At 41.7% G+C, this 57671-nt stretch carries 43 protein-coding genes and 1 pseudogene (1 of these 44 running past the window's edge); 31 read left to right on the forward strand and 13 right to left on the reverse strand.

All coding sequences use genetic code 11. The features are described 5' to 3' along the window. Positions 1 to 287: 287 nt before the first annotated feature. Entirely contained in the window at positions 288 to 1184 is an 897-nt protein-coding gene (locus tag DKM50_00285; protein ID PZM84856.1) for a hypothetical protein, read from the reverse strand. Positions 1185 to 1225: 41 nt separating this feature from the next. Further along, positions 1226 to 3271, reverse strand: a complete 2046-nt coding sequence (locus tag DKM50_00290) for a hypothetical protein (GenBank protein ID PZM84857.1) — start codon at positions 3269 to 3271, stop codon at positions 1226 to 1228. A gap of 627 nt (positions 3272 to 3898) precedes the next feature. Here DKM50_00290 and DKM50_00295 point away from each other — a divergent pair. The 3 genes and pseudogenes from DKM50_00295 to DKM50_00305 all read left to right on the forward strand — a co-directional run bounded on the left by DKM50_00295 (position 3899) and on the right by DKM50_00305 (position 7987). Then, positions 3899 to 4735 (forward strand): hypothetical protein, encoded by an 837-nt coding sequence (locus DKM50_00295; GenBank protein PZM84858.1) that lies wholly within the window; start codon positions 3899 to 3901, stop codon positions 4733 to 4735. A gap of 591 nt (positions 4736 to 5326) precedes the next feature. Then, positions 5327 to 6626, forward strand: a pseudogene (gene ltrA, locus DKM50_00300) (group II intron reverse transcriptase/maturase). 677 nt (positions 6627 to 7303) lie between these two features. Next, positions 7304 to 7987, forward strand: a complete 684-nt coding sequence (locus DKM50_00305; GenBank protein ID PZM84859.1) for a hypothetical protein — start codon at positions 7304 to 7306, stop codon at positions 7985 to 7987. Positions 7988 to 8144: 157 nt separating this feature from the next. Here the strand turns inward: DKM50_00305 and DKM50_00310 are convergent, their stop codons facing one another. Together DKM50_00310 and DKM50_00315 are read right to left on the reverse strand one after the other, a co-directional pair. Next, on the reverse strand, positions 8145 to 9035 hold the full coding sequence (locus DKM50_00310; GenBank protein ID PZM84860.1) for a VOC family protein: 891 nt from the start codon (positions 9033 to 9035) through the stop codon (positions 8145 to 8147). After that, a complete protein-coding gene (locus DKM50_00315; protein ID PZM84861.1) occupies positions 9032 to 9223 on the reverse strand; it encodes a hypothetical protein in 192 nt (63 codons plus the stop codon). Before DKM50_00315 ends, DKM50_00310 begins: the two co-directional genes overlap by 4 nt. Positions 9224 to 9598: 375 nt before the next feature. Between DKM50_00315 and DKM50_00320 the strand changes: the two genes are divergently transcribed. The 5 genes from DKM50_00320 to DKM50_00340 all read left to right on the forward strand — a co-directional run bounded on the left by DKM50_00320 (position 9599) and on the right by DKM50_00340 (position 22093). After that, a complete protein-coding gene (locus DKM50_00320; protein PZM84862.1) occupies positions 9599 to 11368 on the forward strand; it encodes a hypothetical protein in 1770 nt (589 codons plus the stop codon). Next, positions 11365 to 13320 carry a hypothetical protein gene (locus tag DKM50_00325; protein PZM84863.1) on the forward strand — a complete coding sequence of 652 codons (1956 nt, stop codon included), beginning with the start codon at positions 11365 to 11367 and terminating at the stop codon, positions 13318 to 13320. Before DKM50_00320 ends, DKM50_00325 begins: the two co-directional genes overlap by 4 nt. 18 nt (positions 13321 to 13338) lie before the next feature. Next, complete coding sequence (locus DKM50_00330; GenBank protein PZM84864.1) at positions 13339 to 19863, forward strand: hypothetical protein; 6525 nt, start codon at positions 13339 to 13341, stop codon at positions 19861 to 19863. A 254-nt stretch (positions 19864 to 20117) separates the two neighbouring features. Beyond that, positions 20118 to 21377, forward strand: a complete 1260-nt coding sequence (locus tag DKM50_00335; GenBank protein ID PZM84865.1) for a hypothetical protein — start codon at positions 20118 to 20120, stop codon at positions 21375 to 21377. 302 nt (positions 21378 to 21679) lie between these two features. After that, positions 21680 to 22093, forward strand: coding sequence for a YjbQ family protein (locus DKM50_00340; protein ID PZM84866.1), 414 nt, complete (start codon positions 21680 to 21682; stop codon positions 22091 to 22093). Positions 22094 to 22136: 43 nt separating this feature from the next. Here the strand turns inward: DKM50_00340 and DKM50_00345 are convergent, their stop codons facing one another. Further along, positions 22137 to 23441 (reverse strand): GTP-binding protein, encoded by a 1305-nt coding sequence (locus DKM50_00345; protein ID PZM84867.1) that lies wholly within the window; start codon positions 23439 to 23441, stop codon positions 22137 to 22139. A 292-nt stretch (positions 23442 to 23733) separates the two neighbouring features. On the opposite strand from DKM50_00345, the gene DKM50_00350 reads away from it, so the two are divergent. The 4 genes from DKM50_00350 (at position 23734) to DKM50_00365 (ending at position 28121) form a co-directional block, all read left to right on the forward strand. Beyond that, on the forward strand, positions 23734 to 24939 hold the full coding sequence (locus tag DKM50_00350; protein ID PZM84868.1) for a hypothetical protein: 1206 nt from the start codon (positions 23734 to 23736) through the stop codon (positions 24937 to 24939). A gap of 535 nt (positions 24940 to 25474) precedes the next feature. Next, positions 25475 to 26233 carry a tRNA 2-thiocytidine(32) synthetase TtcA gene (locus DKM50_00355; protein PZM84869.1) on the forward strand — a complete coding sequence of 253 codons (759 nt, stop codon included), beginning with the start codon at positions 25475 to 25477 and terminating at the stop codon, positions 26231 to 26233. 98 nt (positions 26234 to 26331) lie between these two features. Next, entirely contained in the window at positions 26332 to 27162 is an 831-nt protein-coding gene (locus DKM50_00360; GenBank protein PZM84870.1) for a hypothetical protein, read from the forward strand. Next, positions 27159 to 28121: a glycosyltransferase family 1 protein gene (locus DKM50_00365; GenBank protein ID PZM84871.1), complete on the forward strand. Its 963-nt coding sequence runs from the start codon at positions 27159 to 27161 to the stop codon at positions 28119 to 28121. The genes DKM50_00360 and DKM50_00365 overlap by 4 nt, the downstream gene beginning before the upstream one ends. Positions 28122 to 28127: 6 nt before the next feature. Here DKM50_00365 and DKM50_00370 read toward each other — a convergent pair whose 3' ends face one another. The 3 genes from DKM50_00370 to DKM50_00380 form a co-directional block, all read right to left on the reverse strand. Further along, complete coding sequence (locus tag DKM50_00370) at positions 28128 to 28946, reverse strand: hypothetical protein (protein ID PZM84872.1); 819 nt, start codon at positions 28944 to 28946, stop codon at positions 28128 to 28130. Between the two features lie 94 nt (positions 28947 to 29040). Then, positions 29041 to 29808, reverse strand: coding sequence for a YdcF family protein (locus DKM50_00375; protein ID PZM84873.1), 768 nt, complete (start codon positions 29806 to 29808; stop codon positions 29041 to 29043). 133 nt (positions 29809 to 29941) lie between these two features. Beyond that, a complete protein-coding gene (locus tag DKM50_00380) occupies positions 29942 to 30742 on the reverse strand; it encodes a hypothetical protein (GenBank protein ID PZM84874.1) in 801 nt (266 codons plus the stop codon). Between the two features lie 103 nt (positions 30743 to 30845). Between DKM50_00380 and DKM50_00385 the strand changes: the two genes are divergently transcribed. The 5 genes from DKM50_00385 to DKM50_00405 all read left to right on the forward strand — a co-directional run bounded on the left by DKM50_00385 (position 30846) and on the right by DKM50_00405 (position 36343). Then, a complete protein-coding gene (locus DKM50_00385; protein ID PZM84875.1) occupies positions 30846 to 31577 on the forward strand; it encodes a hypothetical protein in 732 nt (243 codons plus the stop codon). 62 nt (positions 31578 to 31639) lie between these two features. After that, the gene (locus DKM50_00390) at positions 31640 to 33442 is read left to right on the forward strand and encodes a hypothetical protein (protein PZM84876.1); all 1803 of its coding nucleotides are present in this window, start codon (positions 31640 to 31642) and stop codon (positions 33440 to 33442) included. 96 nt (positions 33443 to 33538) lie between these two features. Then, positions 33539 to 34510: a tungstate ABC transporter substrate-binding protein WtpA gene (locus DKM50_00395; GenBank protein PZM84877.1), complete on the forward strand. Its 972-nt coding sequence runs from the start codon at positions 33539 to 33541 to the stop codon at positions 34508 to 34510. Positions 34511 to 34536: 26 nt separating this feature from the next. Further along, on the forward strand, positions 34537 to 35328 hold the full coding sequence (locus tag DKM50_00400; GenBank protein ID PZM84878.1) for a molybdenum ABC transporter permease: 792 nt from the start codon (positions 34537 to 34539) through the stop codon (positions 35326 to 35328). Next, positions 35291 to 36343, forward strand: a complete 1053-nt coding sequence (locus DKM50_00405) for an ABC transporter (protein ID PZM84879.1) — start codon at positions 35291 to 35293, stop codon at positions 36341 to 36343. The genes DKM50_00400 and DKM50_00405 overlap by 38 nt, the downstream gene beginning before the upstream one ends. On the opposite strand, the gene DKM50_00410 is transcribed toward DKM50_00405, so the two are convergent. The 3 genes from DKM50_00410 to DKM50_00420 form a co-directional block, all read right to left on the reverse strand. Further along, the gene (locus DKM50_00410; GenBank protein PZM84880.1) at positions 36330 to 37106 is read right to left on the reverse strand and encodes a hypothetical protein; all 777 of its coding nucleotides are present in this window, start codon (positions 37104 to 37106) and stop codon (positions 36330 to 36332) included. The two genes, DKM50_00405 and DKM50_00410, sit on opposite strands and share 14 nt — an antisense overlap. Further along, positions 37107 to 37910, reverse strand: a complete 804-nt coding sequence (locus tag DKM50_00415; protein ID PZM84881.1) for a formate dehydrogenase accessory sulfurtransferase FdhD — start codon at positions 37908 to 37910, stop codon at positions 37107 to 37109. It lies immediately after the preceding gene. A 173-nt stretch (positions 37911 to 38083) separates the two neighbouring features. After that, on the reverse strand, positions 38084 to 40768 hold the full coding sequence (locus DKM50_00420) for a formate dehydrogenase subunit alpha (protein ID PZM84882.1): 2685 nt from the start codon (positions 40766 to 40768) through the stop codon (positions 38084 to 38086). Between the two features lie 491 nt (positions 40769 to 41259). On the opposite strand from DKM50_00420, the gene DKM50_00425 reads away from it, so the two are divergent. The 4 genes from DKM50_00425 (at position 41260) to DKM50_00440 (ending at position 46010) form a co-directional block, all read left to right on the forward strand. Further along, positions 41260 to 41616: a (2Fe-2S) ferredoxin domain-containing protein gene (locus DKM50_00425; protein ID PZM84883.1), complete on the forward strand. Its 357-nt coding sequence runs from the start codon at positions 41260 to 41262 to the stop codon at positions 41614 to 41616. Between the two features lie 18 nt (positions 41617 to 41634). After that, on the forward strand, positions 41635 to 43437 hold the full coding sequence (locus DKM50_00430) for an NADH-quinone oxidoreductase subunit F (protein PZM84884.1): 1803 nt from the start codon (positions 41635 to 41637) through the stop codon (positions 43435 to 43437). Between the two features lie 68 nt (positions 43438 to 43505). Further along, complete coding sequence (locus tag DKM50_00435; GenBank protein ID PZM84885.1) at positions 43506 to 43997, forward strand: NAD(P)H-dependent oxidoreductase subunit E; 492 nt, start codon at positions 43506 to 43508, stop codon at positions 43995 to 43997. 192 nt (positions 43998 to 44189) lie between these two features. Next, positions 44190 to 46010, forward strand: a complete 1821-nt coding sequence (locus tag DKM50_00440) for a hypothetical protein (GenBank protein PZM84886.1) — start codon at positions 44190 to 44192, stop codon at positions 46008 to 46010. Positions 46011 to 46045: 35 nt separating this feature from the next. On the opposite strand, the gene gltA is transcribed toward DKM50_00440, so the two are convergent. Next, positions 46046 to 47458 carry a glutamate synthase (NADPH), homotetrameric gene (gene gltA / locus DKM50_00445; protein ID PZM84887.1) on the reverse strand — a complete coding sequence of 471 codons (1413 nt, stop codon included), beginning with the start codon at positions 47456 to 47458 and terminating at the stop codon, positions 46046 to 46048. Then, complete coding sequence (locus tag DKM50_00450) at positions 47455 to 48258, reverse strand: sulfide/dihydroorotate dehydrogenase-like FAD/NAD-binding protein (protein ID PZM84888.1); 804 nt, start codon at positions 48256 to 48258, stop codon at positions 47455 to 47457. The genes gltA and DKM50_00450 overlap by 4 nt, the downstream gene beginning before the upstream one ends. A gap of 270 nt (positions 48259 to 48528) precedes the next feature. Between DKM50_00450 and DKM50_00455 the strand changes: the two genes are divergently transcribed. From DKM50_00455 to DKM50_00500, 10 genes are all read left to right on the forward strand, one after another. Next, positions 48529 to 49284, forward strand: a complete 756-nt coding sequence (locus tag DKM50_00455) for a hypothetical protein (GenBank protein ID PZM84889.1) — start codon at positions 48529 to 48531, stop codon at positions 49282 to 49284. Positions 49285 to 49431: 147 nt separating this feature from the next. Beyond that, complete coding sequence (locus tag DKM50_00460) at positions 49432 to 50625, forward strand: aspartate aminotransferase (protein ID PZM84890.1); 1194 nt, start codon at positions 49432 to 49434, stop codon at positions 50623 to 50625. Positions 50626 to 50648: 23 nt separating this feature from the next. Further along, positions 50649 to 52307: a diphosphate--fructose-6-phosphate 1-phosphotransferase gene (locus DKM50_00465; protein PZM84891.1), complete on the forward strand. Its 1659-nt coding sequence runs from the start codon at positions 50649 to 50651 to the stop codon at positions 52305 to 52307. Positions 52308 to 52514: 207 nt separating this feature from the next. Further along, complete coding sequence (locus DKM50_00470; protein PZM84892.1) at positions 52515 to 53123, forward strand: ubiquinone biosynthesis protein UbiE; 609 nt, start codon at positions 52515 to 52517, stop codon at positions 53121 to 53123. A gap of 128 nt (positions 53124 to 53251) precedes the next feature. Continuing rightward, positions 53252 to 54616 (forward strand): hypothetical protein, encoded by a 1365-nt coding sequence (locus tag DKM50_00475; protein ID PZM84893.1) that lies wholly within the window; start codon positions 53252 to 53254, stop codon positions 54614 to 54616. Positions 54617 to 54650: 34 nt separating this feature from the next. Then, positions 54651 to 55964, forward strand: coding sequence for a thioredoxin-disulfide reductase (locus tag DKM50_00480; protein ID PZM84894.1), 1314 nt, complete (start codon positions 54651 to 54653; stop codon positions 55962 to 55964). Positions 55965 to 55971: 7 nt separating this feature from the next. Then, positions 55972 to 56244 (forward strand): transcriptional regulator, encoded by a 273-nt coding sequence (locus tag DKM50_00485; GenBank protein PZM84895.1) that lies wholly within the window; start codon positions 55972 to 55974, stop codon positions 56242 to 56244. Positions 56245 to 56307: 63 nt separating this feature from the next. Then, the gene (gene trxA / locus DKM50_00490; protein PZM84896.1) at positions 56308 to 56631 is read left to right on the forward strand and encodes a thioredoxin; all 324 of its coding nucleotides are present in this window, start codon (positions 56308 to 56310) and stop codon (positions 56629 to 56631) included. Between the two features lie 105 nt (positions 56632 to 56736). Beyond that, positions 56737 to 56958, forward strand: a complete 222-nt coding sequence (locus DKM50_00495) for a hypothetical protein (protein ID PZM84897.1) — start codon at positions 56737 to 56739, stop codon at positions 56956 to 56958. Continuing rightward, a protein-coding gene (locus tag DKM50_00500; protein ID PZM84898.1) for a hypothetical protein crosses the window boundary here: on the forward strand, positions 56928 to 57671 show its 5' portion. It continues 225 nt past the right edge of the window; 744 of the gene's 969 nt are visible here — the first part of the coding sequence; the start codon lies at positions 56928 to 56930; its stop codon lies beyond the right edge, outside the window. Before DKM50_00495 ends, DKM50_00500 begins: the two co-directional genes overlap by 31 nt.

Genomic DNA, 57671 nt, shown 5'->3' on the forward strand with positions numbered 1-57671 from the left:
TTGCAAAACAAGGTTGCAGCCTGGGAAAAATCTCAATCCAAACCGCCAACCAACTTCAAACTGCCAAAAGGTTATTTACCCACCGAAAGTATCTGCACCCTTTCGTAATGGGTCAATGGACGCTTAAGTATTTGTTTGGTACCATATAAGGAAAACCTGTTTCAGGTTCTGAATGACGTCCAGACTGGGGATGCTAATCCGGTGTGACTTGAAAAAGCTATAGGGAGTAAGCGTAGAGAGCTGAAGCAAGCCCCAGCTCTCGTCTTCATAAGAGCATCTCAGCCGCATTACTCTGAGGTCAAACTGTAGAATGCTTGTCCATGTACTTTGTCGATCATTTTTTTTACCGGATCATATGACTTCCAGGTTATCGGAACCCATTTTTCATACTTATCATCAATTGCCTGAATGGCTGTCAGATCTGTGTCATGCATTTTCAATAACGCTCTTCGTACCTTGTCAATTGCAGCCGGATGGATTGCATCGACATTGATACAGATCGGGAATTCAGGCACGGGAGGATGATTGTATATGGATACCAGTCCTGCTCCCTGGTTTCTAAACTTATTGAAATTCTTCTCATTGATCCAGCAGGCATCGTAGTCACCGGCTAGTACGGCAAGTGCGGCTTTATCATGGGAACCGGCAAACTCCAAAGCAGCAAACTCTGACGTTTTGATCCCTTTTTCGAGCAAATATCCTGCAGGCATAAGGTTTCCTGATGTGGAAGATTTGCTTGCTCCGATTACCCGCTTGCCCCTAAGGTCTTCCACTCGTTTTATACCCGAATCTTTCCGGACAGCGATTTGACCGATATAGGTTGGCGATCCTTCCCTCTGGGCACAAACAAGTACCTGGACCTTCGGATTATGATGACGCGCCTGGGCACTGGTGACCGATGCCAGATATGCAAAAGGTGTTACTCCTGATACGATATCCTTAACAGCAGAGGTATAGCCCCCTCGTGCACCTTTTGTCGGATACAGCTTCAGTTCAAAATCTAAGCCCGTCTCTCTTTCAAGATAGTCTATGAGTGGATAGAAGCGCTCGAACATAGTCTCCGGCCGCTCAAGCGGCAAGACACCGAAAAAAATCGGTTGTTTTCCAGTAGCACAGAATACAGCATTCTGCAGGAGCAGCATGATTAACAAAAGAAAACTCGGTATGGATAGGTTTATTTTCATATAGGACCTCCTTTTTTATTTTCACAGTAATAAAGAACCGGTTAAGCACCCCCTTGCATAAGTGAGTCCTCTTTATTGGTAACTTTGAATCGACCCACCAGCTGTATTAAGCCTTCCGCCATAGAGTACAGCTCTTCGGCGGAAGCACTAACGTCCTCGGTTGCCGCTGCCTGCTCTTCAGCTGCATTTGCCGCCTCATTGGCATGCTGTGTATTTTCGCTGGCTACATGAGCAATATCATTTATAGCAGTAACTGCTTCCCTGGTATCGGCAAGCTGCTTGTCTGTCAGATTCATCATGCTCTCGATCGAGGACAATGTTTCAGACGAGCTGTTGACGATCAGGCTCATCGATCCGCCCATTTGACTGACGATCTTTCTGCCTTCCTCGACAGCCTGTAAAGAGGACCCCATGGAGTCGGTGACGTTGCTTACTTCTCTAACTATCTTCGATATTAAACTGCTGATATCTTTTGCGCGCTTATTAGCGTCTTCTGTTAATACCCTGATGCACTCAGCCATTTTTACAAATCTCTTCCCAGCCTCTTCCACCTGTTGTGACTGCTCATCAATTGCTGCGTTTGAGTTGCCGACATTCTCTACTTCATCATTGATCTCAAGGATCAGCTTGCTGATATCAACAGCTTTCTTATTGCTGTTTTCTGCCAGCTTTCTTATTTCGCTTGCAACTACAGCGAATCCTCTTCCTGCATCCCCGGCACGGGCTGCTTCGATCGCAGCGTTAAGTGCCAGCATATTGGTCTGTTCGGCAATAGACTTGACCATTTCTACCATATCGTTTATTTGGGTACTTCTTGAAACAAACGACTTTACGGCACCTGAGGACTTTTCAACCTCTTTTCTTATATCAGTCATCTTTGAGATCACTTCCTGCGAAGACTGGCTCAGCGTGTTCAGCTCTGTCTGATCCGTGATTGAAGTAAGCACATCGATAATATCGTTAATGTCCTTGCTGCTCTCGATGAACGAAGTGACAGTTCCATTTGCCCTGACAATTTCCTCATTGATCCGTTCCATTATCCGGACTACGTTTTCTGCGGAGTCATTTCCTGTCTGAGCGATCTGTGAATTCTGGAATGAGACCTCCATTGTCTGCTTTGCATTCTTTGCGAACATTTCTGCAGAGATAGCGATATCCTGCATGATCCTGGAGGCTAACATCATTTTTTCCTGCTGTATGACATTGCCTTGGACAATTTCTTCATTTATGGATCCGATCTCGACAGCTTTATGACTTATTTTCTGTGTCGACTCTGCGAGTGTACCGGTTGAATGCATGATTGTATTTGAGACATTGAAGAGCTCCCTCACAATATCTGACAAACTGTTTATCAGTATATTAAAAGCCTGAGCCAGTTGCTCGACTTCATCGCGTGAATGAATATGAACGTTCTGCGTCAGATCACCGTTTTTGGCTGTATTGGTTGCAATATTACAAAGGGTCTTGATCGGATTTACCAGATGCCTGACAAAAACGATCGATATGCCTATGCTGATCGCGATAGCCATGATAGAAACTATCAATACCCATTTGATGGAGGACTTTATGAGGTTACTGGTTCTATGCAGGGATACTCCCAGATTTACCCCGCCGAGAAGCTTGTCACTCTTAGTCAGAGGGATAGCAAGATCATAAAGCAGGTTTCCGTCATGCTCTTTCTCCACAACGGTTATCCTGCCATACCCGGATACCTGCTTTTGCGAAATTTCCTGTGCTTTCTGTCTGATTCTCCCGAGCAGCTCCTCATCAACGGCAGTCCCTTCCTTGGCTGCGTTATTGTGTCCCTGGATCTTTCCATTTGCATCAAAGATCACTGCATATATAACGTCATGTTGTTTTGCCATATCACTTGTCATATCCCTGAGGCCAATGTAGTCGTATGACAGCAGAAACCCAAGGCTGTTATCGGCGAGGCTGGCAGCAAGAGTTTGGCTCCGCAGCAAGAACTCGTATTTCAGTGCCTTGTTGAGTTTGAAGAGCAGAATGATGCTCAGCGTGATGACAGTAAACATCAGGAGGGCGCAGATAATTATAACGAACTTACGGTTAATTCCTCTGAATATCATAATTCAATTCACTGATCCTTTAGAGATGATACTACCTCTTGTGCTGAGAGGGGTAAAAAAAGTATATATATAATATACATAATATACATAATGATTTGTTAGTTACTTATATATTTACCAATGGTGTGTTAGTTATCGGTTGTTATTTATATATTAGCTTATAATTACTATTTATATGTTAATATGGAAAAAAACAAAAAGCAAACACAAAAATTGTAAATACCGAAACCCGGAGTATCAGCCCTGCATACTCCGTCGCCGGTTCATTCGCAATTAAGTTGAAAGAAAATTGCCAATAAGCATAAGGGATTGAGTGTAAACAAACTTAAGAAAAGGCCTTTCTGCTAATGTCAAAACAATAAAAATGTGACTATGCTTTTGTTAGTAAGCTTTTAATGGACAGTCTGTTTTTTCAGTAATATAATCATTATATTGTTTTATCTTGTTAAAGTTTTAGGAAGCACTATGGAGTGTTTGTTTTGCATGTATTATCCTTGCGAACAAAGGAGTCATAAATGTCGCTCTACACGGGCTCAGTATCAACAGAGTACCGAATCAAATGATCTTGTTTGACATGTATATTTAGAAGTTGTATAACCCATAAAAAGAATTAAGGAGGGGGTTAAAATGACTCAGTTACAGGAGTTTAAAAGTGGTGCAATGGGGCAAATATTTGTCCGTAGCGAAGGATTGAAACCCGTATATCTTGTTAATCCAGATAGTATCGATCCCTATGTCACTGCCTTGTCTGAATTAATATTTTGGAGTGATCAGTTGATGGAACATGCAAAATTTATTGCTCTTCTTACTCCTATGGATGATCTAAAGGATTATAGAGAGAGAGCCGTTGCATTGATGACTGGCCTTGCCGATGTTAACGAAGAAGCAAAGAATACGGATCTGGATGAACGTCAAATAAGAGAACTCTATGCTCGTACAAAATCAAGATTAGAACAATTACTTGATCTGGAAATGGAAATAAGGGACAAACAGACAAGAGGCGAATTGCATACCCTGGTCTGGAATAGCTTTTTAGATCATGTTGCTCGCGAGCAAAGAAGATTCATGTCCAGGCAGGAAATGTTTATGAATAATGAAGTTAGATTTGATCGAGATGAAATTATTGATTTTTGGGCACAGATTATGGCAGAACATTCATCTTTTATTGCTCATTTGTTAGATCCGTCTGAGGGAAAACTTTTTATGCAGGCATTAGAAACAAGTAAAAAATTTTGGGAAACGAAAAACAATCATCCTATTAGTTCAGGCAGAGAGGATGCTCTGGTTAAAGAAGTAGATATGATAATTGATTTCAAAACGGCTGCACTAAAAGGAATCCAAACAGGAGATATCGCATCGATTATTAAACCTGAACTTGCCGATCACGTGCGAAGAGAAGCAATACTCTTTGGACATGAGCTTAAGATTGCCGATGCAAGAAGTATTAATCTAAGAGCAGCATGATTGGAATGTATATTACATGTATGCAGGGAAGCAGATAAATGTATTATTGCTTCCCTTTTTTCGTGCGCCCAGCATGGGCGCTTTCTTGTCGGTGAAAGTCCGATATGGGGGTTGATAGTGCCAACCATTAGCTTAAGACAAGGGTGTCCATCGCGAGGTGGAATCTGAAGGAAGTCGGCGGCAAAACTCCGGTCTGAGGAACACGAACTGCATAAAAGGCATATGCTTGTCGGGTGAGTTTGCGAAACAAAACGAAGCCCAAAACTATTCGAGATAAGCGGTGTAAATGCAGCAGATAGATGGAGTGAAAGAAAGCGTTCTTACCTGGGGAGATCTGGCATATAAGTTGCGGATATGAATTTAGAAACAACAACCTGTGCAGTGATGTACAGCTGAATAGCCAGAAGTCAGCAGAGGTCGTAGTACTAAATTGAACATGAACAATTTAGGAAGGGCTGAACAATAGGAGGTTTTCGAAATTTGAAGGACACGAAGAGATACGTTGATAGCAGACAATTCCGTAAAGGAAGTTACCTGTATGAGAATAGAGAGGAACTCGAAGGTGATACAGGAGCGCGGAGTATTTCTTCTATGTCAGAGAAGGCTGGAAACGGTGGACGTGGATACGCCAAAAAGATTACTTGAAGAAATTCTTGACCGAAACAACATGAATAAGGCATATAAACGGATCAAGTTAAACAAAGGTAGCCATGGAATTGACGGAATGAGTGTGGATGAACTTCTGGGCTTTCTAAAAGAAAATGGCAGCCAAATCAGGCAATCTGTATTGGAAGGGACATATTGTCCCGCCGCAGTCAGAAGGGTGGAAATCCCCAAACCTGACGGCGGAGTAAGGCTACTTGGGATACCCACAGTACTAGACAGAGTAATACAGCAAGCCATTTCCCAAATTTTAACACCGATTTATGAGAGAGAATTTTCAGATAACAGTTATGGGTTCAGACCAGGAAGAAGTGCGCATCAAGCAGTAAAGAAATGCAAGGAATATATTGAAGCTGGGTATACTTGGGCAGTAGATATAGACCTTGCGAAATATTTTGATACTGTGAATCATGACAAGCTTATGAGATTACTGTCGGAAAAGATAGAAGACAGAAGGGTGTTATCCTTGATAAGGAAATACCTGCAATCCGGAGTTATGATAAATGGTGTAGTTATTATGACGGAAGAAGGAACTCCGCAAGGAGGGAATCTCTCGCCACTTCTCAGCAATGTTATGCTGAACGACCTGGATAAGGAACTTGTAACAAGAGGATTGAAATTCTGTCGTTATGCGGATGACTGCAACATTTATGTCAAAAGTAGGAAAGCGGCAAATCGGGTAATGGCGAGCATTACGGGATTTATTGAAGATGAGTTAAAACTTAAAGTCAATAAAGAGAAAAGTGCGGTGGATAGACCATGGAAACTGAAATTTTTAGGGTTCTCGTTCTATCATAAAAAGGGTGGAATGGGATTGCGAGTACACTCAAAATCTGTAAGAAAATTCAAAGAAAAGCTGAAAGAAATTACAGGTAGAAGCAATGCGAAAAGTATGACGCAAAAAATGTTGGAACTTAAACAAGTGATAACAGGTTGGGTTAATTATTTTGGAATTGCAGATATGGTGAAACTCGTTAAGGAATTGGATGAATGGCTCAGAAGAAGGATAAGAATGTGTTACTGGAAGCAATGGAAGAAAATAAAAACTCGACATGACAATCTAGTCAGACTGGGAATTGAAGTTTCCAAGGCATGGGAATTTGCAAACACAAGAAAAGGTTACTGGAGAGTTTCCAACAGCCCTATATTATCAAGAACTTTTACCAATGAATGTCTTAAGAAGCTTGGTTTCCTATTTATAGCTGAAAGATACTCGGCAGTTCATTAATGTCTATTGAACCGCCGTATGCCGAACGGCACGTACGGTGGTGTGAGAGGTCGGTAGGTGAATTAATCACCTACCTCCTACTTGATTTTGCTGTTATTTCTTTTTTTGATGTTACACTACAGGTTGTATCTTCCGGTCAATTATAGATAAATATTAGGAATATAGGATTAATAGCGATTAATACAAACTAAAATATTATTTTCTTTCCATTCTCTAGATTTTTGGAAATTAAAAAAGAAGTTTAGGGTATTACGATAAGAAAGCAAAATTAAGATATTTTATTTTGATATAAGATCAAGCATACCGCAATTCGCACAGCTTTTTCCTGATAAAAAAGGTGTGTGTTATGACGGGAGCGGTGAGCCAATTATAAATCCGCAAGCCACTGAGAGATCGGTAGTTTTTTTGGATGTACTCCAAAGATGGGGGAATCCTGAATAACGCGACATAATATTCTAACCCACAATATATAGTTATTAAAGTTTCGGCTCTTCTTGAGAGCATCTCCATTTAAGTTCGACAAATCCGATTTTCCAATTAGTTAAAATGTGTTATTGTTAGGACCATATTTTAAAAAGTATTAGCTACTTCAATCCCGACGCTACGGAGCTTTTTATCCAACCCGTAACAAAAAAAGCAGGATTGTTTTTTAATATCGCATTTTATAAAGGAATTTTATGAAAAAAATATTGAAAACCCTCTCATTGGCGATACTTTTTATGCCTCTTCTTGTCATTTCCTCGAGTGCGTCAGATCAGGGATGGTTCTTTTTTAATGGAGCCGACATCGCGACTGTCTATAGTAAGCCCTATTCAAAATCCGATGACCAGCCCTATGGCATAAATTCCCACTGCACCTTCGCGGAATTCGCATTGGGCAGCGGCACTGTTCACGGAAGTCTTAAATGTGTAGAGCTATTAGGGGGACCCGTTGCCCTTTTTGTTCCTTATCTATACATTGATATCTATCAGGAGACAGGAACAGAAAGACGATTTGATGGAGGCGGAAGTTCTTATTCATCAAATACTGGTTATATTAATTATTATGGCGGTTCCGGGTGGCATAACACGACTGTCTTAGAACAGCATGCATTTTTATTTGCCGGATCTTCTGTCCTGAGTGTTTTTAATTTAATTACAGATAGTTTAAATCCGGCCCCTCAGTATATAAACTATGGAGTAGAATACTTTTGGAACCGCATCCCCTTTACCATTCTGACCGGAAGTCTACGTCTGGGTGGGGTCACATATCTACCCCGGACTATTAAAGCCGATGTTTTAAACACATACCAATCTGCCGGTCAAACCTCTTTCTATATTGGTCTTTCTGTGGGAATCCTCGCCGATTGGTCTGGGCTTTAGGCGCCTACATTCGAGTGGGCTTTTTTATTGGTGATAAAATTTGCATAATCGAAGGATGAAGACTCACTAATGTGTGGGAATCAAAAACAGGATCAGGCATAAACCCTGGCAACCTCATGCACTCCTTCCTTGTTTATAAATATTTAATAGCAAATAATCATCCCTCGTATGCTTTTTTCAAGCTTTCAATGTCAAATTTTTTCATTTTAAGGAATGCTTCTGTTACTCGGGCCAGTTTACCCCTGTCAGTGTCCTTGAACATCTCCCTCATTAGGGTAGGAACAATCTGCCAGGAGAGACCATATTTGTCCTTTAGCCACCCGCACTGCTCCGCCTCTGGGACAGCGGAGAGCTTTTCCCAATAATAATCAATTTCTTCCTGGGTATCACAGTTCACAATGAATGAAATGGCTTCATTAAAAGTAAAATTGTGCTCATAAGCACTGTCCATAGCTGCAAACTCCTGCCCCTCAAGGATGAATGAGGCGTGCTTAACAGTCCCTTCTTTGTCAGGTTCTTCACCTTTACCGTACCGGTCAATATCGCCAACTTCTGCATTGTGGAACACCGAGGTATAGAAATTGATTGCCTCTTCTGCTTTCCCGTATTGCTCACCGACAAACATAATTGTTGGGGTAATCTTTTGTTTTATCTTACGCTCCCCCGCAAACATTATCTGCCAGGAAAGGCCATACTTATCTTGAATCCATCCATATTTTTCGCTGAAGGGATACTCGGCAAGCTCCATGAGTGCTGTGCCTCCTTCTATGAGTTTTTCCCAGAGGTTATTAACTTCATCTTTCGTCTTGCATGCAATAAGCAAGGATACAGACGGATTAAATGTAAAGTACGGTCCTGCATTGATAAGCATAAATTCCTGCCCCGCAAGATCAATGGTGATAATATCCACCGTGCCCGAAGGAGTATCATTCATCACTATAGAGCTTTTAATCCGTGAGTTCTCGAATAGGGATGTGTAGAATACGGCTGCCTCTTTAGCTTCTTTGTCGAACCATAAATGGGGAGTGATCGGTAGCTTTTTTGTCATTTTCCTTCTCCTCGTATAATCGGGCCTTGATGCCCGTAAATATCTTTTTTGTTATTATTGGTAACTAAATAGTTAACGTTCTCCTGATTTCTAATCAGAGACATCTTAGCAGCTATTGCTGATTCATCAAGGATTAGAGTGCCGGCAGGATATCGGTGCTTATTCTTTTGCATTATGTCATTAGGCATAACTCAATTCGCTAAGGTTTTCCCTTATTAAAAAGGTGTGTGTTATGCTGGGAGTGGGGAGCCCTTTAAACACTCTGACAATTTTGTGATTTTTTCAAGGGTTCCAGGCCAAGAATGAGTAAGGTCTACGCCATCCCAAAAAAAGTTCTTTGATGTAGTGCCCATTTCCCTTCCCGTTTATTACGGTTAGGTTCGCTTTATGATATTCTGAAACGTGGAGGTCTTCTTCACCTTAAACCAGTACTTATAAGAGGTTCGGAATTTTTATTTCTCCAAAGCTTTGGGCATGTTATTTTTTTCATTAAATACTGTAAAGTTTACATTGTCTGAATGGAAGTTGCTATAATGTAGAATGTGATAGGTTAGGATTACGTTGTGACAAATAGCCATAAATTATCTTTTTTTCTATCGATTTTTGTTTTGATTGTCCTTACCTCTGCTTGCTTTGGCGAAGAGCAAAGTGGCGGCTATGCGTCTGATTTCCTGGATTATGGGATTGGAGCCAGGGCCTTGGGTATGGCAAGCGCTGGCCGTTCTTTTAGTGATGACTGTACTGCAGGGTATTGGAATAGTGCTTTGTTGCCATCAATCGCTACCCCTTCAATATCCTTCATGCGGGCCGACCTCCTGGCGAACTCCAAATACACCCACATCGGAATACTTATCCCTATTTTGGGTGAAAATGTAGCCTTTAATTACGTCGCAATTAACACAGATGGATTGGAACTGCATACAGGCGACGTGGCCAATTCTACACCTGCCGGATATTTTTCCGATGCTAAAAGTGCAATATTTTTAAGTTATGGGAAAGAGATCCTACCCGATATATCAATAGGAACAACGCTTAAGTATGCTTCAAGGAAATTATATATCAGCGAAGATAACTTGTATGGCGCGGATATAGGATTTCTATGGAAAAAGGATATTTTTGCAATTGCAGCTAATCTGAATAATATCGTTGCATTTACGACTGGGGATACTTCTGACAAATACAATATGGATCTGGCCTTCGCAGGTAGTATCTTTCTTGATAACAAATGGTTGCTCGAAATGGATGTTGCCAGAATATTTCGATCAGCTGGCAATCCCGATGTATATGGCGGACTTGAATATCAATTGCTCCCACATAACGGAGGGTTTGGCCTGAGTCTTAGATGCGGGCTCAATAACATAGAAAGAACAGTGGGCTTTGGATTATCTGTGTATGGGATGAGCATCGATTATGCCTATGGGTTTGGTACTGTAGAAAACTTGTCCCGGTTATCAGTTAAAATGAGTTATGATCCTTCCTGGGTTCACGGTGCTACAGGAACTGCGCATACGAAAGTAGCCCCCATCGCACAGGTCAACGTTGAGACGGAGACAGAATGTGCTGCTGTCCCATCGGTTAACCTTGCTTCTGCAACGCAGGTACCAGCGTTGTTACCCGCCACAGATAGTATAACCATTCCGTCTATGCCAGAAAGTGCTCCGGCCCTTCCTGAAAACAGGAATTCATTGCCCCGTACGGCCCTTGATGATGCAATCGATATTAAACTATTAACAGGATATCCTGATAATACACTTAGACCAAACAAGCTAATCACCAAAGAAGAATGCTTAATCGTAGTCCATAGACTGGTAAGGATGGTTACAGGTACAAATCCGGAACAAATCATGGCACTTCCGGTCAGCAGCAAAGATGAATATGTAAAAATCTCCGAACTTAAGGATATATTGAGTTTCTACGGGCTCGACATTTCGGTTGAACAGCCACTGATGAGCTGCCAGATACCGCAGAAAGAGCTCGGTTACAATACCGGCCGGTTTAGGAGACAGGTGGGGGAATTTCAGCAGCATTATATGTCGGATAAACCGCAGACGTTCTGGTTAGATACCGATACAAAAAAGGCTATCAGTCAAGCATTTAAACAGACAGAATATTTTAATGCTCTTCCGGATAATGAGAAAGCCGACAAAACCTATAATCAGTATGCCGAAGCAGTTTATACCGGTCTCAATGAATTTAATTACGAGATATACCTGGCAGAAAACATGCTAAACAGGATTATGATGACGAACAATAGCGATATGGTGATTTCCAGAATCGAATTAAGTAATCTTCTCATTGGCTATTTAAAGAAAAAAGGTCAATTTAATAGATGAAAAATAATATTATAATCGCCTTATTTTTAACGATCAGCTTTGTGTTATCCGGCCCGGGATTTTCTCAAATGAATTCGGGGCGTTATCAGATTGACTGTTATTCTGATCTGGGACAGAGCATAACGTCCAATTCCAATACATATACAGCTATCAATACTACTAACAAAAGTTATATCGGAAGCGGCCGTCTTAATATTAGCGCAAATAACACCTGGAAAATCGAAGACCCGGCAGCCCTTTTCATCTACGAGTCTAGTCCCGGAGCTCCGGGAATAGCAGATTTAATTTTTTCTTCTTCTAATATAGCCCTTGGTGACAGTATTTATATTGATATGTCACTTAGTGAACCATTGAGATCATGGGATATCGCTATAAACGGTGTAACGGCAAATTTTAGTTATAATAATAAACATCTCTTAATAGAGTATCAACCGCAGGGTTTTGCTACACAAATTGAGTTTGGCGGAAGTTTTGAAGACGTAAAAGGAACCTGGACTCAACTCAGTTCGGCGCATAACCTGGTGGTTGATTCTCCCACGGGATCAGTGCAGTTAGATGACGCTCCTGGTCAGGTAGTCGGAGAGGTATATCCCGGATCATCAAGTGAGCCTGCCATTTATTTTAGCTCCGAATCATCCGGCAAAGATAAACTATTCCAGTTGGCAGATGTTCGGATAAATATTTCACCTTGGCTGTCAATTTTTAAAGAAATTTCGTTATATCAAGGTGATAACAAACTCGGTTTTGTGTTAAATCCGGCGACTAACAATCTGAGCATTATTGCCACAACACAAAGTATGCTTGATGAAACGACTGTGACCTACTCCGTAAGATACAGCTTGAAGGACGATGCTAGTTTAGGCGCTGCTTTTTCTTTTGATCTGATCTCTTTTGTATCATCAACGATATCTGGCAATATCGGCACAATTAATACACTAGCAGATATAAAGAGTATTACCTTTAATGTCATATCCAAAGAGGTTCCGATTATTGTTACCCAACAGGTAGACGCATATGTCGGGTCCGTAGATCTGCCAGTGTTCATGGAACATGAAGAAGTAACTGCAAATGTGATCCAGAAATTGCAGTATCGTCTTTTTGATGTGAGCAGCAATACATATTCTGCCTGGTTAGATACCGCTTATGCCTCGCTGCTCAGAGGACAGGAAGGCGTGTTTATCCTCCCTGAGGTAAATGGACTTGCTGTATCGCATAACCATATGTATCAGCTGGAGTTGGTCCTGGTCGGGGATCAAGCAAGCCATATCTCAACTACCAACAGATTTTTGGTTGATCTCACCCCGCCGGTAATTCCGCCGACCATGAATATAATTGGAAACGGGATCGTTGGAACCTCGGCTTTGAGAACGAAAGCAAGTGCAGGGATATCGTTGTTAATTTACCCGGATCAATTGCTTGATCCGGAAAGCGGCATCAAAACGTATGAAGTATATGCCCAGACTAACAACAATCCTACATGGTTACTTGTGGGTAGCGGGAATGTCGTTAGTGCCAATCAGGTCACGCTTTCAGCCAGCGTAAGTGATCAGAGCAAATATTACTATAAATACCGAGTGCAGGATAAGGCTAAACATTGGTCGCAGTTCAGCGCGGTTACTTCTTTTGTCCCTGCGGCGATTTCAGGCAATACCGAGATTATTGGGACTCTCTTTAATCATCCTAATCCCTTTGACAGCCGCAAGCAGAAAACCACGATCTATTATAACTTGAACGAAGCTTGTGACATCAATATTAAGATATATGATATTTTCGGCAGAGTTGTTTATATGTCCAATACCTATAACAGAGATAACGGAGACTTTGAGTGGACAGGCGAGAACATGGCCGGAGATAAAGTCAGCAAGGGTGTATATCTGCTGATATTTGAAGCCAGGAGTCTGGCAACCGGCACTAAAAAAACAAAAAAATATAAGATAGGCGTTATTCATTAAACCTGGAGGATTTGTAAGATGAAAAACACAAAAAACTTATTAATGGCAGGCATTATGTTCGTTGTATTTTTGATATGTGCAACTAATGCAATAGCCGAGAATAAGTACTTCACGGAAACCGGATATTTGCGCAACAGCCAGGGCAAGCCAGTCACCGGCAACGCAAATATGCAGTTCAAATTGTATAACCAAAGCTCCGGCGGCTCTGCTCTATGGCAATCCTCAGCCGGACTAGTCGCTGTTAATGAGGGGATATATTCCGTACAGGTTGGCCCGGTGGATATCGCAGTTAGTGACAACGCCATTTATTTGGAGATCATAGTTAACTCCGAGGCACTTGCTCCTCGTAAACTCCTAACATATATGCCTAAATCGTTATTTGCATTATCAGCCGTTACAGCTAACGTTCTTACTAATATGAATATCAGTCAGTTTACCAATAATGCAGGGTATCTTACTACTGTTGGTTCGATAAACACTGCCAATTATTCGATCACCGCTGGTACGCTGAGCAATCTGAACATATCTCAGTTCAACAACAATACTGGATATCTGACATCAGCAGGTTCGATCAATACCGCCAATTATTCTGCGTTCAGTAATACGGCTAATGTGGTGGATTGGACAGGTATTACGAATAAACCAGCGAGCTATAACGCCTCCGCACATAGCCATGCAGGCAACGAGATAACTAGCACAGTGAATGCAGCCAGCACAGCCAGCTTTGCAACTATAGCAGGGACAGCAAGCGCGCTCTCTAATATGAATATCAGTCAATTCGCTAATAATGCCGGATACATAACCGCACTTTCTAGTGTAGCTTCAGCGAATAATGCAAGCACTGCAAACATGGCTATCACAGCTAATTACTCTAATGCAGCAACTACAGCCAACTATTCAACCATAGCGGGGGCTCTTAGCAACCTCAATATTTCACAATTCACTAATAATGCAGGGTATGTCACAGCATTATCGAATGTAGCAACTGCCAATTATGCACTGACAGCAAATATTGCACTAACAGCACAGAATGCAGACAGCATTGCCTGGGGCAGTGTAACTGGCAAACCAACGACAGTCGCCGGTTATGGGATTACTAATATCGCGACACAAATAATTAATACCGCGAACTATACTACAACTGCCAGTCACGCAACAACAGCCGGGACAGCAAGCACGCTATCTAATATGAATATTAGTCAGTTCGCCAATAATGCCGGATATATAACCTCAGCCGGCACAATAAGTACCGCCAACTATGCGGCTACTTCGAATTATGCCAGTACCGCCAGTTATACCACGACAGCTAATTATGCAACTACGGCCGGCAGTGTGAATAGCATGGCCTGGGGAAGCGTAACCGCTAAACCAACGACTGTAGTTGGCTATGGAATATCTGATATAGCGACACAGGTGGTCAATACGTCGAACTATGCGATTACCGCAAACGTATCTATGACAGCCAATTACTCTAGTGCAGCCAGCACTGCCAACTATGCAGCTACCGCTGGTACACTGATTAACCTGAATATCAGTCAATTCACCAACAACGCCGGATATTTGACTTCAATAGGTTCTGTAAGCACTGCTAATTATGCAAGCACAACTACGACAGCAAATTACGCTGCCCTCAGCAACACAGCTAATGTGGTTGACTGGACAGGTGTTACGAGCAAACCGGCAAGCTATACTCCCTCTACGCATACCCACACTGGCAGCGAGATTACTAGCACAGTCAATGCGGCTTCTACGGCAAATTATGCTGCCGCGGCCGGGACAGCAAGTGCCCTCTCAAATATGAGTATAAGCCAGTTCACCAATAATGCCGGATATCTTACCTCAGCAGGTTTAATCAATACCGCCAATTATGCCGCTACTTCTAATTACAGCAGCACAGCAAATTACGCCACTACAGCAGGCAGCGTAGGAAGTATTGCCTGGACCAGTGTAACCGGGAAACCAACGACTGTAGCCGGTTTTGGAATATCCGATATTGCGACACAAATAATCAATACCGCGAACTTTGCAATCACAGCGAATGCAGCAAACGCTTTAACTAATATGAATATTAACCAATTTGCCAATAATGCGGGATATCTAACGGCGGTTGGTTCGATAAGTACAGCCAATTATGCCGTTACTTCCAATTACTCAAGCTCAGCCAACTTTGCTAATTCCGCTGCTACTCTGTCGAACATGAACATCTCTCAGTTCACCAATAATGCAGGCTACCTGACTTCAGTGGGTTCGATCAATACAGCCAATTATGCCGCACTCAGTAATACGGCCAATGTAGTTGATTGGACAGGGGTTACAGGTAAGCCGGCAAGTTATACGGCCTCTGCACATACCCATGCTGGCAGCGAGATTACTACCACAGTCAATGCGGCGAGTACCGCTAATTATTCAATAACTGCTACGACAGCCAACTATGCAATCACAGCAAGTACGGCAAATTATGCTGCCGCGGCCGGGACAGCAAGTGCCCTCTCAAATATGAGTATAAGCCAGTTTACCAATAATGCCGGATATCTTACCTCAGCAGGTTTAATCAATACCGCCAATTATGCCGCTACTTCTAATTACAGCAGCACAGCAAATTACGCCACTACAGCAGGCAGCGTAGGAAGTATTGCCTGGACCAGTGTAACCGGGAAACCAACGACTGTAGCCGGTTTTGGAATATCCGATATTGCGACACAAATAATCAATACCGCGAACTTTGCAATCACAGCGAATGCAGCAACAACCGCAAACTACGCAGCCATTGCGGGAACAGCAATCTCACTATCTGATATGAATATCAGCCAGTTCACGAATAACACAGGATATCTCACTACAGTAAATACTGTTAATACAGCAAATTACTCTATATTAGCCGGGACAGCAAATGTGCTGGCTAACATGAGTATCAACCAGTTTGCCAATAACGCCGGTTATCTTACTACTGTCAACATAGTTAATACGGCTAATTATTCAAACGTAGCGGGAACTCTAGGTAATCTCAATATTTCGCAATTCACCAATAACGCCGGATATTTGACTTCAATAGGTTCTATAAGTACTGCTAATTATGCAAGTACAGCTACGACAGCAAATTACGCGGCTCTAAGCAATACAGCTAATATAGTTGCCTGGACAGGGATAACCGGCAAGCCGTCTAGTTATAATGCCTCGGCGCATACACATGTCGGTAGCGAGGTAACCAATACAGTTAATGCGGCAACAACGGCCAGTTATGCAATCACAGCCGGGACACTAAGCAACCTCAATATATCGCAGTTCACCAACAATTCTGGATATCTCACTTCAGTGGGTTCGATTAACACTGCCAACTATGCCACTACATCCAACTATTCTAGTACAGCAGGTAGTGTGAGTAGTATTGCCTGGGGAAATGTGACCGCTAAACCAGCTACAGTAGCTGGTTATGGGATAACAGATATCGCAACTCAGGTGGTTAATACATCGAACTATGCAGCACAGAGCAACACTGCCAATATAGTTGCCTGGACAGGGATTAGCAGCAAGCCGTCCAGCTACAATGCTGTGGCGCATATGCATGTGGGGGGAGAGGTGACCAGTACTGTCAGTGCAGCGAGTACCGCTAATTATGCCACAATTGCAGGGGCACTCAACAATTCGAACATTTCACAATTTACCAATGATATTGGGTATCAAACTGCAGCAAGTTTGGCACAGGTTGCACTTTCCGGTATTTATGATGATCTCACAAATAAGCCGACTAATCTCAGTACTTTTACCAACGATGTCGGGTACCTAACCTCAGTACCCGTAGTTAACTCGGCCAATTATGCGATAACCGCCAATATTGCTCTTACGGCTAATTCCGTTGCCTGGGCTAACGTCAGTGGCAGACCGACGAATATCAGTGCTTTTACCAATGATGCCGGATATATCACTTCGGCAAACTCAGTCAATACTGCTAATAATGCTACGACAGCCAATTACTCATCGGTAGCCAATACTGCCAATGCTGTTGCCTGGACAGGGATCACGAGCAAGCCTTCCAGCTACAATGCTATGGCACATACACATGCCGGCAGCGAGGTGACCAGTACAGTCAGTGCGGCAACCACAGCCGGGACACTGAGTAATCTCAATATATCGCAGTTCACTAATAATTCGGGATATCTGACTTCCGTGGGAACGATTAACACTGCCAACTATGCAGCTACCGCCGGCAGTGTGGGTAGCCTTGCCTGGGGAAGCGTGACTGGCAAGCCAACGACGGTAGCTGGGTTTGGAATAACAGATATCGCAGCACAGGTAGTTAGTACTGCTAACTATGCCGCAACGGCGAGTGTGCTGATGTCAGGCGGTGACTATCTGCTCAGACTTGACACTTCTTCCAGTAACATATACCTCGGCTTATCTACAGGATTAAATAATACAACCGGGGCTCAGAACGTATTTATCGGCGATTATGCAGGAAATAGCAACATCCAGGGCGTGGGCAATGTATTCACCGGCGCTTCGGCGGGATCTAGTAATACAACCGGATGGCACAACATTTTCAGTGGTAGTAGTGCAGGAGAGGCAAACACAACCGGTGGATCCAATCTCTTCATGGGCGAGTCTGCTGGCAGAAATAATACGACCGGTGGAAACAACATCATGCTGGGAGCAGAAGCCGGTCGTTTTCAGGCTGATGGCAGCACAGACCTCACCGACCCGGAGAATTCGATCTATATTGGCGTTTATTCCATGGGCAAAGATAACGATGACTATAACAGTATCGTTATCGGTTCCTACGCCACCGGCATTGGCGCCAACACGGTTGTGCTGGGTAACGACAACATTACCACCACAGCCCTGACCGGCAACGTTGGTATCGGGACCAAAACCCCGGCAGCTAAACTTGATGTTGCAGGGACGGTGAATGCAGTGGCTTTTGTCGGCGATGGCAGCGGACTGACCAATCTGGATGTAGCATCAGCAGTTTTCACAATGATGAGTGATGGTTCCTTGCCATTCTCAAGCAGTTTTGGTAACGGTAATGTAGTAAGCGGTTATGCTGCTGGAAGCATTAATAATGGGTCAGAGAACGTATTTAACGGTGTTCAGGCAGGACAAAACAATACCTCGGGTTATGCTAATGTTTTCAGCGGCAGATCTGCCGGATGGGGGAATGGAAATGGCCATGACAACGTATTCATCGGTAAAGAAGCAGGCTCTGCTAACTCATCCGGAGCAAATAATGTCGGTATTGGAACCAATGCCGGAAGATATAGAGGAGCAACCGGCACGGCCGGAATGAACCCGAACAATTCGGTCTATATCGGGTATACTGCCAGAGGTTATGATGACAACGACAATAACAGCATTGTTATTGGCTATAATGCAGTTGGTATTGGCGCCAATACCGTAGTGCTGGGCAATAGCAGTATCGTCACAACGGTCTTGACCGGTAACGTCGGGATAGGAAAGACTAACCCAGCACAGAAACTTGATGTGAATGGCACTGTGAAAGCCACTGCTTTTGTGGGCGATGGCAGCGGGCTAACCAATCTGCCGGCAGCAGTAACTCCGAGCGTACTGATGTCGGGATCTACCTACCTCTACCGCATCGGTACCGCCAATCTGTATAACACATTTGTAGGCAGTGATGCCGGAAATAGGAACATTTCCGGTGGAAATAATTTATTCACAGGTTATAAGGCAGGATATTATAACACTACCGGTGCATATAACGTTTTCAATGGCTATTATGCCGGGTATAGTAATACCACAGGTATGTACAATGTATTTGATGGCGTTAATGCTGGACAAAGTAACACAACTGGTGCCAATAATGTATTTAGCGGCTATTTAGCCGCCGGTGGGAATGTTGCCGGAACGGGTAATGTAATGATTGGATATAAAGCCGGATCATCCTATGCAGGTGGTGGTGCTGCGTTACAAGATCCCCATAACTCGATCTATATTGGAGCCGAATCCGGAGGCTATTTTTATGATGATAATAACAGCATCGTTATTGGTTATAATGCACAGGGTCTTGGCTCTAACACTGTTGTATTAGGTAACAAAAATATCGTGACTACCGTCCTGACCGGCAACGTCGGCATCGGAACTACGAGTCCGGGAACGAAACTCGATATCATTGGTGGGAGCGGCAGAGTAGCCTCAGGGCAAAGCTGGCTGACCAATTCGGATGTGCGCTATAAGAAAAATATTACCACCTTAACGAATGCTCTTGAAAAAGTGATGAACCTTCGTGGCGTCCATTATGACCTCAAGGAAGATACCACGGTTACACCTAATCAGGGGAAATATGTGGGTGTTATCGCACAGGAGCTGGAAGCACAGTACCCGGAACTTGTTGTGACCGACCACCAGACCGGATATAAGTCAGTGGCGTATGACAAGATCTCAGCGGTACTCCTTCAAGCACTCAAGGAATTGAAACAGGAAAAAGATGCACAACTGGAAAAATTAAAAGCTGAAAATGCAGACAAGGACAAGAAAATCGAGTTGATATTACAGAGACTGGAAACGGTAGAGAAAGTGGTTTCAAAGTAGTAGGTGATAAATATCCTGGTAGTGAATGTTTGGTTCCCCTTTATAACGGAGATCCATTCTTTTGCCGCTGATACCAGGCAAGAAAAACCTCTTTCTGTCCGTTCACCTGTATCCGGACCAATTTAATATGAAATCCTTCGGCTATTTTGGATTTAAGCCTGTTGAATAATTTTGCAAATTGAATTAAGTTCTACGAGACAGGGTAAACCAGTCTGTCCCGAATAAGGTAAACTACGATCCCAAAGGGGTTAGCAATGAAAGGCGTTGTTAGATTAGAACAGCCAGTGAATTTTATTGATAAAATAGATTCATTTACTATCATGGGTGATCCCGGCTGTGACGGGCTTGGAGCTGAGATCATGACAACATTTTCAAAAGCGCTGAGTTTAGAGGATACCGATTTTAAGATTATTTTGGGAGATCTTGTCCCGTTTGGCATGGAGCAATTCTACGGACAAATCTATGAACTCATTAACGAGGTAGCCCTTTCACCTGTCTATACTTTATGTGGAAACCATGATACCGAGTATTATTCCAAATATTTCGGATTGCGCAATTATTGCCTGCTTAATAACGATCTGCTTATCGTTATGCTGGACGATTCCAGAAGGGTGTTCGAAGCTGAAACTCTCGATTTCCTGCGCGAAATACTAGCGAAACACCACCGAAGAAACATACTTGTTACGTTCCATATCCCGCCTCCTAACAATATTTCACCTAATAGTATAAGGCGGGATGAGTGGGTAAAACTGCGCAGCATCATGGACCCCTACAAATCACAAATTAAGTACGTGCTTTCAGGACATGTCCATTCCTATTTCCGTGATAATGTTGATGGGTATGAGATTATAGTTTCTGCAGGTGCCGGAGCAAGATTGGAATTTTTAGGTCGTCTCCCGGAAAAGAAAAACTCATTCCATCACATATTACAATTTTATTTTGACTCCAATTCCGATCTGAAGTTTTATTACCGGTCGCTTGCAGATGTTTCTTATAATCGAGAAGAGAATAACCAGACTATCAGCAAGTACCTTCTTCATTCTTTTATGAGCGAATCTTCTACACATATGAGGTATCAACTTTTTGCTGATGATGCATATGATAAAGGATATCTTGGGACAGAAAAACTATTCAGGGTGTTGGCAAAATCGGCTTTTTATCATGCCAGAAGCTACTTTAGCGTCCTTAATCAACTTTTTGATATAAATAGCAATTTCATACAATCCGAGCATCTTGAGGGTGAAGACCGGAAACACCTCTCTACAGAATACGTGCCTCAGGCGCTCGATACGCACGCTCCCCTTGCATTATATGCTTTTAATCAGACATATGCAGCAAAAACTAATTACTCTGACTTGTTACCGGAAGCCATCAAAGCATATGAGGAAGGCAGCGATATTGAGCGATATACTTATTTTGTATGCAGCTCCTGCGGCAATACCGGTGTGTTAACCACCAAACTAGAGCGTTGCCCAATCTGCGGAGCGCCTCTCGATAAAATAATAACAATGTAGAAATTCGCGGTTGAATAGGCTGGGTATGACTTTTCGCCGAGGCTTTGTCAATCAATCTCTTTAGCTATGCTTAGACCAAATATTTATAGTTGCCAAACAGGTGAAACATGATAAATTAGGTGATTTCCAATAATATATTTTGCTGCGATAATTAATTGAAGATTGCTAAGAGAATGAAAACCGCAAGGCAGGTCTTGAGATCGGAGTTGCATCGGGAACCACAGGTAATTTCATGAGTAATGTCTGGCATAGAGTCAAATAGCGAGCTGGAGGAAACACTGAATTGACAAGGGAGAAGGTCAATGAGAAGTTATAAAAAAGAGTTGATATTTAACACAAAGAAACGTTATGAATTTGTACACATTACTCCACAAGTACAAGAAGCAGTTCAAGAAAGTAGTGTGAAGGAAGGCTTATGTCTGGTCAATGCCATGCACATCACAGCCAGCGTATTCATTAACGATAATGAATCCGGCTTGCACCAGGATTATCTGGATTGGCTTGAGAAACTGGCGCCATATAGTCGAGAGGGCTATCATCATAATATAGGCGAGGATAACGGAGATGCTCACTTAAAACGACAGATTATGGGGCGAGAAGTTGTCGTGGCAATTACAGAAGGCAAACTTGATCTCGGACCTTGGGAAGCTGTGTTTTATGGGGAGTTTGATGGTCAGAGAAGGAAACGGGTCCTAATCAAGATTATTGGCGAGTAATTGTTTTTACCGGCTAACCTTTCGCCTTGCCCAGTGATCTGGTTCATTCGTGGGCAAGGGCACCTTCTTGGTATTTGTTCTGAGGGTTCCAGAGTATCCATTCCTTTAGGCCAGCTGCATAAACTGCTTTTTTTTGAGCAATTACGTGAGTTGCCGTATAGATAGGAGCTCCGAGAGAGAAGTCCTGAAGCCATGGCCGGATTATTGCTCCCCGGGTCTTTTTTACTGCTCTGATCATACTATTGTGGACCGTGTCATAAGGATTCGCGTTCGGGTTGGCAATCCCATATGTTCCGGGATAATAATGGGAAGGATAGACCATTGGGCAAATATAGTTAACGGAGGAGGATACTTTTTCGAACTTTTGACCGATTTGCAGGTCATCCGGAACGGAGGTTGTTAATCCAAATACATCTGCTGATATAAAAACATTGTAGGGCGCCAATTCCTTTTTTGCGTAGTTCAGAAAGTTTAAAATATTGTCTTCTTTAGACCCGGTTTTATTCGGATATATGGCCGTAGCGATGTTGCCATCGGAAACAAAGCGAACGTAATCAAATTGTATTTCTCTGAATCCAAGTCTGGCAGCAGCTTTAGCTATGTCTATATTGTATTTCCACACTTCCTGGTTATAAGGGTCAACCCAAGGTGCCCCTCTTCTGTCTCTCCAAACATTCCCATTACTTGTTTTAACTGCCAGGTCCGGTCGTTTCATTGCCAGCAGTGTATCTTTAAAGCAGACAATTCGTGCTATCGGATAAATATTGTGTTGTCGAAAAGCCTCAAGAACATCCGGTAGGTTTGCTTTATGGTATGAGGCCTTAATCTGCTGAGCGAGAGTAATTCCCATATCATCGCCGGTAAGTTGTCCTTCATCATCCTTCACATCCAGGACAACTGCATTAAGCTCCGTTCGGTCAATTAATGAGATTAGTTTGTTTCGTCGAGATGGTATTCCGGCTATCCACCCGGTCATGTAGAGTCCTTTAACTTCAACTGGGACCAATGATTTCGGGCGATTATCAATCTGCGATGTTATTGGTACTCCTGTATTTGGTGAAACGGTTGCTATTCTTTCTTTTTGACCATTTAGTTTGGACGTAACAATTTGTGATCCGGTAGCCATTAATTCTAGCGCAGCCGACGCCCGGGTGGGGACGAGCGGTTCGTTGGCCATCGCTGTTTTTGTGACCTGAGCATTTTGTAGTTTCGCTATAGGTGTCAGTGGGATGATAACTTCGTTAGGATCGTGTTTCCTGTTATTTATAACCAATAGGCATAATATCGCTAATACAGCAAGGATGCCGATAATGATTACGATAAACACTTTTTTCTGCGAATTGCTCATGCGAGAATTTCTCCTTCTTTAATGACTTCGATACTTTTCGTAATAAAAGGCAATCATAAGTCTGGGCATTCGCCATCCTTACTTTTATAAACCCTCTATGGCATTGATTAGTGATTCCAGATAACAGAAGTACTGTTAGGGTTTGTTTGCTTTTTAGCTTTAATAATGGGAAAAAATATGGTGCAGATACCTGGGCGATTAATCATGCTAACTCTATTGTAACAATAAATCAGCCATTAAGTCCAAGCATAATTTTATTAATTGGGGGTAGTGTTCTTGGGCTTTTTCCCAGATGCGCGTAGCTTCGCATGAAATGTTCCCGGAAGAATTCAACCTACAAAAAAGTACTATTTCTGCAACATTATTCTGCTATTGTCCGTTAGCTATAATTCTTCTATATTTCCAGGAAAGATTAGTTGACGAGAGGAGCCTTGCCATGGATTATGCTGATAGATTCAATAAAGTCTTATTAAGCAATAATGAACTATCCTTAGCTACCAACAATAATATTATAATAACTGTTGATAATGATTTTTTAGATGCCTGGAACTGGCATCCCAAGACAAGTACTGCGAGCCTCGATATTTCTGCGATCAGGGATAAGTTAGAGATCCTCGGTAGAAACTTTAACCAGTTTGTTTTCCGGTATGCTGACCCGAAATATGGTAGCTCCCTTGGAATTACGGACAAAAAAGACCATGATCCTGTTACTGATATTGACAAGGGTCTTGAAGATCTTATTAGCTGTTGGATAAAGACCAGGTTTCCTTCTCATAAGATCATAGGAGAGGAGCAACCTGAATTATATGGAGAAAGGGATTCTATTAACGGGGATGATTATGTCTGGTATATAGATCCGGTTGATGGGACTGAAAATTTTATAAATGCTGTAAACCAGGGGATAAATAGTAATACATATGTGGGTATTAATATTAGTCTTTATCATGGAGGGATACCGCTTGTTGCTTATCTGGGTATTCCGCTACTTGAATACTATTATATTGGAAGTGCCGGAACTAAAAACGTCTTAAGTGTGAGTCAAGGCGAAGTTACTGCCATTCCTTCGATTGCGACTGTTAAGGAGGTCTCTGTCGGCACTGAGGATTCTCTTTGTGTTCCGGGGGGTGATTATTCTTTTTTTAGAGAGGAGCTTTGTGTAAAAGACGCTTATATTCTTAAGTGTAGCAGCATTAATCTTGCCGGCATTATTGAAAACAAAATCAATTTGTTCTATAAGAAGCGCGTTAAACTTTGGGACATCATGACTGCCTTGGCATTAATCAGATTTGTTGATCCGGATAGAAGGTTTCGCGCAAAAATAGCAATTGATCATAATGAAATCTATGATTTCCCTGAAAAGTTTTTTAGTTCTAAGAAATGTGTCGCATTAGTTAATCAGGGAAATCGACAATCTGGAGAGACGGGATTTTTTATTATTTATGATAAATATAATTACGATGATAAGCAAATTAGAAAGATTATCGAATTGTACAGATAATAATCAGGGAAGCTACTTGGGGCTAACGGCAGTCGTCCTGAAATGTGCCTAATTATTGGGAATGATGTTGCTATTAACATACCATGTTTTACGGACTGCGCTTAATCAAGATATTTTAGGAACCCTGAAACGTGATTTGTCTTCAGAGTGGATCAATACACTTTTAGCTGCTTGAACGATGAACAACTATTTCAATAGGATAATTACGGAGGGACCGGAGCAGGCGAGACATCCGATATTAAGGTAGATTTTTTTGATCATAACAGGCAACCTTTTGAGTCGATCGCCCTGGATTATGGCCCGCAACCGGAAGTTATGGTTAATCCTTTTATCCTTACCTATGATACCGTTATTTCTTTATCGCAGTTGAAAGATCACAACAGGGCAGAGGATTGTGTCGCGGCAGATGCTGTTGGGGCCAGAATGAAAGCCTGGCTTTTTTTTCGTTATATAATTATACTTGTATTGATTCGTATCACGGATTTATAAACCTTAATACCTCGCTTTTTGCCGGGTTAAGGCAAAAAGGTATTCTATGAAGAATGTAAGAGATAAAATTATACGTTCCGCTGGAAAAGCGGTCGCTGATTTCGGACTCATTAAAGACGGTGACAATATTCTTGTCGGATTGTCAGGCGGCAAGGACAGCTACACTATGGTGGATGTCTTGCTTGCCCTGCAAAAAAAAGCCCCGATTCAATTCTCCCTTACAGGGATTACTATCGATTCCGGATTTGAAGGCTTCAAAGGCGAAACGATCGAGTATTACTGTAAAGAAAAAAAAGTCCCTTTTATTTATAAAAAAGCCGATATTCTCAATATTATTAAAGAGCATAAAAATCCTCGTAAAAGTGTTTGTTCTTTCTGTGCCCGTCTGCGCCGAGGCGCCTTATATACCTACGCCGCTGAGCACGGGTACAATAAGATCGCTCTTGGCCATCACGCTGATGATTTTATTGAGACAGTACTCATGAACATGTTCTATTCCGGCTCACTTAAGGCGATGGCGCCGTATCATGTTGCTGACGATAAACGTAATATTGTTATCCGGCCGCTTGTATACGTTTTCGAAGAAGACATTATTACCTATGCGCTGCAAAAGAAGTTTCCGATTATCTGTTGTGTTTGTCCTGTTTCTAAAGGTGCTGAGTCAAAACGTAATCGAGTAAAACGACTGCTGCGTGAACTGCAAGAGGAAACCCCTCATATTAAATCTAACATTCTTAATTCGTTGTCGAATGTCGCCTATTCCCATCTGCTTGCTCAAAAGGCTGTTGTCGGAATTGTTGGCTAACCGGGATAATTGACAAAAGCCAGGCATTAAACAATAATTAAAATGATGTCAGTAAGTTAAATCCTAAGATTTTGTGAATATGGTTAATTAAACATTTTATGAAGAAACTTCCCCTCATAATTTTTGAAAAATCCGATACTAATTTTATATTATTCAATAATGATGCCCTGTCCCAAACTTTAATGAAGGAAAAAGATTGGGAACCTCATTTCAAAGATGTAATTCAACGAGTATTATTCTCAGGAGATAGTGCAATAGATTTAGGCGCAAATTTTGGATATCATACTGTTTCCATGGCCAGTCTTGTCGGGAATCAAGGGAAAATATATGCTTTCGAGCCTCTAAGGATTATTTTCCAACAATTATGCTGTAATTGTTTTATTAATGGATTAGATAATGTCTATCCCTATAATTGTGCGGTGGGAGATGCCTCTTCAACAGCATATATGCGCTCGCTCGATTATTATTCAACCACCACGATTAATATCGGGGACACGTCTCTGCTCAATAATGTCGATAAAGCGCCGGGCGACGAAATTATGGTAAAGGCTCTCGATAGTTTTGATCTCAAAAAAATAAAATTTATAAAGATAGATGTTCAAGGCTGTGAGTTGTTTGCCTTAAAAGGTGCAAAAGATACGATTGATAGAGACCGCCCGATAATGTTTATCGAAATTGAAGAGCATCAATGCCGAAAGTTTGGCTATACGTCAGAGGACTTGATAGAATATTTGTTCTCGATCGGATATTATCTGTTGAGGATAAAAACCAATTATCCCTGCGATCATATTGCGCTCCCTCTTGAAAAAGAATGTGAAGAGTCCGTATTTCATGGTATGCCTTATCACGTTGAAAAGCTAAAAGGAAAAAAGATAGAATTAACCTTTACGAATCCCATATATTACAATCAGTTTAAGATTTTAGAATGAAAATGAAAATAGCCTTCCATTCAAATCAATTAGGGGAAAGAGGTACTGAAGTAGCCTTATACGATTATGCGCTATACAACGAAGTACTTCTCAGCAATCAATCAATTATTATATCAAATAAAAATAATGATCTTTTTTCACTTCAAAAATTCAGGAATAGGTTTGCGGTCTATTTATACGACAACTTTTCCGAAGTGGATGTTATTCTAAAAGAAAATGCTGTCGACGTCTTCTATGCCATAAAGAGCGGGTTGAAAGATCACGTGATATCAACGCAGTGCAAGAATGTTGTCCATTGTGTGTTTACAACAGCTCAACCGCATGGAGATGTCTATGCTTCAATATCCCCATGGCTTGCAGACCAGTCGAGTGTAAGAGTTCCGGTTGTGCCGCATATGGTTGCGAGTATCGAGAGCCCGGATGATCTAAGGTCCGAACTGCATATTCCTGAAGATGCCGTAGTTTTTGGACGGTATGGCGGATGGGAGCAATTCGATCTTCCCTTTGTTCATAGAACAGTCGAGTACATCTCCCGAAGAAGAAAGGATATATACTTTCTTTTTATGAACACGGCTCCATTTAATCGGCAGAGCTATCAGGAAAATAATAAGCAGATTATTCATCTGCCGAAATCTTCAGATGATTTTTATAAAGCGGCATTTATAAATACCTGTGATGCTATGCTCCATGCACGATATGAGGGTGAAACTTTTGGCTTGGCAATAGCAGAGTTTTCTATTAGAAATAAGCCTGTTCTGACGTGGTCACAATCTTCGCAAAAGGCTCATTTGGATATTCTGGGTGAGAAATGCATCCGGTACCATGACGAAAAAGACCTTTTTCGAATAATAAATAACTTTAACAAAGAAGCAATAAGAAAATTGGCTTGGGATTGTTACGGTGCAAGCTATAATCCCCAAGAAGTCATGAAGGTTTTTAAACAGGTATTCCTCGACTGATATGGGCTATTTTGTGGAAAGTTGTTCTTTCGCAATAAATTCCTGAAGTTGGACCGGCAGTGTTTCTCTTTTTTCGGGGATAGCCCGTTTGTATTGGCTTGGAATGACCGGATGGATGTCTCTCATTTCTAGTGTCCATTTAAGCCAGATATTCTCGTACCAGGTAACACTGACTCCTCCTGCATGAGGACTTGTCTCAATTTTCCGTTTGATTTTTTCATCGGCCCGCGCATATGACAAATGATAACAGATTGCAAGTGCCGGCGGGATTAGCATTCCGTTATAGGTGGCAGAATCAGTTCTCTGCACCATAGTGCCGTCTCGTTTAATAGCAGTGATTCCATCCCTGATATGCGTGAAAAGAAAACTGTTGGTTTTAACCGCAATGACCGGTTTGAAATTTTCTCTGGGAAATATTCTATGATAGTCTTTTTTCCAATAAGTATTCCACTCAATATGAAAGACTGAAATATCCGGATAGAGTTTGATGAAGCTAATGATATCCGCAAATTGCTGTTCATGGTAGACTTCATCTGAATCTATAATAAACGCATAATCTATCCCTTGGCTGTAGAGTATTTCAATCCCGCTATTACGCTGGTCATGATCTGTTTCCCAGTGGCCAGTGACAATCTCGATATTCGGGTAGCGTTTGGCCATATCCTTTATCAGTGTCAGTGTTTCAGAATTATCTTCAACTTTCCCGTTCCACGGGATGTCAGATACTGTAAACAGGATTTTTTCAAGTTTATCAGCGAGTGGGCCAACTGATATCTCTAAATACTCATGATCGTCATAAATACAATAAATCGCTCCGAATTTCATGTAATCACCTGTTCCTTTTGTGGCTGCTTTTATTATAGCAAATAAGTCGCTGTGCTGGTAAATTGGTCTTTGTGTTTGTTGCGATCAGCTTGTTTTACGAAGAAAGTAATTTATAGTAAAGCAGTCCGAGGTACTCATGCAAAGCAATATAACTGTTGGTTAAACAGCTCATTGAGGGGATGAGGTTGAGTAAAGAATAACGGGTAGTGACCGCTTTATAATCAGTTGGTGCCGGTGTGGCTTTAATCCCGAATTTGGTGAAAGAATACATGCTTCTCGGCATATGATAGGCAGAGGTAACGAGGATAACGCTCGAAAACTTGTTGTTATCTAATACTATTTTTGAGAGCTTTGCATTTTCGTGGGTGTTTCTGCTGCCTGGTTCTATAAAGATATTTGTTCCTTTTACTCCAAGCCTTAAAAGAGTGTTCTGCATGACCATAGCTTCCGGGGTCGCCAGTTTGTTTAAGGTTGTTCCTCCGCTGAGAACGAGAGGGAGGTGAAGCTGTTTCGCCAGATGCCAGCCATAAAATAATCGTTTCAGTGATGATGGATCTAAGCTCGGACCTCCGTTTTCTTCCGGAGAACTTTCGATTGACCCTCCGCCTAAAACAACTACTGCATTATATTTGGCGGCGTTATTTATTTGAAATGGCTCATATTTGTTTTGCAGCGGGGATAATAATGTGTCTTTTACCGGTTCGACTGATAACAGATAGAGAGAGAGGAAGCAAAAGCAGAGCAGCATGAGAAAGGTTTTTTTTCTATTGGTAAATGCACAATAAAACATAGGAAGAAAGAAAAATAAAATAATTCCTGGAGGTAACAAAATATTAGTGAGTATTTTCGATAAAAGAAACATAAGTCTCAATCCCCGATTGATTATTATCTGGGATTATTATAGAGTAATTAGTTCAAAAATAATACAGAATTGATAATAGCAGAGACGCAAAATCTTGTGTTGATACCTTACGATAATCAATTCGTTCTGTTAATCATGCGTAGAGGGTTATGTGTAATCCCATCACATTTGAATGGAATGCCGTAATTTTGCGAATAGGTTTTCTGCCCTGTTCGTCAGGTTTATTGTATTCTTCCTCCAACTGTTTATCGCGTCTAATTTCTTGCTCGGCTTGCATTTTCATGGCGGCGGCTCTTCCAACGACGCTTCTGTCCTGAGGAGAAGGATTAAGCGGTGCCATTGCCGCGCTAATGACCCGCTCCATCTTCCTAACAGTTTCTTCGGGACTTGCGGCTGCCGATGAATCCAGATTCACTTCCCCCTGTACCTTGTAGTTTTTCCCGTCAGGCCCTACTGCCATCGTGTAGGTCACGAATCCGGCATACATTCCGCCAACCATCTTATGTGCCATTTCATGCGCCTCAAGCTGAGCTTCCGCAGCTTTAAGTTTCTGTATTTCAACTTTCTGTTTTAGCTCTTCATTCTGATTTGCTGATTTATGCTCCATATACCGTTCTATTTTTTTTTGGAGATTAGTTTTCTCAGGATTTTTGGAATTATTTTCTTTTTCGGTGTCTTTATTTTGGGGAGATGCATTGTTTGTGTTTTGTATTTCCTTGGCAATAGATGAATAGGTCGATACCCTGCTTGTTCCGGTATCCGTTACTTTCTCATAATGGTCATGGTTGTCGATTTTATTTTTTTTGTCAGGGTTTTCTAAAAAAACAGGGGGCTTGTCTTTTTTTTGTTCCGAAGCGTTAATCCTGTTCGGTTTTCTGACGATAGTATCGAATTTATAAGAAAGATCATTATTATAATTATAAGTTTCTAGCATAGAAAAACTAAGCCCACTTTTAGATTTGGTCTTATTGTTGAAAAGCACAATTTTATTAGCTTATTATTCCCACTTTTTGCCAAAAATAAACTTTTCTTGAATAATGTATAATATGATTATGATAAGTGAGGAAATTAAACTATATTTTTTGACCAAAAAACAGTTATTTGCTTTATTCTTTTTTTTCTTCATATCGGCTACCTCTTGCTATGCGGAGAAGTTAGCCCCCGGGCTCTATCATTTTGATCAAGCTCAGGGTAATTATTCGCTTTTTGTTCCTTCAAGGAATTCGCAGGTTATGGTCGTTGCACTTCATGGTTCTGGTGAGCGTGCGCCCGGGTACATCGCTAATTGGGTCTCTGATGCCGCACGTTCAGGCTATGTTATCCTGGTGCCAAATGCCATTGATAAAAATGGTTGGCAAGGGAAGGATATTCCGCCAATTATTGAAAAAACACTCGCTTATCAAAAAGATTATGATATAAATAAGACAATAATTTCTGGTGCCTCATCCGGTGGGCACTTCGCTTTATTGCTTGGTATTAATTATTATCAATATTTTGATGGTATTGCCGTGTTTATGGGGATTATCTCTCAGAATCTCGGACGATGGATTGAGTTCCAGGAAGAACCTTGGAATCGACGGCCTATATTCATGGTCCATGGAGATAAGGACACCATGGTCCCAATTCAATATGGGAGAATGACTGCCAAAATGTTGCAGGGGAAAGGGTATCCGACAACATTTGTTGAAGAAAAAGACATGGCGCATGAGCATTACCGAAAAGCGAATATAAAAATTATTAATTGGATCCAAGGCATAAAAAAGAAGTAGACCTTTGCGGCGGTTATAATATGGGGATACAATTCAAAAAATCAGTAATAAGGTAATCTATTATGAAAAAATATTTTCCGGTTATTATTGTTTTCTTTTTAGTTGCCCTTGGCTCCGGTCTTTTAGCGGTGCAGAGAGAGTCAACTGCCAATCTGCGGTATTCTGAAGATACAGTCTATAGCCGATACTACGTTTATACGACTTCCAGTGGAGATGTGAAGATCAGCAGGCATGTTGAAACCTTTCGCGTCAATATCCCCTCGTTGAGCTTTCTCTCTGACCAGCCTGACTACTTTTTGCGACCGGTCACGGTTTGGGAGAATAATTCCTACCTTTTTCTGAAAAATACTAATTTCGAGGGAACACTCTTTGACAAAAATAATATGGCAAAAATCAACGAATATAGTATTAATAAAAAAGGTTCTGATACGATAGAACTTACTCTCAGGGATAAAAGGAAATATACGTTGGTAAGTAAGCCGGCATCGGACGTGACCACTGTCTCTGAAAATATTATAACTAAAATAAGAACTATTGATAATCTTAAGCTAACCTATACCTTACAACAAATGAGCCTGCAAAATCCTACGAATAATGTTCTTAGTCGTCAGGGTCTGGTATCGCCGGAAATGACAGTAACCTGCTGGGAAGGCATTGTCGGATCACTCAATGTTCTAGTTCAGAAAACTGATAGAGGGAACTTTTTTGCTTTTGTGTCCGGTAACGGCGAGTATCTGCAAACGGATGAATACACGTTACTTCAGGTTGCTTCGAAGAAGAACGGGCTTTATATTCGTAGCGAGGGTCGGCTCTATTCCCTGCGCGGTCTTCCTCTCGCTGGGTTTCATCGCTATTATTACCTGAAAGAGAAAGATAATGGCAAAACAAAAGCTATCTCCGACTTTGCTATTTGCATTTTTCTTTTTCCCGAGGATAATGCACCCAAAATCAAATCCGACATTATTTATGAGACCGGGTACTCTTCTCCTGCGCAGATAATTTCCCGGAGAGAAAATCGGGTGCTGGGAGAAGGTCCGTCTGTTGCTATCAGCGAATATAATTATGGATTTTTGAGCATAGCGAATTCGCCATTCCCGCATAAGGAAAGGGATGACGGACATATTTATGCCGGAGAGTATTATCCTGCCCAATCGCATTATAATGATCAACGGATTGCATATTATGTCCCTTCAGCTTTTGATATTGAAAAGGACTTTTATTTTCTTGTTTATTTGCATGGCTGGGGAAATAATATCGAAAATGTTCTTAGTACTGAGCGGCTTGCTGAGCAGATCTCGTTAAGCAAAAAAAATATTATCCTGATAATTCCTGAGTTAGCCAGAAATGCCAGGGATGGTTTTGGCGGAATGCTCGAAGATCCGAACGGGTTTAAAAGTATGATGGATAGTGTTAAAGCTCAATTAGCCGGGTATAACAGCTGGAATCGGGAATCCTTGAATGCCGGCAAGTTCATTCTCTCCGCCCATAGTGGTGGGTATTCTCCTATGGCAACCAGTCTGATGTATGGCGGTGAGAATATCAATGAGGCCTATTTATTTGACGGATTGTATGGACATAGGGATAGGTTTTTGTTATGGAAAAGAGATAATCCCAGATCAAGATTTGTCGTTCTCTATACTCAAGCCGGAGGTACGTCCAAGGAAGTTGCCCAGCTAATTAAAACGGTTAAAGGATTTAAGTTCCGTGATCCTTTGCGCGCGGTCGACATGCCGACGGTTTCTGATACCCCTGATAATGATGCAGCCCTGAAACAGGGGGGACTTATTATTATCAATACCGGGAATACTTCCCATCACAAGATTGTCAGTAAAGGCTACTTGCAATTACTCCTCAAAAGCCTGTGAGAGGGCCTGCGTAATCTTTTTCTTGTATCTTTACTAAATTATTATTCTTATGCTACCATTATGTTTGTTTGAACATAATAGATGTGGAGGTTTGTTATGAAAAAAGAGAAAAACAGTATTATCTCATTGGTGTATTTATTCCTTCTTTGCTTTGCGATTTCGGGTGTGCCGGCTACGCCCGGTGTTCAGGCAGAACAGAACGAAAAACTGGTCATATTTCATGCCGGAAGCTTGTCGGTTCCGCTTAAAGATATGACCGAAGCATTCAAAAAAAAATATCCTAAGGTAGAAGTTATTCGAGAGTCTGCCGGAAGTCGGCAATGTGCGAGAAAGATCACGGAGCTCAACAAACAGGCCGACATTATGTTTTCTGCTGATACTTCTGTAATCAAGACGCTGCTTATGCCTGAATATACGCAGTGGAGCATTAATTTTGCTACAAATGAAATGATCATAATGTATCGGAACGATAGTAAGTATGCAGACAGGATCAATGGTAAAAACTGGGGAGAGATTTTGCTGAAAGATGGAGTGACCTATGGACATGCCGATCCGAATGCCGATCCCTGCGGATATCGCTCACAACTTACCTGGCAGCTAGCAGAGAAATATTATAAAACACCTGGGCTTTATTCGAAACTACGTGCAAAAAGCCATATAGTAAGGCCAAAAGAGACAGATCTCCTGGCTTTGCTTGAATCCGGACAAATTGATTACCTTTTTATCTATAAGTCAGTTGCGGAGCAGCATAATGCCAAATTCGTGGTTTTACCTGACGAAGTTAACCTTAAGAACGAAAAATACGAATCGATTTATGGTACCGTAAGTATTGATCTCACCGGGAAAGAACCGGGAGAGATTATTAAGCAAAAAGGCGGTTCTATGGTCTATGGTGTGACTATTCCCAAGAATGCGCCGAATTATAAGCTGGCGCTGGAATATGTTAAACTAGTGATTGGACCGGAAGGGCAGAAAATTATGGCTAAAAATGGTCAAATACCTTTTAATCCTGCAACCTCAGATGAAAAAGACAAATTACCGGCTGAATTAAAAGCGCTAGTAAAATAATTCAGGTAATTTCGAAAGGGCAGAGGATGCATAGGTATCATATTCCAATAATCATTTTAGCTGTGCTGGCAGGAATCCTTGCTGTCGTATTAATCTTCCCCGTGATCAATATCATAATAACTTCAGATCCTGGGTTGTTATTGGCGGCAATAAGAGACAAGGAAGTTTTCCATTCAATAACCCTTACCTTGGAATGTGCCGGATATGCGACACTTCTGGCCCTGGTTTTTGGCGTGCCTCTAGCGTATCTGCTTGCGCGATTCTCTTTTTGGGGAAAATCTTTTATCGAAGCTGCAATCAATATTCCGATCATCATACCCCACGCGGCAGCGGGCATCGCTTTGCTGACGGTTCTCTCTCACGGTTTTGTTGTCGGTGATATTGTAAAAATGACAAATGTCCAGATTATTGATACAAAGCTTGGGATAACAATTGCTATGTTTTTTGTCAGCTCTCCTTTTTTAATCAATAATGCTATCATCGCTTTTAATTCATTTGATGCTAAACTCGAGAAAACTGCCCGGACGCTTGGCGCTGGGTTCTGGCGTACTTTTTTTGCCATCTCGTTACCGCTTTCATTTAGAGGGATAATTAAAGGAGCTCTAATGATGTGGGGCCGGGGAATCTCGGAATTTGGCGCTGTCGTTATCCTGGCCTATCATCCGATGATCACGTCGACACTGATTTTCGAGCGGTTTGAGTCATACGGGCTTAAGCATTCTAAACCTGTAGCCGCGCTGTTAATACTGCTTTGCTTAGTATTTTTTTCATTTATAATCTATGCGGGGAACAGTCATGCTCGTCACAAAGAATATTAATAAAAAACTTACGCGATTTCAGCTCAATAATATTTCCTTTCACGTCGAGAAAGGCGACTATCTCGTAGTTCTCGGGCCATCAGGGGCTGGGAAAACCGTTTTATTGGAAATACTCGCAGGCGTTCAGAAACAGCAAAGCGGCTCTATTCTTTTGAATGGGACGGACGTCTCTGAGAGTGCGCCGGAAATGCGAAATATTGGGCTGCTGTATCAACATTATATGTTGTTTCCTCATATGACCGTGAGAAAGAATATCTCTTTTAGCTTGCAAGTAAAAAGAAAAAAAAAGGAGATTATTGCTCAGCAGGTTTCTCATTACGCGGGATTGCTGCAAATTGATCATCTGCTTGATAGATATCCGGACAACTTAAGTGGCGGAGAGAAACAACGGGTAGCCTTAGCCAGGGCACTCGCAATGAACCCTCAGCTGCTTCTTCTCGATGAGCCGTTTGCTTCGGTTGATTCTAACCTTAAGCGGAGACTTATTGAGGTTCTGAAAAATCTGCATAAACAATTCAACCTTACCGTAATTCATGTTACCCATGATATCAACGAAGCCCTCTATTTAGCGAATAAGATTGCTATTATACAAGATGGCGCTATCGTTCAGTTCGGTCCCAAAGACAGCGTATTCAAAAATCCGGCTAATACCTTTGTCGCGGATTTCCTGGGGTATAAGAATATTTTCAAAGGGGTTATTGTTGATAGGGAATATTTTTCTACCAATGATATAAGGATTCATCTTGATGCGGTGTATGAGGATCGAGAATCGGTCATCCTTATCCCTCCGGAAAGCATTATTCTCTCGCCCCGGAATACTGCAACCAGCGCCAGGAATTCCTTCGAGGGTAATGTCGCTGATATTATTCACAAGAACGGTTTTTATGAGATTATCATCGAAATCGGGATACGGCTCTCGGTATATATAACGCATGATTCCTTTAATTCATTAATGATCGAAAACGGCATGCGTATCCACGTTCTTTTTAAAGCCACTGCAGTTAAGATCTATTAGCTGCTTTCATGACAGCATTTAGCTTTTCATCTATAGCCTTGTATCTATTGAGTAGTTTTTGTGCGAATTCTGTAAGGTTCGACCCGGACTTTTTACTTCCCGAAAGTGTGGTTTCGAGTATCTTTTCTCCCAAACGTTCTTCCATGGATTTGATGTATGCCCAGGCATGGCGATAGGACATTTTCAGTTCGTGCGCTGCCTTGTTCAATGATTTGAGTTCCTCGATTTTTTGAAGCAATACGTATTTGCCGTGCCCAAAAACTGCTTGATTATTGACTTCAATCCAGATTTTGGTTTTTACCTGAAGGCTTTCGACGCGGTAATTGTAGTAGAAGTCGAGGATTAAGGTGTATGCGGCATTATCGAGCGGAGGTGCGAATAGTTTTTTGTCAGCCAATTTCTGCTTTGCTAATTCTTTATCAAAGGTAGTGGCAATGAGTATTTCGGCCTTAGTTTTTGCGAACTGAGAAGTCTTTTTCGCCGGGTTCTCGAATCCTTCGATGAAGATTGCCAGGTCCGGAGTAATAACCTCCAGGATGCTATTGCTTTCTATAATGAGATATTTGAGGTTGGTATTCTTGAGTCGCTCGATTTCGGTAATGGCACTGGGCACATCGTGAAATAATTGTTCCGGTTTGTTTTTATCCTGACCATGGCCTATTTTGATTATGGCGGCACTTTCCTGTAGAAGCTCTTTTAGCTTGCGGGCGAGTGTTGTTTTTCCAAGCGAACTATATGAACTGGAAATGGTGATAATCTTCATTTATTCTGCAACTATCCTTTCCGGACAGCTATAGATCGTAGCCTTTGTCCCTCTGGCATAGCCCAGTAAAGTAATGTTGTAACTTTGAGCGAATCTGACCGCTGAAGCTGTTGGTGCTGAGCGTGATACGAGCACTGGAATATTAAGCCGAACAATCTTCGTCATGATTTCTGAAGAAATTCTTCCGCTTGAGAATAGTATCCCTTCCGTTGCGTCCTTTATTCGATTTTCCTTCAGTAGTATTCCTGTTATCTTATCGACACAATTATGCCGTCCGATGTCTTCATTTAAAATCGTCCGGGTTTTATCCTGAAACAGCACACTATGTACGCCTCCGATAACCGTGTATATTTCCGATTGTCGATTAAAGTTTTTCATCATTTCCCATATTCGGCTTATCGAAATTGTAATCGGACTTGTTGCCGGAGAAAAATTATTGGTTTTCAGCGGATTAATATAGGTGAGCCCTTTCCCGCACCCGGAAGTTATGCTTCTGAGGTTCTCCTGGGTATTGAGGACGAGTCCGTCTTTCAGCTGGATAATGACAGCGAACATTCGCTCATTGAAATAGATGCCAGCGACATCGTCAAATGAATCAATGAACCCTTCGTTATAGAGAAATCCTAGCGCGAGTTCTTCCGGAAATTGGTTAAGACAGAGTAGCGAAACGAATTCTTCTCCATTAATAATCAGTTTTAGTGAAATCTCCGAGATAACCTGTTTGTCGACAAGATTCACGTGAATTCCCGAATCATCTTTTGATAGCTCGGTAACCGGTAATTCGAGATATATATTTTCATCCATAATTTTAGTAATCACCAGAATGTTTTTTCGCGCTTTAACTCACCCAAGGATTGAGCTTTGGCTATTCCTGCAAAATTTATAATCCTATCTTAACGCATAAGCGGGTATAAATAAATACACCAGGAAAAATGCCTGGTGTATTGTCGTATTATCGTATTGTGGGAAACTATTGATTAAATTTTTGAAACCTTAACCGCACACACTTTGAATTCCGGTATCTTCGCGATCGGATCAACGGCTGTATTTGTAAGAACGTTTGCTGCAGCTTCTTTATAATGGAATGGCATAAATATTGTACCTTTATTAATGCCATCGGTAACAAACGCCGGAGCTTGTATTTCACCTCTCCTTGATGTGATTTTGATAGTTTCCTTGTCGGCTATGCCAAGCTCTTGTGCATCAGCAATCGAGATCATCACCATCGGTCCTGCCAGTTGGTTGAGCCCGTCAGTTTTTCTGGTCATAGTCCCGGTATGGAATTGCTCCAGGACCCTGCCTGTAGTCAGGACCAAGGGATAGTTCTGGTCTGGTAGTTCCGCGGGCGGTATATACGGTATGGCTTTAAACATTCCTAAACCCCGCGTGAATTTTTCGGTATGTAGAATTGGCGTTCCAGGGTGTTCGCTATTTGGACAAGGCCAGGTGAGTCCCATACCTTCAAGTCTTTCCCATGAAATGCCGGCATATTGCGGTGTAAGTTTGTTGATTTCCTTTGAGATGTCTTGCGCTGTTGTATAACTCCAGCCAGCACCCATTGAGTTTGCTATATCTTGGACTATCTGCCAGTCTTCTTTCGCGAGGCCTGGTGATTTGATCGCTTTTCTTATTCTTTGCACTCTGCGCTCAGTATTGGCAAAAGTCCCGTCTTTTTCGGCATATGATGCTGTTGGTAATACGACGTCTGCTAACTGGGCGGTTTCCGTCATAAAAATATCCTGTACTACCAATAATTCAAGACCTTTCAGCGAATGCTCGGTATGGTGGCTGTCCGGATCGCTTAGCATAGGGTTCTCACCCATAATATAAATTGCTTTTAATATCCCTTCGTCGGCAGCCGTGAGCATTTCAGTAACGGTAAGGCCGATTTTGTCAGTTAAGGTAGTATTCCAGGCAGTCTGGAATTTCAATCTGGCATTCTCATCTGTTACTGCCTGATAGCCAGGGTATACATTCGGTAAAGCCCCCATATCGCATGCGCCCTGTACGTTGTTCTGTCCGCGTAGTGCGTTTACGCCTACGCCAGGCCTTCCTATATTTCCACACAGCATTTGCAGGTTAGCGACGGAACATACATTGTCTACGCCCGTTGTGTGCTGGGTGATACCCATGGAATAAAAAATGGCTGCATTTTTAGCCTTGCCGAAAAGTTTTGCTATAGCTTCAAGCTTATCAGCCGGAATTCCGGATATTTCCGCAACCAGGTTAGCTGGGTATTTTGCGACTTCTTCTTTAAACGCTTCAAAATTTTCACATCTGGTCTCAACAAAATTTTTGTCGTACCAACTGTTATTAATAATAATATTCATGATCCCGTTAAGAACGGCGACGTCAGTTCCGCATCGTTGGCGAACATTAATTGCGGCATGTTTTGACATCGGGATGTCTTTCGGATCAATAATAATGAGTTTGGTTTTTCCATGTTTTACCGCCTGTTTTAGTACTGAGCCTATAACCGGGTGCGCTTCGGAGGTGTTAGACCCGATCAGCAAGGCGACGTCAGCTTCCTTGATCCCGGCAATGTCATTGGTCATCGCTCCGGATCCGAATGATTGGGCAAGCCCTGCCACAGTTGAGGCATGACAAAGTCTTGCGCAGTGATCTACATTATTGGTCCCAATTACGGATCTGACAAATTTCTGGAAAATATAATTTTCTTCGTTGCTGACTTTGGCAGAAGCAAGTCCTGCAATTGCATCCGGCCCGTGCTTGGTTTTTATTTCTGTAAGCTTTTTTGATATAAAAGAAATGGCTTCTTCCCACGTTGTTTCTTTAAGTTCTCCGCCTTTTTTATCTCTGATAAGAGGGGTCGTGAGTCTTTCGTTGCTATTTACAAAATCAAACCCGAAGCGGCCTTTGACACAAAGCATTCCGTTATTTACCGCATCTTCTTCCCCGGTTATTTTTACTATGGTATTGGTTTTTTCATTTACATGTAATATTAACTGGCAGCCAACTCCGCAGTAAGGACAGGTTGTTCTGACTTTTTTTGTTTCCCAGTTGCGGGCTTTGCCGATGGCTTTTTTGTCGATTATGGCACCGACCGGACAAAGCTGTGAACACTCACCGCATTGAACGCAGGTTGATTCCCCCATAGGTTTGTCGTCATCGCAGATCACTTTGGTATCGCGTCCGCGAAAACCGAGGTCAAGGACATTATTTACTACAACATTGTTGCATGCCGCAACGCATCTGCCGCAAGATATGCATTTTTTTCTGTCGATCATTACGAAAGGCGAGCTTGTGTCTGGCTGGTCAAATTCATTGGCAAACTGGATGCTGGGTTTTTCTATCCCGAAGTGGTAAGCCACATCCTGTAATTCGCAGTTTCCGGATTTTTCACAGGCTAAACAATTATGTTCTCCGCTTGCGAGCAGCAGGTTAACTAAGGATTTCTGAGTGGAAATTATTTCTTCAGTTTCGGTTTTGATGTCCATGCCGTCTTGGGCAGCTACTGAACAGGAGGTTTGAAGGCCTCTCATTCCTGCGATTTCTACCACGCAGATCCGGCATTTGCTGGCTGGTCCGGTTTTTTCATGGTAACACAGCGTTGGTACGTAGAACCCATGCGCCCTTGCTGCCTGAAGTACGGTCTGGCCTGGATGTGCTTCTACTGTGCGGCCGTTAATTGTAATTTTCATATAGTATCCTTTCTTTGTGAACTTGCTTATGTACTAATTTTTTGAATGTTGAAGGGTTCGCAACCTTATGTAAAAACTAAATAATTATAATTTGAGTGGCACGCTATTAATAATAACTACAATAGAGCTGATTAGATAATAAATAATTTAGGGCAGTCTTTTATTCAATGCGTCGATATTTGTATTCCTGTATGTGTAAATTATGTAATGGTTAGGCGGGAATCCATGTTGTACCAGATGGTCCTTATTCTTATATAAAACCTAATTGACATTCTTTCACATCATTTGTACTATTTATAGCGTTGATGCGTAATATTTCACAAGACAATTGTAATTGCATTTAAATAAAAATGCAACTGGAAAATACAGTCAGCAGAGCATATTCCATGTCGCTAATCCGAACAAATGGAAATTTTAGTGGCTTAAATTAACGGGCTTATTAACGGGTTAAATTATAAAATAATAACGGTAGGAAAATGGAGGCTTTTTATATGGGTTCACCTATGGATATTATCAAGAAAAAGCGTGAAGAAGCAGATCGGAGAATTCGTGAACACCGTTCCGGTATAAGCAAAAGGGTTTACGTGGGGATGGCAACCTGCGAAATAGCTGCCGGATCAGAAGACGTTATGCAGGTATTTAAAACTGCTATTAATAATGGCCTTCCTGCCGTGCAACTAAGCCAAAAAGGGTGTGTCGGCCGTTGTAACCTTGAACCTACCGTAGAAGTGCTCGAAGAGGGTAAGCTATCTGTTAAGTACTGTAAGGTTGATCCTGATAAAGCTCGTCAGATCATAGAGCGCCATCTCAAGAACGGCGAAGTAATTAAAGAGTGGGTATTACAATAAGAAAGGACAATAGCGCAGATGGCGGATAACAAAACAACAAATGAAAAAGTAATAATAATGTGCGATGGCTCAAGATGTGCGCACAACAAGTCTCAAGAGCTAATTGCACGTGTTAATGAAGAATTGGCCGCTAAAGGCCTGAGCGGACATGTTCGAGTATGTACTTCCGGATGTCAGGGATTTTGTAATCAGGGTCCGATCATGATCGTTAATCCGGAGTTTACGATTTATGGCGGGGTTCAATCGAGCGATATTGAAGAAATCATTGATAGCCATGTAGTAAATGATAAAGTCGTTGACCGGCTTGCTATCAAAGAAGATCATTTATATAACCGGTTTTTTAAGGTTTTTGGGGATGTGGGCTTTTTCGGTAAACAAATGAGAATTTGTTTGAGGAACTGCGGCATCATCGATCCTGAGAATATTGATGAATATTTTTCTGTGCGGGGCTATGAAGCCTTAGCAAAAGTTCTTTCTGATATGGCTCCTGAACAAGTAATTGCAGAAGTTAAGAAATCCGGACTGCGTGGACGAGGCGGCGGTGGTTTTTCTGCTGGAATGAAATGGGAATTTACTGCAAAAGCAGAAAGCGAACTTAAATATGTTGTTTGTAACGCTGATGAAGGTGATCCTGGCGCATTTATGGATAGGTCCTCTATTGAGGGTGATCCCCATTCGCTTATCGAAGGTATGTCTATTGGCGGTTATGCGACCGGCGCTTCGAGGGGCATTGTTTATATTCGAGCTGAGTATCCGCTGGCAATTAGCCGGCTAGAGATTGCAATCGCAGATGCTCGCAAACATGGTCTGCTTGGCAAGAATATAATGGGCTCAGACTTTTCTTTCGACATTGAAATAAGATTAGGAGCAGGCGCGTTTGTCTGCGGTGAGGAAACCGCACTTATTCATTCTATTGAAGGACAGCGTGGTGTTCCGCGCCCTCGTCCTCCGTTTCCGGCCGTCAAAGGTGTCTTTGGATATCCTACTGTACTTAATAATGTAGAGACCTGGTTCAATGTGCCGGTAATTATTCTTGACGGCGCAGATTGGTTTAGCAGTATCGGTACAGAGAAGAGCAAGGGCACAAAAGTGTTCGCGTTGGCTGGAAATGTTAAGAATACCGGACTTATAGAGGTGCCGATGGGTACAACGCTTCGTGACATTATATTCGATATCGGTGGCGGTATTTCTAATGGCAAAAAGTTTAAAGCCGTACAAACCGGCGGACCGGCTGGCGGATGTCTGCCCGAGGAATACCTTGATACTCCAATTGATTATGACAGCTTGATTAAAGCTGGTTCTATGATGGGTTCCGGTGGCATGATCGTGGCAGACGAAGATAATTGCATGGTTAATTTAGCTAAGTTTTTTATGGACTTTATCAGGAGTGAGTCTTGTGGCAAATGCGTTCCCTGTAGAGAAGGAACCCGTAGAATGTATGATATTCTAGAACTTATTTGTGCAGGTAAAGCTGAAATGGGCCATATTGATGAGTTGGAATCCCTCGGTAAGGTTATTATTGCTTCTTCTCTCTGTGGTCTGGGCAAAGCTGCACCTAATCCGATCCTGAGTACGCTTAGATATTTCCGACATGAATATGAAGAGCATATCAATGAAAAAAAATGTCGTGCCAGTGTCTGCAAGGATCTATTGTCTTACGAAATAATCGATTCTTGTATCGGTTGCGGCGCGTGCAAACGAGCATGCCCAACCAGCGCGATCAGGGGAGAAGTAAAAGCGAAGCACGTTATTGATCAGGCCAAATGTATTAAGTGCGGTCAGTGTTTTGCAACATGCAAGTTCAGTGCAATTATAAGGTAATCGTTGGGGCGCACCAATGTGTGCGTCCTCATCGAACACTTTCCCAGGAATAGAAAGGAAGATCAATTATGCCACAAATGGTAATTAGTGAAAAATTGCAGCAGTTAAGAGATTTTATTGATAAACTTCAAGAGCGTGAAAACCCGGATTCCTATTTGATTGCCATTCTGCACAAGGCGCAGAGCTTATATGGTTATATCGATAAAGCAGTTGTTGAAGATATTTCCGTTCGAACCAAGATTAGTCTGGCTAAGATCTGGGGAGTGGTTACCTTCTATCATTTTTTTAAGCTCAAGCCTGCTGGAGAATATGAAATATCTGTTTGTCTTGGAACCGCCTGCTATGTTAAGGGAGCAGAGCGGATACTCGACGCTATCAAAGAGACAATTGGGGTCGGAATCGGAGATACTACCGAAGACAAGCTTTTTACTCTGCAGGAAACCCGATGTATAGGCGCTTGCGGGATCGCTCCTGTTGCAACGATTAATGGCAAAGTATACGGTGAGCTTTCACCGAATAAAATTGTAAAGATCATTAACGATATTAAAGCAAAAAAATAAGTTCAGCTATTTCGGCGTGATTCGGCAACAAGAAGACATTTGATGGGTTCGTCTAAAAAACCGGCAGCATTATAGTTAATTAAGTTCAAGATTATCAACTTAATTACGAACGGGCCTATTAACGGGTGGACGCTCTTTTTTATATCCCTATTAATTTATATGGGTTACCAATAATTTGAGGAGATCACGTCTATGTTTAAAAAAATGAGTTTAAATAAGAGGTTGTTATACTCTTTTATAACGGTCTCTACTATATCCATAATTGTTGGCCTGGTTGGTTTTGTTAGTCTGAAAAATACGAACAGGAACGTTCTGGAGGTTACCTCCTTGAGGCTTCCCAGTATCCATTATCTGCTAACTATTCATAAGGAATTCGAAAGTATCAGGGTTGCTCAAAGGACTATAATTATTCCTTACCTTGAAAACAAAGACCGTGAGCGCCAATATAGTAACGTTAATTTATCTTATGAAAGTATTAAATCTGCAATGGATAGTTATAGCAGGTTACCTAAAACAAAAGGCGAGTCTGTGCTTTGGCAGCAGTTTGAAGTAGCTCTGCTTGACTGGAAAAAGCTTAATGAGGAGATATTTAATTCGGCCAGGAAATTAGAATCTATAGGTATAACTAATCCTGACAATTTTAAAGGTCTTCTGGAAGGTTTCAGGGGCGATCACTACCGGCTTATGGCTGAGGTAGGCAAAATATTCCAGACCAAAACAATATTTGAAGGCGGGACTGATTATGCCTCATGTCGGTTTGGGAAATGGCTTGCTCAAAATGTTGCTCTAGGACCTGAGCTTAAAGCGTTAGTTGATAATGCTGTTCGCCATCATGAAGATTTTCACAACACTGTTACCAATATAAAATCCAGTCTTCAGCGTAATGATTTTAAATCTGCGCAAAAATTATATATTAATGAGCTGGTTCCTCAGGCTGAAGCCGAATTCACAGCCTTTGATGCTCTTCGTAATAATGCTGAAAATGGCCTGACCATATACAAAGGAATGTCTGATATAAGTATGAAAGAATGTCGAGATAAGCAATTGATCGCACTAGACCTATTAACGCAATTGCTCTCAATTAATGAAAAACTTGCTAGCGATGCTGAGATTTCTTCACGAAAGTTGGCCATGAACGCATATGCTGTAATGGTGGCTGCAATTTTCATAGGTGTTGTAATCGCAATTGTTCTGGGAATATTCCTGTCAATGACAATCGCTACTCCTATTAACAGGATTGTGTCTCAGCTCAAATCAGGAGCGGAACAAGTTGCCTCCGCCTCAAACGATGTTTCTAAGGCTGGCGAACAGATGGCTACAGGAGCTAATGAGCAGGCAGCCAGCCTGGAGGAAACCTCTTCTACGTTAGAGCAAATGTCTGCAATGATCAACCGTTGTGCGGATGATACTAAAGAGGCGGATCATATGTCAAAAAAGGTTTTGGAATCTGCCAGCTATAGTACTGCTGCAGTTTCCCGGCTCAGGGAAGCAATTGCCAAGATAAAAGTTTCATCAGATGATACAGCCAAAATTGTCAAGACAATTGACGAAATTGCTTTCCAGACTAATTTACTATCATTAAACGCCGCAGTTGAGGCTGCCAGGGCTGGAGATTCGGGAAAAGGTTTCGCAGTTGTCGCCGACGAAGTCAGAAGTTTGGCTCAACGAAGTGCTATAGCCGCCAAGTCTACGACTGAGCTTATTGATGGAGCTAAGGCCAATGCCGAACAAGGGGTCGTTGTAACAAACGAAGCGTCTGCAATAATGCATGATATTGCTTCCAGTATCGAAAAAATAACTATATTGATCTCATCTATTGCTCTAGCTTCGGTTGAGCAGGCTAACGGGGTAGATCAGGTTAATAAAGCAGTTTCACAAATGAATTTAGTTACCCAGGCTAGTGCTTCTTTGTCCGAAGAATCTTCCTCTTCATCAGAAAAACTGGCAAATCAGGCGAATAACCTTAATTCCTTAGTCAGGGAGTTGAATAATATAGTAAATGGGAATGAATAGTTTTAATCGGTAGGGGTGTGATTAATCGCGCTCCTTCAATTTTTTATATAACTATCTATTTGGATTGCGGCTTTTTTCCCCGCACCCATTGCGGTAATGACCGTAGCCGCACCAGTAACAATATCTCCTCCGGCAAATATCCCGGGAATTGATGTCATGCCTTGGTCATCGACCTCTATTTCCCCTCGCTTTTTAGTTTTAAGCCCGGGGGTGGTTCGTGCAATTATGGGGTGAGGTGTTGTACCTACAGCTATAATTGCTTCATCAATGCTAAGGGAATACTCTGATCCTGACTTTGGTGTCGGGCGTTTTCTTCCCGAAGCATCAAGGTCACCGAGTATCATTTTTTCGCACATAACCTGTGTCACGAAACCAGCCTCATCTCCGGTATATGCAACCGGATTAGTTAGCAGATGGAATTGTATCCCTTCTTCTCTTGCATGGTGGATTTCTTCTGTTCGTGCAGGCATTTCTTCTTCTGTTCTTCTGTAGATAAGGTGTACCTGTTCTGCCCCTAATCGAAGCGCTGTTCTCGCGCAATCCATTGCGACATTCCCAGCGCCTATAACCGCAACCTTTTTTCCTCTTTTTATGGGGGTATCGAAATCCGGGAATTTATAGGCTTTCATAAGGTTGACTCGAGTGAGAAACTCATTTGCTGAATATATCCCATTTAGATTTTCACCCGGTATCCCCATGAAATTCGGCAATCCTGCTCCAGTACCAATAAATATTGCGCTGAATCCTTCTTGGAAGAGTTCTTCTAATGTCAGCGCTTTTCCAATAAGAATATTTGTCGCGAAAATAACGCCTAGATCTTTAAGCTGGTTTATTTCTTTTGAAACAATAACTTTGGGCAAACGAAACTCGGGAATGCCATAAACGAGTACGCCGCCTACTTCGTGAAATCCTTCAAAAACGGTCACTTCGTAGTCCATTTTTGCAAGATCAACCGCACAACTAAGTCCGGCAGGTCCTGATCCGACAATCGCTACCCTATGTAACGCTGTACGGTCGTATGTCTTTACAATCTTTTTGTTAATAACTGGGATTGTCATGGTTTTTCTGTTATTTAGGTCCCAGTCTGCCAGGAACCTTTCCAATCTGCCGATAGAGACGGGCTCTCCTGCTTTTTTCATTACACAAACTGACTGGCACTGTTTCTCTTGTGGACATACTCTTCCGGTAACAGCCGGCAGTGAGTTGGATTTATGAATAATATCGATAGCTTTTTGAAAATTTTCGTTACGCAATTCTTTTATGAAATCCGGGATATTTATACATACCGGACAGCCTGAGACGCAAGGGCGGGTTGCGCATTGCAAACACCGGCTAGCTTCCTTGATTGCTTCTTCAATTGAATAACCGAGAGGAACCTCTTCGAAGTTGGTAACCCTTAATTCCGGAGATTGCTCGCGCATGGGTACGGAATTTTTTTTTACGCTCATTTACAGGAACACTCCTCTGGTTTATAAGTATCCAGCCTTTTCATGAGTTCATCAAAGTTAACTGCATGTCCGTCTACATCAGGACCATCCATGCAGGTGAATTTAGTTGCTTTATCCAGGGAAACGCGGCATGCGCCGCACATTCCCATTCCGCAAACCATCATGGAGTTCAAGCTGACGATCGTGGGAATGCCTAAGTCTCTGGTCAAGTCCGCAACGGCTTTCATCATGACCGCAGGTCCGATTGCAACAACCCTGTCTATTTTTTCTTGTTGCATAAGGTTCTTGAGAATATCAGTGACGAATCCTTTTTTGCCATAAGAACCGTCATTTGTACTTATTAGTAATCTATCCGAGACCGACTTCATTTTGTCTTCCCAGAACACATGGTCTTTACTTCTATAACCAATGATTGAAGTAACCTTGTTCCCGGCTTTTTTTAATTCCCGGGCAAGCGGATAGATGGGGGCAATACCGATTCCGCCACCAATGACAATCGTATTTCCAAAATTGGCTATTTCACTCGGAGTTCCTTGCGGGCCCAAGAGGTCGATCAGAAAATCTCCGCTTTTTAATTCCGCAAAATTTTTCGTGGTTTTCCCTAACTCTTGGAAGACAATTGTGATTGTTCCGTTATCTCTATCGAAGTCAGCGATAGTTAGCGGTATTTTCTCGCCTTTTTCGCTTACTCTGACCATTACGAATTGCCCGGCAAGCGCTTTTTTTGCAATGATCGGCGCATCAATCACCACATGGTGAATCGCTGGGCCAATAAGCTGTTTGTCTAGAATGTTAAACATAGTTAATCCCACATTGTTTTTCGTAATTATATAGAACTTTCAAATATTTAACAATTATCTAAAATATAAATATAAAATTTTACTTCCCAGTTTCGGCATGACCGTAAGTGCAACCGGGGAAAGCCTAGAAACCCATACGGAATGAACGCTGTAATGCCGAAGGTGTTCCCCGTATTGAGATAAACTAGAAGTTTTTTGATTTTTTGCTATAATTAGCCTATGTGTTTTTTTTGTCTGTAAGTCTTATATTTGTGTTTTCGGATTATTGTAATGGTCAATACAATCATAATTTATAGCAAGGATAATTCTGAGCGATTGCAATATATAAGTGTCCTTAGGGCAAGAGGACATGATGTTATCGGTGTTTCAGACGGATTTGATGTTCTGATCAAGTCCCGGAAGTACTCACCGCAGGTAATTATTGTCTGTTCCTCTCGTAATGATAACGAATACCTCGAAGTTGCCAAATCCATTAAGGCGAATGATAAAATAAATACTATTCCTACAATTTTAGTTCTTGATAATGAGGATAGTAATGTGAGTGAGACTGTCCAAGAAGCAATAAAAAATAGTATCGACGCTTTTATCTTTCGCCCTTTTGATAATAATTTTGCCAATTGCATTATCTCTGATCTGCAAAGAGCAAAAGATTTTCCTACTCGCAAATGTATACTTATTGCTGATGATGAGCGAGTTGTTTTAGATGCATTATCCTTTGGCTTGCAGAAAGAAGGGTACGTTGTTTTTACTGCTGACGACGGTCGTGAAGCCTTTGAAAAGGCTAAGAGCCTGATCCCTGATTTGATAATTATGGACTACAATATGCCTCAATGTAATGGCCTTTATAGCGTTCGAAGAATTCGGGAAGTCTCATATTTGAAATCAATACCGGTAATCGGGCATACCGCTCTCGTTAACCCGGATATTATTGCGAAGAGTATTAATGCCGGCTGTTCCACTATCATAAAAAAACCCACTGCCTTAAAGGAAATTTGCAGCAAGATCAAAGCTATAATCGGCGAATGATTTCTTCTCCCAAGGGTATTGATCGGATGAAAGTCCTTTCGGGTTTTTATTGTGGTTTCAATGTTTGTTGAAAAATAATGAAGGAAACCACTTGTCTATTTTTTTTTTTTAGAATACAATTTTTAAAAAATATTGAAAGAGGATTATATGGTTATCTCGAAAAAAGCTCGTGGTATACAACCTTCGGCAACGCTGGCTATATCCGCCAAAGCTAAACAAATGGAATCTCAAGGCATAGATGTTGTTGGTTTCGGCGCTGGCGAACCGGATTTTGACACTCCGGAAAACATTAAAAAAATGGGTATTGAAGCGATTTCCGGTGGAGACACTAAGTACACTCCGGTGTCTGGTACAAATGAATTAAAAAAGGCTATCGCAGCGAAGTTTAAGAAAGATAACAATCTGGAATACGAAATTTCTCAAATAAGCGTTGGCTGCGGTGCAAAACATTCGATTTATAATATTCTTATGGTCCTTTGCGATCCGGGTGATGAAGTCCTTATTCCGGCACCATATTGGGTTAGTTATCCTGAGCAAGTTAAATTAGCTGACGGAGTTCCTGTGTTTATAAGGACGGATGATTCTACCTCTTTTAAAATTAATGCTGAACTTCTCAGGAACTCGATTACCCCGAAAACGAAGGTACTGATTCTAAATAGCCCCTCTAATCCGACGGGAATGATCTACACGAAAGAAGAGTTAATAGAACTTGCTCAAGTAATTAAAGAGCATAAGCTCATTGTTATTTCCGATGAAATATACGAAAAATTAACCTATGACGGCAACAAATATGTAAGCATCGCTTCTTTGGACGAGGAAATTAAAGCCTTAACTGTTGTCGTTAATGGAGTCTCAAAATCTTATGCTATGACTGGCTGGAGAATCGGGTATATCGCCGGACCAAAGGAAATTATTACGGCTGTAAATAACTTGCAGAGCCACAGCACCTCAAATCCTACGTCAATATCTCAGAAGGCTAGTGTCGAAGCAATAACTGGCCCTCAGGAGGCTGTTGAGGTTATGCGAAAGGCTTTTGATGAAAGAAGAAAGTATGTTGTAGCTGAACTTAACAGGATTCCTGGAGTTAGCTGTTTGATGCCGGAAGGCGCGTTCTATGTTTTCCCGAATATATCAGGACTTTTCGGTAAATTTTATAATGGTAAAATTATTTCAAATTCAATGGATTTTAGTGCGCTATTGCTTGAGGAAGCTCATGTAGCTGTCGTTCCTGGAATTGAGTTCGGCAATGACAATTGTGTCCGGCTTTCTTATGCCACTTCAATGTTGAGCATTAAAAAAGGGATCGAAAGGATCTCTGATTTTGTTAAAACCTTATCATGAAAATTATAAAGGAGAATATCTAAATGAGTAAAGAAATCTCAGAATTACAAAAGGCTCGATTTGCTTACGAACCGAAACTTCCGCCAGCGTTATCAGCTGGAGCTAAAGTTGTTGTCAATATTGGAGAACCAACAACAGCTGTTGCGGATAAAGATAAAATTAGAAATCTATTCCCTGCAACCTACGGAAGTCCTCAGATTCGATTTGAAAGAAGTGACGGAGGAAAACTTGATAGCCCTATTCATCTTGGGGTTATTCTGTCGGGAGGACAAGCCCCAGGCGGGCACAATGTTATTGCAGGCATTTTTGACGGTCTGAAGTCGCTGCATCCGGAGAGCAAGCTCTATGGTTTTATCGGCGGGCCTAGCGGATTAGTTGACAACAAATATATAGAAATAACCGGTGAATTAATAGCCGGGTATCGAAATACCGGAGGATTTGATATTATTGGGTCTGGAAGGACTAAGCTTGAGACAAAAGATCAGTTTGATGCTGCCAGGGCCAACTGCGAAGTACTAGGGATATCGGCTCTTGTTGTTGTCGGCGGAGATGATTCTAATACAAATGCCTGCTTGTTAGCAGAATATTATAAGAGCAGTAATATTCCCATAAATGTTATTGGTTGCCCAAAAACTATTGATGGAGACCTCAAAAATGAGCAGGTAGAGACTTCTTTTGGTTTTGATACTGCTTGCAGGGTTTATAGTGAATTGATTGGCAATATTCAGCGTGACGCAAACTCAGCAAAGAAATATTGGCATTTTATTAAGCTGATGGGAAGAAGTGCCTCGCATATTGCGCTTGAATGTGCACTCCAAACTCACGCTAATGTAACTGTAATTTCTGAGGAAGTGGCAGAAAAAAAACAGACCCTGGGAGAGATTGTTGATTATATCGCAAGCGTGGTTGCCCAAAGGGCAGCTAATGGAGATAATTTCGGGGTTGCTTTAATTCCTGAAGGATTAATTGAATTTATACCGGAGATGAAATCCTTAATTGACGAGCTAAATGAGGTGCTTTCCAAAGAGGAAACCGTATTTAATTCCCTAGGTTCACTTGATGAGAAGATTGTTTTTGTTAATAAGAACCTTTCAGATGAGTCCTCCCATGCTTATAGCACATTACCTCGTGCAATCCAGATTCAGTTGTCTATGGACCGTGATCCGCACGGCAATGTTCAGGTTTCACTCGTTGAAACTGAGAAACTGCTTATCGAGATGGTCGACATTAAATTGAAAGAAATGAAGAGTATCGGTAACTTTAACGGATCATTTAAAGCCCAAAATCACTTTTTTGGTTATGAAGGTCGGTGTGCTGCGCCTTCTAATTTTGATGCTGACTACTGCTATTCTCTTGGCTTTAATGCCGCTGCTTTAGTTGCCGCAGGGAAGACCGGATACATGTCTTCTATCCAGAATCTGACAAAACCTGCAAGTCAATGGCTCGCCGGAGGTATTCCAATCACCATGATGATGAATGTTGAGAGACGTCATGGCGCAGATAAGCCGGTTATTCAGAAGGCATTGGTCAAACTTGATGGCGCCCCTTTTTTACAGTTAATTAAGAACCGGGACAAATGGGCAAGCAGCACTAACTATTTGTATCCGGGGCCAATACAATACTTTGGTCCAAGTGAAGTTTGTGATCAGGTTACCAAAACGCTTCAGCTTGAACATCAATAAAAAGAAAACTCTAGAAACAACGAAAGGGCGATATGGATTCATATCGCTTTTTTTTTCATCGAGGGACTCAATAAAAAAACAATTGAATTATTCAAACAATAATGTTATATTCGAATATAGCATTATTGTTTGGTTTTTTACATGCGTAATTTAGCGATGAATAAAGAGTGTCTCGAGGATTCTTGTCTATTTTGGAAAGAGTAATATATGAGCGATTTTATTCGAAATCGGTATACGTCTAAAGTAAGTTCAGCAAATTTAGGGTGTGCAAATTTGCTACCCTATCTTCACGTGAAAACTGGAAATTACGTCTTGGACCTCGGATGCGGCAGCGGAGGGACAGTTTTTGCTATAGCTCCGCAGGTAGGTTCGACTGGACGTATTTATGGATTAGATCTAACATCCGGCATGATTGAAGCGGCGATAGCCAGGAATAATTATCAGAATGTTTTTTTCCATATCGGCGATATTCATTCCTTGCCTTTTGAAAATGCTCTTTTTGATACGGTACTAAGCAACTGTGTCATCAACCATTCTCAAGACAAAGCAACGGTATTCAGCGAGATTTTTAGAGTGCTGAAACCTGATGGATGTTTTATGATCGGAGACGTAATGGCGGTTGGGAAGCTTCCTGAAGAAATCGCAAATAATTCTTGTAATGTTGCTGCTTGCTGGGGGGGAGCTATTCCGAAAGATGAATATTTTTGTATGATAAAGGCACAAGGATTTTGTAAAATAGAACAATTAAGCTCTCGGTTCTATCAAAAAGAAAATTATCCGATGGAGAGCATAATCGTGAAAGGGGTAAAATCATGAAAAAAATCACAAACGTTAATATTAAAGCCAAGAAGTCTTCTTGTGGCTGTGCAACGAAAAAGGTAGCACAATGCTGCGCTAAACAATCAAAGTTAGTAGCGGGATGTCACGACTAAAAAGGTAAGAAAATGATTAAAGCAAAAAATAATTTGATCACCGAAATAGATGCTGATCATTACGCGATCTATAATCCTCTTTCAGGAGCGTTTGATATAGCTTCGAAGGAAGAGCTGGACCGTTTTGTGTCGGGTATCCCTTGTGACGAGCACGAGCGGCAACTGTGGCTTGAACGGGGATATTGTTTTGATTCGGACGAAGAAGCACGAGAGTATACTTCTCAGCGCTACAATGATTTCTTAGTCGAAAATCGAAAGAATACTGTGCAATTTCTGCTAATACCATCATATGGGTGCAATTTTAACTGTAGCTACTGTTATCAGAAAGGCGTTGAGGCGAGTACTCCTTTGATAAGCATCGGGATGATTGATTCTTTTATTGATTTTGTTATAAAGTATAGGGAAAAAGAACATAAAGAAGTTGTTGTCACCCTTTTTGGAGGGGAACCGCTGTTGCCGGGAGAGAATAATCGCAATATGTTGTCGCACTTGATTACCGCACTTGCAAGAGAGTCCATCAGATTATCAGTTGTAACTAATGGCTACTACCTGTCAGAATATATGAACATCCTGTCACACGCAGATATCCTTGAGGTCCACGTTAGTCTGGATGGAGACGAAGACTTTCATAATGAAAGGCGGCGGACAAAAGACGGTAAAGATAGTTTTTCTAAGATTATGCAGGGGATTGATGCTGCAGTTCAGCAAGGGTTCCCTATCAATATAAGGATGATTGTCGATAAACTAAATATTTCAAGTTTGCCGGGACTTGCAGCTAAATTCGCACAACGAGGGTATCTTGGGCTGCCTAAAGAAAAGTTTAAGTCGACATTGGGTAGGAACTATGAGTTGATTAATGAGTATCGTAATGCGAAAGACCTATTTGGGTTAACTGAAATGTTTGAAGAATATGTTAAATTGATGATCGAGTATCCATTACTGGAAAAACTATACGTTCCTGAGTTTTTTGGCATTACAGCTATGATGAACAATAAAGAAATGTATATTCCCAATTTTGATACATGTCCTGCAGCCAAGTCCGAATACGTTTTTGACTGTGCGGGCACTATCTATGGATGTACGGCAAGTTGTGGGCAAAAAGGCTATGAACTGGGGACCTATTACCCTGTCGTTGCCTGGAACGAACCGGAGTTAAACCTTTGGAGGTCAAGATCTGTCCTGACGATCGAAAAGTGCAGAGACTGTGTTGTTGACGTTGTTTGTGGCGGCGGCTGCGGCGTCTTGGCAAAAGAGAAAAATGGCTCGATCAACGCACCTCTATGTAAGCCGGTGAAAGAGGTTATGGATATCGGTATTCGCTATTACAAAGACGAATTATTAAGAAGCGGCGCTCAATGTTGCGTTGCCGGAACTTAAAGGTAATATAGTTAATAAAGGCGGGTGTTAAATTATGATCAAAGAGATTTCCGAAAAAGATTATGATGAGCTGGTATTCTGTTCGAAAGGCCCGGTTATTGTAGATTTTTATTCTACTGAATGCCCCCCTTGTGAAGCTCTGGCACCTAAATTCCAGTTTTTTGCTGAAAAATATGTTAACGAGATTAAGTTTTACAAAATATTCCGGCAAGGTAATAGAGACCTCTCACGGCAGTTAGGAGTTAAAGGCAGCCCGACAATTCTATTTTATAATAATGGAGAAGAACTCGGAAAGAGATTGTCTGGCGCGATAAAAAAGAGTGAGATTAACTCCAGCATTCTAAATCTTTATGGCCTGCAGGATAAAAGCCAAGGCATTAAAAGAGAAGAACTGCACTGTAATGTTGCGATTATCGGAGCCGGACCTGCCGGACTCACGGCCGCTTTATATGCTGCAAATGCAAAATTAAGCACAGTAGTTATCGATAAAGGAAATACCGGAGGAACTGTTAATATAACGCATTCGGTAAGTAACTACCCAGGGACTGGAAGTTCAATGCAGGGATTCATGCTAATGCATAACATGACTGAACAGGTGAAAGCATTTCAGGCTACCATTATGACAGCCGTCGACATTACCGGTATTAATTTGAATGATAAAATAATATATATTGATGACGATAAAGTAATTCGTGCGGATTCTATCATCCTGGACACTGGGTCGAACCCTAGACCGCTTAATATTCCTGGCGAGAAAGAGTTCTCGGGAAAAGGGATCTCGTATTGCGCGACCTGCGATGGGAGTTTTTATGAAGGGAAGAACGTTTTTGTTGTTGGAGGGGGTAATTCTGCAATTGAAGAAGCATTGTATTTGGCCAGATTTGTTAATAAGCTGACGGTGATACACCAGTTTGACGAGTTTCAAGCTAATAAAGTGGCAGTCGATGAGCTTCTGTCGCATCCGAAGATTAGTGTTTTATGGTCTCATGAGCCGCGGGCCTTTCTCGGAAATGCCTCTTACGAGCGGGTAGAAGTTGAAGACCTTAAAACCGGAAAAAAGCGAATTCTTGATGATGCCGAAGGTGTTTTTGTTTTTGTTGGGTATGTCCCGCAAACGGATTTGTTTAAGAATACTCTTGCCTTAGATAACTATGGATATGTGTTTTCGTCTGAACACATGGAAACAAATATTCCAGGTGTTTTCGTAGCCGGAGATGTGAGGCAAAAACGATATCGGCAGATTACCACTGCAGTAAGTGATGGGACGATAGCCGCACTTGCAGCGGGTGAATATCTGAAACAGTTATCAAGGTCCGGGACAAAGGATCTAATCAAGGTAGTGAGGTAGTATTGTTATGGAGCATAATTTTGAAGAGCAGGCAAATATTTTGAAGGCGCTAGGCCATCCGACACGGTTACGGATTGTGAAAGGAATTTGCGAGAATGGCTGTAATGTGAGCCGCATGGTTGAAGGGCTCGGAATGCCGCAAGCAACAGTATCACAGCATCTGGGAGTATTACGGGCGAGTGGTATAATAAAGGGAGAAAAAAGGGGATTGGAGATCTGTTACCGGATAATAAATGAGAAGGTTAAAAAAATCCTTGAGGTGATGGCCTCTGATAGTTAAGAAAATAACGTAAAAGGACCGAAGTATTGTCGGTTAATTTTAATAAGCAGGAAGGAGATATTTATGAGCGTTATACAAGTAACAGATGCAACATTCGAGCAGGAGGTCCTCAAATCGGATAAACCTGTTATGGTTGATTTCTGGGCTCCATGGTGCGGTCCGTGTAGAATGATTGCTCCGGTAGTTGAGGGTATTGCAAATGAATACGAAGCCAAGCTGAAAGCTGCAAAACTCAATACTGATGACAACAGCACTACTGCTGCAGAATATGGCATAACCGGCATTCCGTGCCTTGTATTCTTCAAAGACGGGAAAGAAGTTGAGCGGCTTGTTGGATTTTTGCCAAAAGAGCATATTGAAAAGAAGGTTCAAAACATTATTGGCTAATCTCCCAATTATCGAAAATTTTGACCGAAAAGTTCTGCCGGATGATATTTTCTCGCAGGAGTGTGCTTTTTCTATGTATTTTAAGAATAATAAAGGAGTTCTCTTATGCCTTCGTTTGACTATAAATGTAATGAATGCGGTCATGGGTTTGAAGTTTATACTGCTACTCTGGCTACAGAAAAAAACACTGATTGTCCGCATTGCAGCGGCAAAGATACCAGAAAGATATTTCATGCGCTAAATATCGGTTCGGTTTCAAAAGGCAATGATTTCCCGGCTCCGGATAAGTGCGAGTCATGTTGCCATGGAGGAATGTGCGGGCATTAAAATATCAAAAACTGGAGTGGGCCATGATCGAAGATAAAACGACAGACGTTTTAATAATAGGTGCCGGACCGGCTGGGCTCTCGGCTGCTATCTATACTGCCCGCGCAAATAGGAAGACAGTAGTTCTGCGCGGAAAGGCGAAATCAAGATTAGAACAGGCACATTTGATTGAGAATTATCCAGGTGTCATGTCAATCAAGGGAACTGAGCTTCTTTTGCAGTTTGAGGAACAAGCCCGGCATTTTGGTGTGGAAATTATTGAAACGGACGCAATCGATCTTGGATTAGGCTTTGCCCCCAAGATGATAAATACCCGTAGCGGAATGATTATCGCTGATACCGTAATTCTTGCTATGGGAAAAGGAAGCAGTAAGGTTGCCATTGAAAATGAAGAAGACTATATCGGACTTGGGGTTTCTTACTGTGTTGTTTGTGATGGTGCTTTATATAAGAATAAAGTAACTGTCGTCTATGGCAATGATAATGATTCATTTGAGGATGCGTTGATGCTTGAACAATTAGGTTGTAAGGTAACGCTCATTGTCTCGGGAAAAGAGGCTCAGTACAATAGCGAACTTATTGCGAAAATAAAGAGCAAAGACATTCCTTGTATAAATGAAGCGCGGGTTACGAAGGTTATCGGTGAAAATGTTCTGACAGGGATTGAATATGAGAAAGCAAGTGAAAAGTCGGTGTTACCGGCAAATGCTCTG

Source organism: Candidatus Margulisiibacteriota bacterium, from assembly GCA_003242895.1.
Lineage (GTDB): Bacteria > Margulisbacteria > Riflemargulisbacteria > GWF2-39-127 > GWF2-39-127 > GWF2-39-127.

Bases quoted from the DNA above. Each gene is read 5' to 3' on its own strand.
- DKM50_00285 (PZM84856.1), bottom strand. From the start codon at position 1,184: ATGAAAATAAACCTATCCATACCGAGTTTTCTTTTGTTAATCATGCTG.
- DKM50_00290 (PZM84857.1), bottom strand. From the start codon at position 3,271: ATGATATTCAGAGGAATTAACCGTAAGTTCGTTATAATTATCTGCGCC.
- DKM50_00295 (PZM84858.1), top strand. From the start codon at position 3,899: ATGACTCAGTTACAGGAGTTTAAAAGTGGTGCAATGGGGCAAATATTT.
- DKM50_00305 (PZM84859.1), top strand. From the start codon at position 7,304: ATGAAAAAAATATTGAAAACCCTCTCATTGGCGATACTTTTTATGCCT.
- DKM50_00310 (PZM84860.1), bottom strand. From the start codon at position 9,035: ATGACAAAAAAGCTACCGATCACTCCCCATTTATGGTTCGACAAAGAA.
- DKM50_00315 (PZM84861.1), bottom strand. From the start codon at position 9,223: ATGCCTAATGACATAATGCAAAAGAATAAGCACCGATATCCTGCCGGC.
- DKM50_00325 (PZM84863.1), top strand. From the start codon at position 11,365: ATGAAAAATAATATTATAATCGCCTTATTTTTAACGATCAGCTTTGTG.
- DKM50_00330 (PZM84864.1), top strand. From the start codon at position 13,339: ATGAAAAACACAAAAAACTTATTAATGGCAGGCATTATGTTCGTTGTA.
- DKM50_00335 (PZM84865.1), top strand. From the start codon at position 20,118: ATGAAAGGCGTTGTTAGATTAGAACAGCCAGTGAATTTTATTGATAAA.
- DKM50_00340 (PZM84866.1), top strand. From the start codon at position 21,680: ATGAGAAGTTATAAAAAAGAGTTGATATTTAACACAAAGAAACGTTAT.
- DKM50_00345 (PZM84867.1), bottom strand. From the start codon at position 23,441: ATGAGCAATTCGCAGAAAAAAGTGTTTATCGTAATCATTATCGGCATC.
- DKM50_00350 (PZM84868.1), top strand. From the start codon at position 23,734: ATGCGCGTAGCTTCGCATGAAATGTTCCCGGAAGAATTCAACCTACAA.
- DKM50_00355 (PZM84869.1), top strand. From the start codon at position 25,475: ATGAAGAATGTAAGAGATAAAATTATACGTTCCGCTGGAAAAGCGGTC.
- DKM50_00360 (PZM84870.1), top strand. From the start codon at position 26,332: ATGAAGAAACTTCCCCTCATAATTTTTGAAAAATCCGATACTAATTTT.
- DKM50_00365 (PZM84871.1), top strand. From the start codon at position 27,159: ATGAAAATGAAAATAGCCTTCCATTCAAATCAATTAGGGGAAAGAGGT.
- DKM50_00370 (PZM84872.1), bottom strand. From the start codon at position 28,946: ATGAAATTCGGAGCGATTTATTGTATTTATGACGATCATGAGTATTTA.
- DKM50_00375 (PZM84873.1), bottom strand. From the start codon at position 29,808: ATGTTTCTTTTATCGAAAATACTCACTAATATTTTGTTACCTCCAGGA.
- DKM50_00380 (PZM84874.1), bottom strand. From the start codon at position 30,742: ATGCTAGAAACTTATAATTATAATAATGATCTTTCTTATAAATTCGAT.
- DKM50_00385 (PZM84875.1), top strand. From the start codon at position 30,846: ATGTATAATATGATTATGATAAGTGAGGAAATTAAACTATATTTTTTG.
- DKM50_00390 (PZM84876.1), top strand. From the start codon at position 31,640: ATGAAAAAATATTTTCCGGTTATTATTGTTTTCTTTTTAGTTGCCCTT.
- DKM50_00395 (PZM84877.1), top strand. From the start codon at position 33,539: ATGAAAAAAGAGAAAAACAGTATTATCTCATTGGTGTATTTATTCCTT.
- DKM50_00400 (PZM84878.1), top strand. From the start codon at position 34,537: ATGCATAGGTATCATATTCCAATAATCATTTTAGCTGTGCTGGCAGGA.
- DKM50_00405 (PZM84879.1), top strand. From the start codon at position 35,291: ATGCGGGGAACAGTCATGCTCGTCACAAAGAATATTAATAAAAAACTT.
- DKM50_00410 (PZM84880.1), bottom strand. From the start codon at position 37,106: ATGAAGATTATCACCATTTCCAGTTCATATAGTTCGCTTGGAAAAACA.
- DKM50_00415 (PZM84881.1), bottom strand. From the start codon at position 37,910: ATGGATGAAAATATATATCTCGAATTACCGGTTACCGAGCTATCAAAA.
- DKM50_00420 (PZM84882.1), bottom strand. From the start codon at position 40,768: ATGAAAATTACAATTAACGGCCGCACAGTAGAAGCACATCCAGGCCAG.
- DKM50_00425 (PZM84883.1), top strand. From the start codon at position 41,260: ATGGGTTCACCTATGGATATTATCAAGAAAAAGCGTGAAGAAGCAGAT.
- DKM50_00430 (PZM84884.1), top strand. From the start codon at position 41,635: ATGGCGGATAACAAAACAACAAATGAAAAAGTAATAATAATGTGCGAT.
- DKM50_00435 (PZM84885.1), top strand. From the start codon at position 43,506: ATGCCACAAATGGTAATTAGTGAAAAATTGCAGCAGTTAAGAGATTTT.
- DKM50_00440 (PZM84886.1), top strand. From the start codon at position 44,190: ATGTTTAAAAAAATGAGTTTAAATAAGAGGTTGTTATACTCTTTTATA.
- gltA (PZM84887.1), bottom strand. From the start codon at position 47,458: ATGAGCGTAAAAAAAAATTCCGTACCCATGCGCGAGCAATCTCCGGAA.
- DKM50_00450 (PZM84888.1), bottom strand. From the start codon at position 48,258: ATGTTTAACATTCTAGACAAACAGCTTATTGGCCCAGCGATTCACCAT.
- DKM50_00455 (PZM84889.1), top strand. From the start codon at position 48,529: ATGGTCAATACAATCATAATTTATAGCAAGGATAATTCTGAGCGATTG.
- DKM50_00460 (PZM84890.1), top strand. From the start codon at position 49,432: ATGGTTATCTCGAAAAAAGCTCGTGGTATACAACCTTCGGCAACGCTG.
- DKM50_00465 (PZM84891.1), top strand. From the start codon at position 50,649: ATGAGTAAAGAAATCTCAGAATTACAAAAGGCTCGATTTGCTTACGAA.
- DKM50_00470 (PZM84892.1), top strand. From the start codon at position 52,515: ATGAGCGATTTTATTCGAAATCGGTATACGTCTAAAGTAAGTTCAGCA.
- DKM50_00475 (PZM84893.1), top strand. From the start codon at position 53,252: ATGATTAAAGCAAAAAATAATTTGATCACCGAAATAGATGCTGATCAT.
- DKM50_00480 (PZM84894.1), top strand. From the start codon at position 54,651: ATGATCAAAGAGATTTCCGAAAAAGATTATGATGAGCTGGTATTCTGT.
- DKM50_00485 (PZM84895.1), top strand. From the start codon at position 55,972: ATGGAGCATAATTTTGAAGAGCAGGCAAATATTTTGAAGGCGCTAGGC.
- trxA (PZM84896.1), top strand. From the start codon at position 56,308: ATGAGCGTTATACAAGTAACAGATGCAACATTCGAGCAGGAGGTCCTC.
- DKM50_00495 (PZM84897.1), top strand. From the start codon at position 56,737: ATGCCTTCGTTTGACTATAAATGTAATGAATGCGGTCATGGGTTTGAA.